Origin of the sequence: Salmonella sp. A29-2, from assembly GCF_020150755.1 — a bacterium.
GTDB lineage: Bacteria > Pseudomonadota > Gammaproteobacteria > Enterobacterales > Enterobacteriaceae > Salmonella > Salmonella enterica.
In genome coordinates this window covers 1,903,164-1,959,442 of record NZ_CP083731.1, presented here as the reverse complement: position 1 = coordinate 1,959,442, position 56,279 = coordinate 1,903,164, and the positions used below count along the sequence as shown (strand labels likewise).

60 protein-coding genes, 3 tRNA genes and 4 pseudogenes (1 of these 67 only partly in view) are annotated in these 56,279 nt (G+C 50.1%); 37 read left to right on the top strand and 30 right to left on the bottom strand.

The features are described 5' to 3' along the window. The 3 genes from K8W53_RS09500 to K8W53_RS09490 all read right to left on the bottom strand — a co-directional run. On the bottom strand, window positions 1-327 hold the start of the coding sequence (locus tag K8W53_RS09500) for an RNA polymerase sigma factor FliA (protein ID WP_001087453.1). It extends 393 nt beyond the left edge of the window; only the first 327 of its 720 coding nucleotides appear in the window; its start codon is at window positions 325-327; its stop codon lies beyond the left edge, outside the window. A 196-nt stretch (window positions 328-523) separates the two neighbouring features. Continuing rightward, window positions 524-1,729 carry a flagellin lysine-N-methylase gene (gene fliB / locus K8W53_RS09495; protein WP_023224353.1) on the bottom strand — a complete coding sequence of 402 codons (1,206 nt, stop codon included), beginning with the start codon at window positions 1,727-1,729 and terminating at the stop codon, window positions 524-526. 78 nt (window positions 1,730-1,807) lie between these two features. Continuing rightward, the gene (locus tag K8W53_RS09490; RefSeq protein ID WP_023224352.1) at window positions 1,808-3,295 is read right to left on the bottom strand and encodes a FliC/FljB family flagellin; all 1,488 of its coding nucleotides are present in this window, start codon (window positions 3,293-3,295) and stop codon (window positions 1,808-1,810) included. Between the two features lie 256 nt (window positions 3,296-3,551). Between K8W53_RS09490 and fliD the strand changes: the two genes are divergently transcribed. The 4 genes from fliD to amyA all read left to right on the top strand — a co-directional run bounded on the left by fliD (window position 3,552) and on the right by amyA (window position 7,301). Then, entirely contained in the window at window positions 3,552-4,955 is a 1,404-nt protein-coding gene (gene fliD / locus K8W53_RS09485) for a flagellar filament capping protein FliD (RefSeq protein ID WP_017441843.1), read from the top strand. A gap of 14 nt (window positions 4,956-4,969) precedes the next feature. After that, window positions 4,970-5,377 carry a flagellar export chaperone FliS gene (gene fliS / locus K8W53_RS09480; protein WP_000287764.1) on the top strand — a complete coding sequence of 136 codons (408 nt, stop codon included), beginning with the start codon at window positions 4,970-4,972 and terminating at the stop codon, window positions 5,375-5,377. Beyond that, window positions 5,377-5,745, top strand: a complete 369-nt coding sequence (fliT, locus tag K8W53_RS09475; RefSeq protein ID WP_000204899.1) for a flagella biosynthesis regulatory protein FliT — start codon at window positions 5,377-5,379, stop codon at window positions 5,743-5,745. Before fliS ends, fliT begins: the two co-directional genes overlap by 1 nt. A gap of 71 nt (window positions 5,746-5,816) precedes the next feature. Continuing rightward, a complete protein-coding gene (gene amyA, locus K8W53_RS09470) occupies window positions 5,817-7,301 on the top strand; it encodes an alpha-amylase (protein ID WP_052939408.1) in 1,485 nt (494 codons plus the stop codon). Window positions 7,302-7,340: 39 nt separating this feature from the next. Here amyA and yedD read toward each other — a convergent pair whose 3' ends face one another. Continuing rightward, window positions 7,341-7,754, bottom strand: coding sequence for a lipoprotein YedD (gene yedD / locus K8W53_RS09465; protein ID WP_000754694.1), 414 nt, complete (start codon window positions 7,752-7,754; stop codon window positions 7,341-7,343). A 185-nt stretch (window positions 7,755-7,939) separates the two neighbouring features. Here yedD and yedE point away from each other — a divergent pair, with 185 nt between their 5' ends. The 3 genes from yedE (at window position 7,940) to K8W53_RS09450 (ending at window position 10,026) form a co-directional block, all read left to right on the top strand. Beyond that, window positions 7,940-9,145 carry a selenium metabolism membrane protein YedE/FdhT gene (gene yedE, locus K8W53_RS09460; protein ID WP_001519382.1) on the top strand — a complete coding sequence of 402 codons (1,206 nt, stop codon included), beginning with the start codon at window positions 7,940-7,942 and terminating at the stop codon, window positions 9,143-9,145. Next, entirely contained in the window at window positions 9,142-9,375 is a 234-nt protein-coding gene (gene yedF / locus K8W53_RS09455; RefSeq protein WP_000790504.1) for a sulfurtransferase-like selenium metabolism protein YedF, read from the top strand. The genes yedE and yedF overlap by 4 nt, the downstream gene beginning before the upstream one ends. Window positions 9,376-9,639: 264 nt before the next feature. After that, window positions 9,640-10,026 (top strand): hypothetical protein, encoded by a 387-nt coding sequence (locus K8W53_RS09450; RefSeq protein ID WP_000639596.1) that lies wholly within the window; start codon window positions 9,640-9,642, stop codon window positions 10,024-10,026. 119 nt (window positions 10,027-10,145) lie between these two features. On the opposite strand, the gene fliE is transcribed toward K8W53_RS09450, so the two are convergent. Further along, a complete protein-coding gene (fliE, locus tag K8W53_RS09445) occupies window positions 10,146-10,460 on the bottom strand; it encodes a flagellar hook-basal body complex protein FliE (RefSeq protein WP_023242299.1) in 315 nt (104 codons plus the stop codon). 216 nt (window positions 10,461-10,676) lie between these two features. Here fliE and fliF point away from each other — a divergent pair, with 216 nt between their 5' ends. The 14 genes from fliF (at window position 10,677) to rcsA (ending at window position 22,194) form a co-directional block, all read left to right on the top strand. Beyond that, window positions 10,677-12,359: a flagellar basal-body MS-ring/collar protein FliF gene (gene fliF, locus K8W53_RS09440; protein ID WP_001276834.1), complete on the top strand. Its 1,683-nt coding sequence runs from the start codon at window positions 10,677-10,679 to the stop codon at window positions 12,357-12,359. Beyond that, the gene (fliG, locus tag K8W53_RS09435) at window positions 12,352-13,347 is read left to right on the top strand and encodes a flagellar motor switch protein FliG (protein WP_000067735.1); all 996 of its coding nucleotides are present in this window, start codon (window positions 12,352-12,354) and stop codon (window positions 13,345-13,347) included. Before fliF ends, fliG begins: the two co-directional genes overlap by 8 nt. Next, entirely contained in the window at window positions 13,340-14,047 is a 708-nt protein-coding gene (fliH, locus tag K8W53_RS09430) for a flagellar assembly protein FliH (protein ID WP_000064158.1), read from the top strand. The genes fliG and fliH overlap by 8 nt, the downstream gene beginning before the upstream one ends. Then, window positions 14,047-15,417 (top strand): flagellar protein export ATPase FliI, encoded by a 1,371-nt coding sequence (gene fliI, locus K8W53_RS09425; protein ID WP_023224894.1) that lies wholly within the window; start codon window positions 14,047-14,049, stop codon window positions 15,415-15,417. The genes fliH and fliI overlap by 1 nt, the downstream gene beginning before the upstream one ends. 21 nt (window positions 15,418-15,438) lie before the next feature. Beyond that, complete coding sequence (gene fliJ, locus K8W53_RS09420) at window positions 15,439-15,882, top strand: flagellar export protein FliJ (protein WP_000046981.1); 444 nt, start codon at window positions 15,439-15,441, stop codon at window positions 15,880-15,882. After that, window positions 15,879-17,102, top strand: a complete 1,224-nt coding sequence (gene fliK, locus K8W53_RS09415) for a flagellar hook length control protein FliK (protein WP_023224895.1) — start codon at window positions 15,879-15,881, stop codon at window positions 17,100-17,102. Before fliJ ends, fliK begins: the two co-directional genes overlap by 4 nt. Window positions 17,103-17,206: 104 nt before the next feature. Beyond that, window positions 17,207-17,674 (top strand): flagellar basal body-associated protein FliL, encoded by a 468-nt coding sequence (fliL, locus tag K8W53_RS09410; protein ID WP_000132169.1) that lies wholly within the window; start codon window positions 17,207-17,209, stop codon window positions 17,672-17,674. A 4-nt stretch (window positions 17,675-17,678) separates the two neighbouring features. After that, window positions 17,679-18,683, top strand: coding sequence for a flagellar motor switch protein FliM (gene fliM, locus K8W53_RS09405; RefSeq protein ID WP_000502811.1), 1,005 nt, complete (start codon window positions 17,679-17,681; stop codon window positions 18,681-18,683). Then, the gene (gene fliN / locus K8W53_RS09400) at window positions 18,680-19,093 is read left to right on the top strand and encodes a flagellar motor switch protein FliN (RefSeq protein WP_001282111.1); all 414 of its coding nucleotides are present in this window, start codon (window positions 18,680-18,682) and stop codon (window positions 19,091-19,093) included. Before fliM ends, fliN begins: the two co-directional genes overlap by 4 nt. Further along, window positions 19,093-19,470 carry a flagellar biosynthetic protein FliO gene (gene fliO / locus K8W53_RS09395; RefSeq protein ID WP_000978280.1) on the top strand — a complete coding sequence of 126 codons (378 nt, stop codon included), beginning with the start codon at window positions 19,093-19,095 and terminating at the stop codon, window positions 19,468-19,470. The genes fliN and fliO overlap by 1 nt, the downstream gene beginning before the upstream one ends. Next, entirely contained in the window at window positions 19,470-20,207 is a 738-nt protein-coding gene (gene fliP, locus K8W53_RS09390) for a flagellar type III secretion system pore protein FliP (RefSeq protein WP_001253411.1), read from the top strand. Before fliO ends, fliP begins: the two co-directional genes overlap by 1 nt. A 9-nt stretch (window positions 20,208-20,216) precedes the next feature. Beyond that, entirely contained in the window at window positions 20,217-20,486 is a 270-nt protein-coding gene (gene fliQ / locus K8W53_RS09385; RefSeq protein ID WP_000187355.1) for a flagellar biosynthesis protein FliQ, read from the top strand. Window positions 20,487-20,494: 8 nt separating this feature from the next. After that, entirely contained in the window at window positions 20,495-21,289 is a 795-nt protein-coding gene (gene fliR / locus K8W53_RS09380; protein ID WP_000616953.1) for a flagellar biosynthetic protein FliR, read from the top strand. A 281-nt stretch (window positions 21,290-21,570) separates the two neighbouring features. After that, window positions 21,571-22,194, top strand: a complete 624-nt coding sequence (gene rcsA / locus K8W53_RS09375; protein ID WP_000103971.1) for a transcriptional regulator RcsA — start codon at window positions 21,571-21,573, stop codon at window positions 22,192-22,194. A 38-nt stretch (window positions 22,195-22,232) separates the two neighbouring features. Here the strand turns inward: rcsA and dsrB are convergent, their stop codons facing one another. After that, on the bottom strand, window positions 22,233-22,427 hold the full coding sequence (gene dsrB / locus K8W53_RS09370; protein ID WP_000867218.1) for a protein DsrB: 195 nt from the start codon (window positions 22,425-22,427) through the stop codon (window positions 22,233-22,235). Between the two features lie 128 nt (window positions 22,428-22,555). On the opposite strand from dsrB, the gene yodD reads away from it, so the two are divergent. Together yodD and K8W53_RS09360 are read left to right on the top strand one after the other, a co-directional pair. Continuing rightward, complete coding sequence (gene yodD, locus K8W53_RS09365) at window positions 22,556-22,783, top strand: YodD family peroxide/acid resistance protein (protein ID WP_000844798.1); 228 nt, start codon at window positions 22,556-22,558, stop codon at window positions 22,781-22,783. A gap of 309 nt (window positions 22,784-23,092) precedes the next feature. Continuing rightward, on the top strand, window positions 23,093-23,908 hold the full coding sequence (locus K8W53_RS09360; RefSeq protein WP_052939409.1) for a mannosyl-3-phosphoglycerate phosphatase-related protein: 816 nt from the start codon (window positions 23,093-23,095) through the stop codon (window positions 23,906-23,908). On the opposite strand, the gene dgcQ is transcribed toward K8W53_RS09360, so the two are convergent. From dgcQ to K8W53_RS09345, 3 genes are all read right to left on the bottom strand, one after another. Continuing rightward, window positions 23,887-25,599: a cellulose biosynthesis regulator diguanylate cyclase DgcQ gene (dgcQ, locus tag K8W53_RS09355; protein ID WP_001119828.1), complete on the bottom strand. Its 1,713-nt coding sequence runs from the start codon at window positions 25,597-25,599 to the stop codon at window positions 23,887-23,889. The two genes, K8W53_RS09360 and dgcQ, sit on opposite strands and share 22 nt — an antisense overlap. A 164-nt stretch (window positions 25,600-25,763) precedes the next feature. Continuing rightward, complete coding sequence (locus K8W53_RS09350; RefSeq protein ID WP_000232161.1) at window positions 25,764-25,949, bottom strand: YodC family protein; 186 nt, start codon at window positions 25,947-25,949, stop codon at window positions 25,764-25,766. 76 nt (window positions 25,950-26,025) lie between these two features. Beyond that, a complete protein-coding gene (locus K8W53_RS09345) occupies window positions 26,026-26,943 on the bottom strand; it encodes a DUF808 domain-containing protein (RefSeq protein ID WP_170852075.1) in 918 nt (305 codons plus the stop codon). A gap of 169 nt (window positions 26,944-27,112) precedes the next feature. Here K8W53_RS09345 and yedA point away from each other — a divergent pair, with 169 nt between their 5' ends. Next, the gene (gene yedA, locus K8W53_RS09340; protein ID WP_001212264.1) at window positions 27,113-28,033 is read left to right on the top strand and encodes a drug/metabolite exporter YedA; all 921 of its coding nucleotides are present in this window, start codon (window positions 27,113-27,115) and stop codon (window positions 28,031-28,033) included. Here the strand turns inward: yedA and K8W53_RS09335 are convergent. From K8W53_RS09335 to drpB, 4 genes are all read right to left on the bottom strand, one after another. Then, window positions 28,022-28,492 (bottom strand): very short patch repair endonuclease, encoded by a 471-nt coding sequence (locus K8W53_RS09335; RefSeq protein ID WP_000785978.1) that lies wholly within the window; start codon window positions 28,490-28,492, stop codon window positions 28,022-28,024. The two genes, yedA and K8W53_RS09335, sit on opposite strands and share 12 nt — an antisense overlap. Further along, window positions 28,473-29,903: a DNA cytosine methyltransferase gene (locus K8W53_RS09330; protein ID WP_001157305.1), complete on the bottom strand. Its 1,431-nt coding sequence runs from the start codon at window positions 29,901-29,903 to the stop codon at window positions 28,473-28,475. Before K8W53_RS09330 ends, K8W53_RS09335 begins: the two co-directional genes overlap by 20 nt. Before the next feature lie 73 nt (window positions 29,904-29,976). Further along, window positions 29,977-30,672: a phosphohydrolase gene (locus K8W53_RS09325; RefSeq protein ID WP_023224667.1), complete on the bottom strand. Its 696-nt coding sequence runs from the start codon at window positions 30,670-30,672 to the stop codon at window positions 29,977-29,979. A 79-nt stretch (window positions 30,673-30,751) separates the two neighbouring features. After that, complete coding sequence (gene drpB / locus K8W53_RS09320) at window positions 30,752-31,063, bottom strand: cell division protein DrpB (RefSeq protein ID WP_000107435.1); 312 nt, start codon at window positions 31,061-31,063, stop codon at window positions 30,752-30,754. Between the two features lie 75 nt (window positions 31,064-31,138). Between drpB and K8W53_RS23850 the strand changes: the two genes are divergently transcribed. Both K8W53_RS23850 and ompS1 read left to right on the top strand, forming a co-directional pair. Then, window positions 31,139-31,270, top strand: a complete 132-nt coding sequence (locus K8W53_RS23850) for a hypothetical protein (protein ID WP_001575978.1) — start codon at window positions 31,139-31,141, stop codon at window positions 31,268-31,270. A gap of 442 nt (window positions 31,271-31,712) precedes the next feature. Continuing rightward, entirely contained in the window at window positions 31,713-32,891 is a 1,179-nt protein-coding gene (gene ompS1, locus K8W53_RS09315) for a porin OmpS1 (RefSeq protein ID WP_052939410.1), read from the top strand. Window positions 32,892-33,149: 258 nt separating this feature from the next. On the opposite strand, the gene K8W53_RS09310 is transcribed toward ompS1, so the two are convergent. From K8W53_RS09310 to K8W53_RS09280, 7 genes and pseudogenes are all read right to left on the bottom strand, one after another. Further along, complete coding sequence (locus K8W53_RS09310) at window positions 33,150-33,338, bottom strand: hypothetical protein (protein ID WP_024131109.1); 189 nt, start codon at window positions 33,336-33,338, stop codon at window positions 33,150-33,152. A gap of 10 nt (window positions 33,339-33,348) precedes the next feature. After that, on the bottom strand, window positions 33,349-33,561 hold the full coding sequence (locus K8W53_RS09305; protein WP_000208509.1) for a cold shock domain-containing protein: 213 nt from the start codon (window positions 33,559-33,561) through the stop codon (window positions 33,349-33,351). A 454-nt stretch (window positions 33,562-34,015) separates the two neighbouring features. Beyond that, window positions 34,016-35,284: a Y-family DNA polymerase gene (locus tag K8W53_RS09300; protein WP_023224669.1), complete on the bottom strand. Its 1,269-nt coding sequence runs from the start codon at window positions 35,282-35,284 to the stop codon at window positions 34,016-34,018. Between the two features lie 2 nt (window positions 35,285-35,286). After that, a complete protein-coding gene (locus tag K8W53_RS09295; RefSeq protein ID WP_000394197.1) occupies window positions 35,287-35,706 on the bottom strand; it encodes a translesion error-prone DNA polymerase V autoproteolytic subunit in 420 nt (139 codons plus the stop codon). 748 nt (window positions 35,707-36,454) lie between these two features. Further along, window positions 36,455-37,273 (bottom strand): hypothetical protein, encoded by an 819-nt coding sequence (locus K8W53_RS09285; protein WP_017441836.1) that lies wholly within the window; start codon window positions 37,271-37,273, stop codon window positions 36,455-36,457. Window positions 37,274-37,754: 481 nt separating this feature from the next. Then, a pseudogene (locus K8W53_RS23905) lies at window positions 37,755-38,000 on the bottom strand (hypothetical protein); the annotation flags it as partial. Between the two features lie 290 nt (window positions 38,001-38,290). Further along, a tRNA-Ser gene (locus tag K8W53_RS09280) sits at window positions 38,291-38,380 on the bottom strand. A gap of 88 nt (window positions 38,381-38,468) precedes the next feature. On the opposite strand from K8W53_RS09280, the gene mtfA reads away from it, so the two are divergent. The 9 genes and pseudogenes from mtfA (at window position 38,469) to K8W53_RS09235 (ending at window position 46,917) form a co-directional block, all read left to right on the top strand. Further along, entirely contained in the window at window positions 38,469-39,266 is a 798-nt protein-coding gene (gene mtfA / locus K8W53_RS09275) for a DgsA anti-repressor MtfA (protein WP_000598920.1), read from the top strand. A 100-nt stretch (window positions 39,267-39,366) separates the two neighbouring features. Next, a tRNA-Asn gene (locus K8W53_RS09270) sits at window positions 39,367-39,442 on the top strand. A gap of 167 nt (window positions 39,443-39,609) precedes the next feature. Next, window positions 39,610-39,915, top strand: a pseudogene (locus K8W53_RS09265) (Arm DNA-binding domain-containing protein); the annotation flags it as partial. Between the two features lie 421 nt (window positions 39,916-40,336). Then, window positions 40,337-40,412: transfer RNA gene (locus K8W53_RS09260), tRNA-Asn, on the top strand. Between the two features lie 166 nt (window positions 40,413-40,578). Beyond that, window positions 40,579-41,103 (top strand): peptidase, encoded by a 525-nt coding sequence (locus K8W53_RS09255; RefSeq protein WP_001219023.1) that lies wholly within the window; start codon window positions 40,579-40,581, stop codon window positions 41,101-41,103. A 474-nt stretch (window positions 41,104-41,577) separates the two neighbouring features. Further along, window positions 41,578-42,450 carry an integrase domain-containing protein gene (locus K8W53_RS09250; RefSeq protein WP_023223650.1) on the top strand — a complete coding sequence of 291 codons (873 nt, stop codon included), beginning with the start codon at window positions 41,578-41,580 and terminating at the stop codon, window positions 42,448-42,450. A 23-nt stretch (window positions 42,451-42,473) separates the two neighbouring features. Next, window positions 42,474-42,752 (top strand): annotated as a pseudogene (locus K8W53_RS09245) (transposase); the annotation flags it as partial. A gap of 683 nt (window positions 42,753-43,435) precedes the next feature. Further along, window positions 43,436-45,130, top strand: coding sequence for an SEL1-like repeat protein (locus K8W53_RS09240; RefSeq protein WP_077944492.1), 1,695 nt, complete (start codon window positions 43,436-43,438; stop codon window positions 45,128-45,130). Window positions 45,131-45,186: 56 nt separating this feature from the next. Then, a complete protein-coding gene (locus K8W53_RS09235) occupies window positions 45,187-46,917 on the top strand; it encodes a hypothetical protein (RefSeq protein WP_023223652.1) in 1,731 nt (576 codons plus the stop codon). Window positions 46,918-46,974: 57 nt separating this feature from the next. Here the strand turns inward: K8W53_RS09235 and K8W53_RS09230 are convergent. Beyond that, window positions 46,975-47,079 (bottom strand): annotated as a pseudogene (locus K8W53_RS09230) (DUF520 family protein); the annotation flags it as partial. Between the two features lie 47 nt (window positions 47,080-47,126). Here K8W53_RS09230 and K8W53_RS09225 point away from each other — a divergent pair. Continuing rightward, a complete protein-coding gene (locus tag K8W53_RS09225; protein ID WP_000957535.1) occupies window positions 47,127-47,300 on the top strand; it encodes a hypothetical protein in 174 nt (57 codons plus the stop codon). 506 nt (window positions 47,301-47,806) lie between these two features. On the opposite strand, the gene K8W53_RS09220 is transcribed toward K8W53_RS09225, so the two are convergent. Beyond that, window positions 47,807-49,261: an AMP nucleosidase gene (locus K8W53_RS09220; RefSeq protein WP_017441829.1), complete on the bottom strand. Its 1,455-nt coding sequence runs from the start codon at window positions 49,259-49,261 to the stop codon at window positions 47,807-47,809. Between the two features lie 45 nt (window positions 49,262-49,306). On the opposite strand from K8W53_RS09220, the gene K8W53_RS09215 reads away from it, so the two are divergent. Continuing rightward, window positions 49,307-49,468: a hypothetical protein gene (locus K8W53_RS09215; RefSeq protein WP_023888257.1), complete on the top strand. Its 162-nt coding sequence runs from the start codon at window positions 49,307-49,309 to the stop codon at window positions 49,466-49,468. Here K8W53_RS09215 and K8W53_RS09210 read toward each other — a convergent pair. The 8 genes from K8W53_RS09210 to K8W53_RS09175 all read right to left on the bottom strand — a co-directional run bounded on the left by K8W53_RS09210 (window position 49,457) and on the right by K8W53_RS09175 (window position 56,159). Continuing rightward, on the bottom strand, window positions 49,457-49,783 hold the full coding sequence (locus K8W53_RS09210) for a DUF1493 family protein (RefSeq protein WP_000228159.1): 327 nt from the start codon (window positions 49,781-49,783) through the stop codon (window positions 49,457-49,459). The genes K8W53_RS09215 and K8W53_RS09210 overlap by 12 nt on opposite strands. Continuing rightward, window positions 49,777-50,241: an STM2901 family protein gene (locus tag K8W53_RS09205; protein ID WP_000381834.1), complete on the bottom strand. Its 465-nt coding sequence runs from the start codon at window positions 50,239-50,241 to the stop codon at window positions 49,777-49,779. Before K8W53_RS09205 ends, K8W53_RS09210 begins: the two co-directional genes overlap by 7 nt. A gap of 797 nt (window positions 50,242-51,038) precedes the next feature. Next, a complete protein-coding gene (locus K8W53_RS09200; RefSeq protein ID WP_023223653.1) occupies window positions 51,039-51,491 on the bottom strand; it encodes a hypothetical protein in 453 nt (150 codons plus the stop codon). A gap of 164 nt (window positions 51,492-51,655) precedes the next feature. Then, window positions 51,656-52,210 (bottom strand): 3'-5' exonuclease, encoded by a 555-nt coding sequence (locus K8W53_RS09195; protein ID WP_052939412.1) that lies wholly within the window; start codon window positions 52,208-52,210, stop codon window positions 51,656-51,658. A gap of 25 nt (window positions 52,211-52,235) precedes the next feature. Beyond that, complete coding sequence (locus tag K8W53_RS09190) at window positions 52,236-53,132, bottom strand: AAA family ATPase (protein ID WP_023223655.1); 897 nt, start codon at window positions 53,130-53,132, stop codon at window positions 52,236-52,238. Then, the gene (locus K8W53_RS09185) at window positions 53,129-53,617 is read right to left on the bottom strand and encodes a hypothetical protein (protein ID WP_023223656.1); all 489 of its coding nucleotides are present in this window, start codon (window positions 53,615-53,617) and stop codon (window positions 53,129-53,131) included. Before K8W53_RS09185 ends, K8W53_RS09190 begins: the two co-directional genes overlap by 4 nt. 5 nt (window positions 53,618-53,622) lie before the next feature. Further along, window positions 53,623-54,570, bottom strand: a complete 948-nt coding sequence (locus tag K8W53_RS09180) for a CBASS oligonucleotide cyclase (RefSeq protein ID WP_023223657.1) — start codon at window positions 54,568-54,570, stop codon at window positions 53,623-53,625. Window positions 54,571-54,623: 53 nt separating this feature from the next. After that, complete coding sequence (locus K8W53_RS09175) at window positions 54,624-56,159, bottom strand: hypothetical protein (protein ID WP_023223658.1); 1,536 nt, start codon at window positions 56,157-56,159, stop codon at window positions 54,624-54,626. Window positions 56,160-56,279 lie beyond the last annotated feature (120 nt).

The following is a 56,279-nucleotide window of genomic DNA, read 5'->3' as shown; positions in this document are numbered from 1 at the left end:
CTGCTCCAGTTGTCCCATCGCCTGCGCCACTTCGCGGGCATTACGCCGGACGCTACGCGGCACCCAATCGCGGCTGCGTAATTCATCCAGCATCGCCCCACGAATACGCTGCACTGCGTAAGTGGTAAATGCCGTTCCTTGCAAAGCGTCATATCGGTCGACCGCATTTAATAACCCGATGCCGCCCGCTTGTAGCAGATCGTCCAGTTCCACGCTCGCCGGCAATCGCACCTGCAGGCGCAATGCTTCGTGACGCACCAGCGGTACATAACGCTGCCACAGCGAGTGTTTATCCATTACACCTTCAGCGGTATACAGTGAATTCACGATAAACAGCCCTGCGTTAAATGAGTTATCGGCATGATTATCCGTTTCTACAGAGGGTTCTATCGAAGGAATAAGGCTATAAAAGAAGGGTTATTTCACTTATGTAACCTGTAGCGCCTTTTTAGCGGCTAAAAGAGCAGAATAAAATCAGCCAGATAGAATAAACGGGATGCGCAAAAGCCCACCCCGAACAAAACTATGTCAGAAGATGAATCATCGACAGATCGTCGCCAGTACGTACCGTTTCTATATGGCGATGAAAATTCTTCGCCACCTCGCTGTTATGCTGGCTGCGGGAGTGAAAACTATACACAATATTAGTAACGTCATCCCACTCAAGACGCCCGCGCTCATGCACGCTGGCTGCCGTTAATAGCTTAATAAAGGCATATTCCGCCACGATAATATACAGCGCGCGTAACGGGTCGACATTCGGCTGGTTGGGGAAATTATTTTCCCAAATTTTATAGAGAATTAAATTTCTGAAGGCCCAGTTCTTCTGCTGCTCATCCGCCTGTAAACAGCGCGCTAATGAGGACTCAATATCGCTCACCTTCTGCTCCATTGAAACGCCCTCTTCCGCCGTCAGCACCCGCAGAAGGCACTGGATGTAGTGATCGAGGATAACACTGCCACGATTAAGCGGGAGCGAGCGGAAATAGTCCTGCATCTGCAATACCAGCGAGGTTTTTACCTTGCTATCCGGCGCGATATTCATTAACTCCTGCGCCAGCACGCCGGTCTGCAACTGCTCAAGTAGCGCGGCATACACCTGTTCCAGTTCACCCAGCGCCGCATCATCTATTTTGGCAAATTTCTGCGTATACATGACAAATTTAATCAACGCATAGAGCGCCGCTTCCGTACTGCTGTTGGCATGATTGATCAGACTCAGGCAAAACAGATTGAGTAACTTTTGCTGCGGTGGGAATAACGGCGCAGTATTGAATGTCTGCTGAATGATAGTTTTTTCGCTGAGTGCCATTGCGTCAGGATCGTTCAAAATGCGGGACGTCACCTCCGGGCAGGCAAGACTCAGAGAGTTACGCACCTCATTTTTATAGGTATGGTGCGCCCGTGGAAAAGAGGAACAGGTATGACTTAATGCCTTTGCGCCTAACGTTTTTTGTACCCGGCACAGACGGTCCTCATCCAGATAAGGGCAATTCCCCAGCGCCGAAGGCAGCTTAATTTCCCCCCAGTGGCTGTTGTTCTTTTTCAGCAGAATAATATTATCTTGCGCGATGGTACGAATCGTCGCGTCTTTACTGGCGAGATACTTTTTGACCGTCGTCTTATCCAGCGTGATTTTCCAGCCCTTACAACAGTGGTCGCGACAGGCCGAGCCAGAACAGGAAAAGCGGGTGACAAAGGCAGGTTCAGTGACGGTGATTTCTTTCATTACACAGGCTCCGGAATTAAAAAAGGCAGCTTTCGCTGCCTTGATTGTGTACCACGTGTCGGTGAATCAATCGCCGGATTAACGCAGTAAAGAGAGGACGTTTTGTGGAACCTGGTTCGCCTGCGCCAGAACGGAGGTACCGGCCTGCTGCAGGATCTGCGCGCGAGACATGTTGGAAACTTCGGTCGCGTAGTCGGAATCTTCGATACGGCTACGGGCAGAAGTCAGGTTGTTTACGGTGTTGCCCAGGTTGGTAATAGCGGAGTTGAAACGGTTCTGTACCGCACCCAGGTCAGAACGTAACGTGTCAACCTGTGCCAAAGCAGCATCAATTTTCTGCAGCGGGTTTTCGGTGGTTGTAGCAGCCGCTTCCGCCAGATCAGGCTGTGCTTTAAAGTTGTGACCTTCGGCTTTACTTGCAGCGTAAGTTTTACCACCAATAGAAACAACTTCGGTTTTGCCGTCTGCGCCACCCAGTTTGTTTAGTGCAGTTTTGGATGTACCGTCATCTGCAGTGTATTTCGTAGTATTAATACTTATGGAACCATCTTTATTTTGAGTTGCAGAATAGTAATCATCGCCTACCTTAACTGCTAAACCACCATCAATAGTTTTACCGTTATTATCAGTATAAGACATCTTAACAACAGATGCTGTGCCGGTAACACCTGCTGCTGTCAATGCGGCTTTAGCCTCTGTCAAATCAGCATTTGCAACTTGTACATTTTTCACATCCTCAGTTGCTGTCGCAGGTAGTCCACCTGTAAGCGGGGAAGTCGCACCGCCAGCAAGAGTCACCTCACCGTTCGTCTTATCAACGGAAACTTCATAATAGCCATCTTTACCAGTTCCCCCCGTAACGGTAACTTTGGCGTAATATTTTCCAGTCGTATCATCAAATTTTAAATCGCCATCAATTTTCTGGTCAGTACCACCAAGACCAGTAGCCGAGGCTTTAAAAGTACTATTGTCTAAAGCAATCGCAGTATCGGCATATCCTGTAACAGTTGCAGCCGTATCGCTGACCTTATATTTTTGTTGAACATTCAGCGTATCCAGACCCAGGGTCTGAGAGTTGATCTGCTTCAGATCGATATCGATAGTTTCACCGTCGTTAGCACCAACCTGGATGGTCAGGGTGTTGTCCTGCGCCAGAACTTTCACGCCGTTGAACTGAGTCTGGCCGGATACACGGTCGATTTCGTTCAGGCGCTGGGTGATTTCCGCCTGGATGGAGTCGAGGTCAGACTGGGAGTTAGTGCTGTTAGCAGACTGAACCGCCAGTTCACGCACACGCTGCAGGTTGTTGTTGATTTCGTTCAGCGCGCCTTCAGTGGTCTGCGCAATGGAGATACCGTCGTTAGCGTTACGGGAAGCCTGAGTCAGACCTTTGATGTTCGCGGTGAAACGGTTAGCAATCGCCTGACCTGCCGCATCGTCTTTCGCGCTGTTGATACGCAGACCGGAAGACAGACGCTCGATAGCGGTGCCCAGAGCGGACTGGGATTTGTTCAGGTTATTCTGGGTCAACAGCGACAGGCTGTTTGTATTAATGACTTGTGCCATGATCTTTTCCTTATCAATTACAACTTGATGTTATTGGGCTGTTGCCCACGGTTTCTCACCGTAACCCTTGTATCGGCACCTGAATTTCGAACTTTAGAAAATTTTTCACTTCCCCCGATCTTTTTCTTAGGCGGCGAAATAGCCGCTTTATGCATCATTATTCCGCGCATTATTTTTGCAAAATTATCATTAAACTTTGCCTCCAGATTGCCGATAACGCGCTTAACTACTGTTTGCAATCAAAAAGGAAGAAGGCATGGCTTCAATTTCATCATTAGGTGTGGGATCAAACTTACCGTTAGACCAGTTGTTGACAGACCTGACAAAGAACGAAAAAGGACGCTTAACGCCAATTACCAAACAGCAGAGCGCGAATTCGGCAAAGCTAACCGCCTATGGCACATTGAAAAGCGCATTAGAAAAATTCCAGACGGCAAATACCGCGTTAAATAAAGCGGATTTATTTAAGTCTACCGTGGCGTCCAGCACCACTGAAGATCTCAAAGTCAGTACTACCGCTGGCGCTGCCGCAGGGACTTATAAGATTAACGTAACCCAGCTTGCCGCCGCACAGTCGCTGGCGACAAAAACCACCTTCGCGACCACCAAAGAGCAGTTGGGCGATACGTCGGTCACGTCCCGGACAATTAAAATTGAACAGCCGGGACGTAAAGAGCCGCTGGAAATTAAGCTGGATAAAGGCGACACCTCCATGGAGGCGATCCGTGACGCCATCAATGACGCCGACAGCGGTATCGCCGCCAGTATCGTTAAGGTCAAAGAGAACGAATTCCAGTTGGTGCTTACCGCCAATAGCGGTACCGACAATACGATGAAGATCACGGTGGAAGGCGATACAAAACTTAACGATCTACTCGCTTATGACAGCACCACCAATACCGGCAATATGCAAGAGCTGGTGAAAGCAGAAAACGCGAAGCTGAACGTAAACGGCATCGACATTGAACGTCAGAGCAATACCGTAACCGACGCCCCTCAGGGAATTACACTCACCCTGACGAAGAAAGTGACCGACGCGACCGTGACGGTAACGAAAGATGATACCAAGGCGAAAGAGGCGATTAAATCCTGGGTGGATGCCTATAACTCGCTGGTGGATACCTTTAGCTCGTTAACCAAATATACCGCCGTTGAGCCGGGCGAAGAAGCCAGCGATAAAAACGGCGCGCTGTTAGGCGATAGTGTGGTTCGTACTATCCAGACCGGGATTCGGGCACAATTTGCCAATAGCGGCAGTAATTCTGCGTTCAAAACAATGGCGGAAATTGGCATCACCCAGGATGGGACTTCCGGCAAACTGAAGATTGATGATGATAAGCTGACCAAAGTACTGAAAGATAATACAGCCGCAGCGCGTGAGCTGCTGGTGGGCGATGGTAAAGAAACGGGGATCACCACCAAAATTGCCACCGAAGTGAAAAGTTATCTGGCGGATGACGGCATTATTGATAATGCGCAGGACAACGTTAACGCCACGCTGAAAAGCCTGACGAAACAGTACCTGTCCGTTAGCAATAGCATCGATGAAACCGTTGCCCGTTACAAGGCCCAGTTTACCCAACTGGATACCATGATGAGTAAGCTGAATAACACCAGTACTTATTTGACCCAGCAATTTAATGCTATGAACAAGTCCTGATAACAGAGGTTACCATGTACACCGCGAGCGGTATCAAAGCTTATGCGCAAGTCAGCGTGGAAAGCGCCGTGATGAGCGCCAGCCCGCATCAGTTGATTGAAATGTTGTTTGATGGCGCGAATAGCGCTCTGGTGCGCGCTCGCCTGTTTTTAGAACAAGGCGATGTTGTCGCGAAAGGTGAAGCGTTAAGCAAAGCCATCAATATTATCGATAACGGGCTGAAAGCCGGCCTCGATCAGGAAAAAGGCGGTGAGATTGCGACGAATCTTTCCGAGCTATACGACTATATGATTCGCCGTTTACTGCAGGCTAATTTGCGTAACGACGCTCAGGCCATCGAAGAAGTGGAAGGGTTACTCAGCAATATTGCAGAAGCCTGGAAGCAGATTTCACCGAAAGCATCTTTCCAGGAGTCTCGTTAATGACCTCAACCGTGGAGTTTATCAACCGTTGGCAGCGTATTGCGCTGCTCAGTCAATCGCTGCTTGAACTTGCGCAGCGAGGTGAATGGGATCTCTTACTGCAACAAGAGGTCTCCTATCTGCAAAGTATTGAAACGGTGATGGAAAAGCAAACTCCACCGGGCATTACGCGAAGTATTCAGGATATGGTCGCCGGATACATCAAACAAACGCTGGATAATGAGCAGCTCCTGAAAGGGCTGCTGCAACAGCGACTGGATGAACTGAGTAGTTTGATCGGACAATCCACCCGCCAAAAATCACTCAACAACGCTTATGGCCGTCTCTCCGGTATGTTACTCGTGCCAGACGCGCCTGGCGCCTCATAATATTTTCCCGTCTCGTATGAAAATTCTTCCATACTCCAGAGGTCGGCTAAACGACTTCTGGAGCACGGAAGATGAAAAACCCCACGTTATTGCAGTACTTCCACTGGTATTATCCCGACGGCGGTAAACTCTGGCCTGAACTGGCGGAACGTGCTGATGGGCTGAATGATATCGGTATCAATATGGTCTGGCTACCGCCCGCCTGTAAAGGCGCCTCCGGCGGCTATTCCGTAGGCTATGATACCTACGACCTGTTTGACCTCGGCGAATTTGACCAAAAAGGAACTATCGCGACAAAGTACGGCGATAAACGCCAGTTACTGACGGCGATAGACGCGCTCAAAAAAAATAATATTGCGGTGCTGCTCGACGTCGTCGTGAACCACAAAATGGGCGCAGACGAAAAAGAACGTATTCGCGTTCAGCGCGTGAATCAGGATGACCGCACGCAAATCGATGACAACATCATTGAATGCGAAGGCTGGACGCGCTACACCTTCCCTGCCCGCGCGGGCCAGTATTCCAACTTTATTTGGGACTATCACTGTTTCAGCGGCATTGATCACATCGAGAATCCCGACGAAGACGGCATTTTTAAGATCGTCAATGACTATACCGGCGATGGCTGGAACGATCAGGTTGATGATGAGATGGGTAATTTTGACTATCTGATGGGGGAAAATATCGATTTTCGCAATCACGCGGTTACGGAAGAGATTAAATATTGGGCTCGTTGGGTCATGGAACAAACCCACTGTGACGGCTTTCGCCTGGACGCGGTAAAACATATACCCGCCTGGTTTTATAAAGAATGGATTGAGCATGTACAGGCGGTTGCACCAAAACCGCTGTTTATTGTCGCAGAATACTGGTCGCATGAAGTGGATAAACTGCAAACGTACATCGATCAGGTCGACGGGAAAACCATGCTGTTCGACGCGCCGTTGCAGATGAAATTTCATGAAGCCTCGCGCCAGGGCGCGGAGTATGACATGCGCCACATATTCACCGGCACGCTGGTAGAAGCCGACCCTTTTCATGCGGTGACGCTGGTCGCTAACCACGATACACAACCGTTACAGGCGCTGGAAGCGCCGGTAGAACCCTGGTTCAAACCATTGGCCTATGCGCTGATCCTGCTTCGTGAAAACGGCGTACCGTCAGTGTTTTATCCCGATTTATACGGCGCCAGCTATGAAGATAGCGGCGAAAATGGCGAGACCTGTCGGGTCGACATGCCGGTGATTAACCAACTGGATCGGCTGATCCTTGCTCGTCAGCGTTTTGCGCACGGTATACAAACTCTCTTTTTCGATCATCCTAACTGTATCGCCTTTAGTCGCAGCGGTACTGAAGAGAATCCAGGCTGTGTGGTTGTACTTTCCAATGGCGACGACGGTGAAAAAAACCTCCTGCTCGGCGACAATTACGCTAACAAGACCTGGCGTGATTTTCTGGGAAACCGCAGTGAGCATGTTGTAACTAATGATCAAGGCGAAGCGACGTTCTTCTGCAACGCTGGCAGCGTCAGCGTGTGGGTCATTGAGGACGTGTGATGAGCGTTCCCGGCGGCAGAGCGCTGCCGGGAAGCGAAATTACGGCAGCGGCGTCGGCAGCGGCGTTTTTTCTAACGCGGCGGCGCACTCCGGCGTCGGACGAGCGACCCGTTGCAGCGTCATGCCATCATATTCCAGGGTATTCCCGTCGCGCTCAATCTCATAGAGCTCACGCTTAACCGTAACATTGGTTAAGTCATCGGAGAGCATGGTCAGCTTGCCCGGCAGAGCAATAACGCGCTGCCACTGGCGGCAGTCCAGCGTATCGCCTTCTTTAGTCACCACCAGGCTGGCGATAGCTTCAGGGCTCACCAGCTTACGTTGCGGGCCTTTTGACTGCCAGTACCCTTCCAGACCGGCCGGCGCGGGCGTTTTCACCACATCATTATAGTTTTCCACCTCGGCGCATCCGGCCAGAACCAGCAATGCGCCAACGATCGCTACTTTTTTCATCATTCATCCTGCATCAGAAGAAAGAAGAATTGTGGCATTAAAGCCCTGACGCCGCCAGCCTTTCCAGGCGCTGACCGCAATTTGATCCAGTCGGTATTACCGCTTATTAGGTGTAGGCAAATTCTGTGATCGGTGTAGTATGCGCACTTCTTGTTTCACACCTTCTGAGTTCAGAGGCTAACCACATGTCATGGCAACACTTCAAGCAAACCTGGTTAATTAAATTCTGGGCGCCGGCCCCTGCGGTGATCGCAGCCGGTATTCTCTCTACCTACTATTTTGGCATCACCGGCACGTTCTGGGCCGTGACGGGCGAATTTACCCGCTGGGGCGGGCAAATTTTGCAGCTTTTTGGCGTTCATGCCGAACAGTGGGGCTACTACAAGCTGATTCATCTGGAGGGTACGCCGCTGACGCGTATCGACGGCATGATGATCCTCGGCATGTTCGGCGGCTGCTTCGCCGCGGCGCTGTGGGCCAACAACGTAAAATTGCGTATGCCGCGCAGCCGAATCCGTATCGTACAGGCGGTGGTTGGAGGCATGATCGCTGGCTTCGGCGCGCGTCTGGCGATGGGGTGTAACCTGGCCGCCTTTTTTACCGGAATCCCGCAGTTCTCCCTACACGCGTGGTTCTTTGCGCTGGCGACCGCTATCGGCTCCTGGTTCGGCGCCCGCTTTACGTTGCTACCGATATTTCGCATACCGGTGAAAATGCAAAAGGTCTCCGCGGCTTCGCCACTGACGCAGAAACCGGATCAGGCAAGACGGCGTTTCAGGCTCGGTATGCTGGTCTTTATCGGCATGATTGGCTGGGCGTTATTAACGGCAATGCATCAGCCGAAACTGGGGCTGGCGATGCTGTTCGGCGTCGGGTTTGGGCTGCTGATCGAGCGCGCGCAAATCTGCTTTACTTCGGCCTTTCGCGATCTGTGGATCTCCGGACGCGCCCATATGGCGAAAGCGATTATTTTCGGCATGGCGGTCAGCGCTATTGGTATTTTCAGCTACGTGCAGTTGGGCGTTGCACCTAAAATTATGTGGGCTGGCCCGAATGCGGTCATTGGCGGACTGCTGTTCGGTTTTGGCATCGTGCTGGCGGGCGGCTGCGAAACCGGCTGGATGTACCGCGCCGTAGAAGGCCAGGTGCATTACTGGTGGGTGGGCCTCGGCAATGTCATCGGTTCGACCATCCTGGCTTACTACTGGGATGATTTCGCGCCCGCTCTGGCGACCAGTTGGGATAAAGTTAACCTGCTGAATACCTTTGGTCCGCTGGGGGGTCTGCTGGTCACCTATCTGTTGTTATTTACCGCGCTGATGTTAATCATCGGCTGGGAAAAACGTTTTTTCCGCCGTGCGGGGCTGACGCCTGCTAAGGAATCTGTATGAAAAATATCGTCCCTGATTACCGTCTGGATATGGTTGGCGAACCTTGCCCGTACCCGGCGGTCGCCACTCTGGAAGCGATGCCGCAGCTAAAAAAAGGTGAGATCCTGGAAGTGGTCAGCGACTGTCCGCAGTCCATTAATAATATTCCACTGGATGCGCGCAATCACGGTTATACGGTGCTGGATATTCAGCAGGATGGCCCGACAATTCGTTATCTGATTCAAAAATAAGCGCATACTCCCGCTGTACGTTACGGCGGGAGACCTTTTACGGCATAACCGGCAAAAATCTAAAACGCATAAAAGAAATCAGACAAGGTCGTCTTGTGCGCCGTGGCATAAATCTATTATATAACATATACCGTTTTAATTTTGGTTGAGCCGATGAAAAACCCATGACTATTTTAAGCAAAACATAAAATAATTATTATTTTCCCTCTACGTCATAAAAGACTATCAGGTATTTATATTTTTACTCACTGACATTATCAGGTGATGATTTATTTATGCACAGCAGAAGCCAAAAAAATGATAAAAATTATTTTCATCTCCATTATTGGAGTCGTCTGTCTTGCCGCTGCCCGTTACTCACCCGTCACAGTGGTCAATGCACATCCGAGCGCCATTGCCCGCTGTCTCGCTGATAATCTGTCCCCGTATGGGTATATACTGGATCTCCATGAAACAGATATTCCAGGCATTAATAAAGAATTTACCGTGTATTATCGCAACGGCGCATATATTGCAGGAACATTCTGGATTGCAAACTCAATGACAATAGCGTCAGAACGAATAGTAGGAATGAATGGCGTCAGTAAACAGGCGTACCCTATTTTTAATAAGTCCCTGCAACAATGTGCAACCCGCTTATCAATAAAATGAGCGCGCCTCGCAAAAAACAAGCCCACATAATCACGCACTGGTTGCATGGGCGCCGCGTCCCCGTCGCTGACGTAGGTAAGCGCCCGGGAGTTCGCTGTGGATGTGTTGTCAGCCCTGGCTTACACCTGCATAGACATCACTTCCTGATACGCGGCGACCAGCTTGTTGCGCACCTGAATCCCCATTTGCATGGAGACGGACGCTTTTTGCATATCGGCCATCACGTCATTAAGCGCAATGCCCGGCTCACCCAGAGTGAATTTTTCCGCCTGAACGCGCGCCGCCGTTTGTCTGTCGCTAATACGATCCAGCGCAGCATGTAGCTGGCCGGCAAAACTCACCGTCGACTGCGAGTGCGTTTCTTGCCCGCGCGCGGCCACCGCCGTCGCCTGTAACTGGCTAATAACCCCTTCAATCCCCTGTATTGCTGCCATGCTATTCCCCTGGATGATTTTTTACGCAGCAGAGATTACCAGTTTGTCAATAAGATAAAGGCGTTAAATAACGATAAAAAACCTCGGTTTTTAGCGCATAGAAAAATTCGAAACCACAAATAATGAGACCGTCAATTTTTCGAGTTTGCTGACCCGGGAGTGAGTCTTGTTCCACTTTGCAAAAAACGCCGTCCACGATCAGTCACGAGGTGCGAGATGAGTGCGACTGCATCGACTGCAACCCAACCTAAACCTCTCGAGTGGCTTAATCGCCTACGCGCGAATCCCCGAATTCCGTTAATTGTAGCGGGTTCCGCTGCCGTGGCGATCGTCGTTGCGATGGTGCTGTGGGCCAAAACGCCCGATTACCGCACGCTATTTAGCAACCTTTCCGATCAGGACGGCGGCGCGATCGTCGCGCAGTTGACCCAGATGAATATCCCCTATCGCTTTGCCAATGGCAGCGGCGCGATTGAAGTGCCCGCCGACAAAGTGCATGAACTGCGTCTGCGTCTGGCGCAGCAGGGGCTGCCTAAAGGCGGCGCGGTAGGCTTTGAACTGCTTGATCAGGAAAAATTCGGTATCAGTCAGTTCAGCGAGCAGGTGAATTACCAGCGCGCGCTGGAAGGTGAGCTGGCCCGGACGATCGAGACGCTGGGTCCGGTAAAAAGCGCCCGCGTTCACCTGGCGATGCCAAAGCCGTCGCTATTTGTGCGGGAACAAAAATCCCCTTCTGCTTCCGTCACCGTCACACTGGAACCGGGGCGGGCGCTGGATGAAGGACAAATTAGCGCCGTGGTACATCTGGTTTCCAGCGCTGTCGCCGGTTTGCCGCCAGGAAACGTCACTCTGGTCGATCAATCCGGTCATCTGCTCACGCAATCCAATACCAGCGGTCGCGACCTTAATGACGCGCAATTAAAATTTGCTAATGATGTGGAAAGCCGCATCCAACGCCGTATCGAAGCCATTCTGTCGCCTATCGTCGGGAACGGTAATGTTCACGCTCAGGTAACCGCCCAGTTGGATTTTGCCAATAAAGAGCAGACGGAAGAGCACTACAGCCCGAACGGCGATGCGTCGAAGGCCACCCTGCGTTCACGTCAGTTGAATATTAGCGAACAGGTAGGCGCGGGCTATCCCGGCGGCGTGCCTGGCGCGCTGTCGAACCAACCAGCGCCGCCTAACGAGGCGCCGATCGCCACGCCGCCGACCAATCAACAAAACGCACAGAATACGCCACAAACCAGCACCAGTACCAACAGTAACAGTGCTGGCCCGCGCAGTACACAGCGTAATGAAACCAGTAACTACGAAGTGGACCGCACCATTCGTCACACCAAAATGAATGTGGGCGATATTGAGCGTCTCTCCGTGGCCGTCGTGGTGAATTACAAAACGCTGGCGGATGGCAAACCGCTGCCATTGACCGCCGATCAGATGAAACAGATCGAGGATTTAACCCGTGAAGCGATGGGTTTTTCTGATAAACGCGGCGATACGCTAAACGTAGTGAATTCACCGTTTAGCGCAGTGGATAACACCGGCGGCGAACTGCCCTTCTGGCAACAGCAGTCCTTTATCGATCAGTTGCTCGCGGCAGGTCGCTGGTTACTGGTGCTGGTGGTGGCCTGGATTCTGTGGCGCAAAGCGGTACGTCCGCAGTTGACGCGCCGCGTTGAAGAAGCGAAAGCGGCGCAGGAACAGGCACAGGTTCGCCAGGAAACCGAAGAAGCCGTGGAAGTACGCCTTAGCAAAGACGAGCAGCTCCAGCAACGCCGGGCTAACCAGCGTCTGGGCGCTGAGGTGATGAGCCAGCGTATTCGCGAAATGTCAGACAACGATCCGCGCGTGGTGGCGCTGGTCATTCGCCAGTGGATGAGTAACGATCATGAGTAATCTTAGCGGTACCGATAAAAGCGTCATTTTGTTGATGACCATTGGCGAAGACCGGGCGGCAGAGGTGTTTAAACACCTCTCCACTCGCGAAGTGCAGGCGTTAAGTACGGCGATGGCTAACGTGCGTCAGATCTCCAACAAACAACTGACGGACGTACTATCAGAGTTTGAGCAAGAAGCGGAGCAGTTCGCCGCGCTGAATATTAACGCCAACGAATACCTGCGCTCCGTACTGGTTAAAGCGCTGGGCGAAGAACGCGCCTCCAGCCTGCTGGAAGATATTCTGGAAACGCGCGATACCACCAGCGGTATCGAAACGCTCAACTTTATGGAACCGCAGAGTGCCGCCGACCTGATTCGCGACGAGCACCCGCAGATTATCGCCACCATTCTGGTCCACCTCAAACGCAGTCAGGCCGCCGATATTCTGGCGCTGTTTGACGAGCGTCTGCGTCATGATGTGATGCTGCGTATCGCGACATTTGGCGGCGTACAGCCGGCGGCGCTGGCGGAGTTGACCGAAGTGCTGAATGGCCTGCTCGACGGTCAGAACCTGAAACGCAGCAAAATGGGCGGCGTAAGAACCGCGGCGGAAATTATCAACCTGATGAAAACGCAGCAGGAAGAAGCGGTTATTACCGCTGTGCGCGAATTCGACGGCGAACTGGCGCAGAAAATCATCGACGAGATGTTCCTGTTCGAAAATCTGGTGGATGTGGACGATCGCAGTATCCAGCGTCTGTTGCAGGAAGTGGATTCCGAATCGCTGCTGATCGCTCTGAAAGGCGCCGAACCGCCATTACGCGAGAAGTTCCTGCGCAATATGTCCCAGCGCGCCGCCGATATCCTGCGCGACGACCTTGCCAACCGTGGCCCGGTTCGTCTGTCTCAGGTGGAAAACGAGCAGAAAGCGATTCTGCTTATTGTGCGTCGTCTGGCGGAAACCGGCGAAATGGTGATTGGCAGCGGCGAGGATACCTATGTCTAATGAATTGCCGTGGCAAGTCTGGACCCCCGACGATCTCGCCCCGCCGCCGGAGACGTTTGTGCCGGTTGAGGCTGATAACGTGACCTTGACAGACGATACGCCGGAGCCCGAACTCACTGCCGAACAGCAGCTGGAGCAGGAGCTGGCGCAGCTAAAAATACAGGCCCATGAACAAGGTTATAACGCCGGGCTGGCGGAGGGACGGCAAAAAGGACACGCGCAGGGATACCAGGAAGGGTTAGCGCAGGGGCTGGAGCAAGGACAAGCCCAGGCGCAGACGCAGCAGGCACCGATTCATGCCCGTATGCAGCAGTTAGTGAGCGAGTTTCAGAACACGCTTGACGCGCTCGATAGCGTTATCGCCTCACGGCTGATGCAAATGGCCCTGGAGGCTGCGCGTCAGGTCATCGGCCAAACGCCGGCGGTGGACAACTCAGCGCTGATTAAACAGATCCAACAACTGTTGCAGCAAGAGCCGCTCTTTAGCGGCAAGCCGCAGTTGCGCGTGCATCCGGACGACTTACAGCGGGTGGAAGAGATGCTGGGCGCCACGCTCAGCCTTCACGGATGGCGGTTGCGCGGGGACCCAACGTTGCATCACGGCGGGTGTAAAGTCTCTGCCGATGAGGGCGATCTGGACGCCAGCGTCGCTACTCGCTGGCAAGAGTTGTGTCGCCTGGCGGCGCCGGGAGTGCTCTGATGACCACGCGTCTGACCCGCTGGCTTACCGCGCTCGACAACTTTGAAGCAAAAATGGCGTTATTGCCGGCGGTGCGTCGTTATGGACGTTTAACCCGCGCCACGGGCCTGGTACTGGAGGCCACCGGTCTCCAGCTTCCGCTGGGCGCCACCTGCATTATTGAGCGCCAGGACGGCCCTGAAACCAAAGAGGTGGAATCGGAAGTCGTCGGTTTTAACGGCCAGCGTCTGTTTTTAATGCCGCTGGAAGAGGTCGAAGGCATTCTGCCCGGTGCCCGCGTTTACGCCCGTAACGGACATGGCGACGGTCTGCAAAGCGGCAAACAGCTACCGCTCGGCCCGGCCCTGCTTGGTCGGGTGCTGGATGGCGGCGGTAGACCGCTCGACGGACTGCCTGCGCCGGATACGCTGGAAACCGGCGCGTTAATCACGCCGCCGTTTAACCCGCTACAGCGAACGCCAATCGAACATGTGCTGGATACCGGCGTACGCGCTATCAACGCGTTGTTAACCGTAGGGCGCGGTCAGCGTATGGGACTCTTTGCCGGTTCCGGCGTTGGTAAATCGGTTCTGCTTGGCATGATGGCGCGCTACACGCGGGCGGACGTGATTGTCGTGGGACTTATCGGCGAACGTGGCCGCGAAGTTAAAGATTTTATCGAAAATATTCTCGGCCCCGACGGTCGCGCGCGTTCGGTGGTGATCGCCGCCCCGGCGGATGTCTCGCCGCTGCTGCGAATGCAGGGCGCCGCCTATGCCACCCGCATCGCCGAAGACTTTCGCGATCGCGGACAGCATGTGTTGCTGATTATGGATTCGCTGACGCGCTATGCGATGGCACAGCGTGAAATTGCGCTGGCAATCGGCGAACCGCCAGCCACCAAAGGTTATCCGCCCTCAGTGTTCGCAAAGCTGCCGGCGCTGGTCGAACGTGCCGGTAATGGCATCCACGGCGGCGGCTCTATCACCGCGTTTTATACCGTGTTGACCGAGGGGGACGACCAACAAGATCCCATTGCCGACTCGGCACGCGCAATCCTCGACGGGCACATTGTCTTGTCCCGTCGTCTGGCGGAGGCTGGGCACTATCCGGCCATTGATATAGAGGCGTCAATCAGCCGGGCGATGACCGCGCTCATTACCGAGCAGCACTATGCGCGGGTACGGCTATTTAAACAGTTGCTTTCCAGTTTCCAGCGTAACCGCGATCTGGTCAGCGTCGGCGCTTATGCCAAAGGTAGCGATCCGATGCTTGATAAAGCCATTACCTTATGGCCGCAACTGGAAGCGTTTTTACAGCAAGGCATTTTTGAACGGGCCGACTGGGAGGACTCTCTGCAGGCGCTCGATTTAATTTTCCCGACGGTGTGATAAAGCAGGAGGGCGACGATCATGGCACAACATGGCGCTCTGGAAACACTCAAAGATCTGGCCGAAAAAGAGGTAGATGACGCGGCGCGTTTACTGGGCGAAATGCGTCGCGGCTGCCAACAGGCGGAAGAACAGCTCAAAATGCTGATCGATTATCAGAATGAGTATCGCAGTAATTTGAACACCGATATGGGCAACGGCATCGCCAGTAATCGCTGGATCAACTATCAGCAGTTTATTCAGACACTGGAAAAGGCGATAGAGCAGCATCGCCTCCAGCTTACGCAGTGGACGCAAAAAGTCGACCTGGCGCTGAAGAGCTGGCGTGAGAAAAAGCAGCGACTTCAGGCCTGGCAAACCTTACAGGACCGACAAACCGCGGCAGCGCTGTTAGCTGAAAACCGCATGGATCAGAAAAAGATGGATGAATTTGCTCAGCGTGCAGCAATGAGGAAACCCGAATGATCACCCTGCCCCAACTGATCACCACCGATACCGACATGACCGCGGGTCTGACGTCAGGAAAAACCACCGGTTCAGCCGAGGACTTTCTGGCGCTCCTGGCGGGCGCGTTAGGCGCAGACGGCGCACAGGGCAAAGACGCCCGCATCACGCTGGCCGATTTACAGGCGGCAGGCGGGAAGTTATCGAAAGAGCTACTGACCCAACATGGCGAGCCGGGCCAGGCGGTGAAGCTTGCCGACCTGCTGGCGCAAAAAGCGAATGCGACGGATGAAACGCTTACCGATCTGACACAAGCGCAGCATCTACTGTCTACGCTAACGCCATCGTTGAAAACCAGCGCTCTGGCCGCACTGAGTAAGACGGCGCAGCATGATGAGAAAACGCCCGCGCTGAGCGATGAGGATCTTGCCAGTCTGAGCGCCTTATTCGCCATGCTGCCCGGACAACCTGTCGCGACGCCTGTCGCCGGAGAGACGCCTGCTGAAAATCACATCGCCTTGCCGTCACTGTTGCGCGGCGACATGCCATCGGCGCCGCAGGAAGAGACACATACGCTCTCTTTTAGCGAGCATGAAAAAGGGAAAACCGAGGCGTCGCTTGCGCGCGCCAGCGACGATCGCGCCACGGGTCCAGCACTGACGCCGCTGGTGGTTGCTGCCGCCGCGACCAGCGCGAAAGTGGAGGTGGATAGCTCGCCCGCGCCAGTAACGCATGGCGCGGCAATGCCGACGCTCAGCAGCGCCACGGCGCAACCGCAACCGCTACCTGTCGCCTCAGCCCCGGTACTCAGCGCGCCGTTAGGCAGCCATGAATGGCAGCAAACGTTCAGTCAGCAGGTCATGTTATTTACGCGTCAGGGACAGCAAAGCGCGCAGCTTCGATTGCATCCGGAAGAGTTAGGTCAGGTGCATATTTCGCTCAAGCTGGATGACAATCAGGCGCAGCTCCAGATGGTATCGCCGCACAGCCATGTCCGCGCCGCGCTGGAAGCCGCCCTGCCCATGTTGCGCACTCAGTTGGCGGAAAGCGGCATTCAGTTGGGACAAAGCAGCATCAGTAGCGAAAGCTTTGCCGGACAGCAGCAGTCTTCATCGCAACAACAGTCTTCCCGCGCCCAACATACGGACGCGTTTGGCGCTGAAGATGACATAGCGTTAGCGGCGCCGGCCTCGCTTCAGGCCGCCGCGCGCGGCAATGGCGCAGTGGATATCTTCGCCTAACGCCAGAGGTAGCATGATTATCCGCGTCTTTTCCACGCTTTGTCGTGGACAGGACACGGGATAATCAGCCAATAAGCAGTACCGAAACAGGAAGCCCGTATCAGATGACTGACTCCGCGATTAACAAAAAGAGCAAACGCTCGATTTGGATACCTTTGCTGGTGTTGATTACCCTCGCCGCCTGCGCGACCGCCGGTTATAGCTACTGGCGTATGCAGCAGCAACCGACCACGAACGCTAAAGCGGAACCGGCTCCGCCGCCCGCGCCGGTATTTTTTGCGCTGGATACGTTTACCGTCAATCTGGGCGATGCGGATCGCGTGTTGTATATCGGCGTGACTCTGCGTCTGAAAGACGAAGCGACGCGCGCGCGATTAAATGAATATCTGCCGGAAGTGCGCAGCCGTCTGCTGTTGTTGTTTTCCCGTCAGAATGCCGCCGAGCTCTCAACAGAAGCTGGCAAACAAAAACTGATTGCCGCCATTAAAGAGACGCTGGCCGCGCCGCTCGTTGCCGGACAACCAAAACAGGTCGTCACTGACGTGCTTTATACAGCTTTTATTCTGCGGTAACGATATGGGCGATAGTATTCTTTCTCAGGCTGAAATCGATGCGCTGTTGAACGGCGACAGCGACACCAAAGACGAACCCACTCCCGGTATCGCAAGCGATAGCGATATTCGCCCTTACGATCCCAATACCCAGCGTCGCGTCGTGCGTGAACGCTTGCAGGCGCTGGAGATTATTAACGAGCGTTTCGCACGCCAGTTCCGGATGGGATTATTTAACCTGCTGCGCCGCAGCCCGGATATTACCGTGGGCGCCATACGTATTCAGCCGTATCACGAATTTGCGCGTAACCTGCCGGTACCGACCAACCTGAACCTGATCCACCTGAAGCCGCTACGCGGCACCGGGCTGGTGGTGTTCTCGCCGAGTCTGGTGTTTATTGCCGTCGATAACCTGTTCGGCGGCGACGGCCGTTTTCCGACCAAAGTCGAGGGCCGCGAGTTTACCCATACGGAACAGCGTGTCATCAACCGTATGCTGAAACTGGCGCTGGAAGGCTATAGCGACGCATGGAAAGCCATTAATCCGCTGGAAGTGGAGTATGTGCGTTCCGAAATGCAGGTGAAATTTACCAATATCACTACCTCGCCGAACGATATCGTCGTCAATACGCCGTTTCATGTGGAGATCGGCAATCTGACCGGTGAATTTAACATCTGTCTGCCATTTAGCATGATCGAGCCGCTGCGTGAGCTGCTGGTGAATCCGCCGCTGGAAAACTCGCGCCATGAAGATCAGAACTGGCGTGATAACCTGGTGCGCCAGGTTCAGCACTCTGAACTGGAGCTGGTGGCCAATTTTGCCGATATTCCGTTACGTCTTTCCCAGATTTTGAAGCTGAAACCCGGCGATGTACTGCCGATTGAAAAACCCGACCGCATTATTGCTCATGTGGACGGCGTTCCGGTACTCACCAGCCAATATGGCACCGTAAACGGACAGTATGCGCTACGCGTAGAACATTTGATCAACCCAATTTTGAATTCGCTGAATGAGGAACAGCCCAAATGAGTGACATGAATAATCCGTCCGATGAGAATACTGGCGCATTGGATGATCTGTGGGCTGACGCGTTAAACGAGCAAAAAGCGACCACCAATAAAAGCGCCGCCGACGCGGTTTTCCAACAGCTTGGCGGCGGCGATGTCAGCGGTGCTATGCAGGATATCGATCTGATTATGGATATCCCGGTCAAACTGACCGTAGAGCTGGGCCGCACGCGAATGACCATTAAAGAACTGTTGCGTCTGACGCAGGGGTCGGTCGTCGCGCTGGACGGGCTGGCCGGCGAGCCGCTGGATATCCTGATTAATGGCTACCTGATTGCCCAGGGTGAAGTGGTCGTCGTGGCGGATAAATACGGCGTACGTATCACCGATATTATTACGCCATCCGAGCGTATGCGTCGTTTGAGTCGTTAATGATGAAGACAGAGGCCACGGTTTCTCAGCCCACCGCGCCAGCCGGATCGCCGCTCATGCAGGTGAGCGGCGCATTAATTGGCATTATTGCGCTCATTTTGGCGGCGGCCTGGGTGATTAAGCGTATGGGATTCGTACCAAAAGGAAATAGCGTCCGGGGACTCAAGGTGTCAGCCAGCGCCTCGCTTGGCCCGCGCGAACGCGTGGTGATTGTCGAGGTCGAAAATGCGCGTCTGGTACTGGGCGTGACCGCCTCGCAGATCAACCTGCTGCACACCCTGCCGCCCGCAGAGAATGACACGGAAGCACCCGTTGCCCCACCGGCGGATTTCCAGAACATGATGAAGAACTTACTCAAGCGTTCCGGGAGATCCTGATGCGCCGTTTGTTATTCCTTTCTCTGGCGGGTCTGTGGCTTTTTAGTCCCGCCGCCGCTGCGCAACTGCCGGGGCTTATCAGCCAACCATTAGCGGGCGGAGGCCAAAGCTGGTCATTATCCGTCCAGACGCTAGTTTTCATCACCTCGCTGACGTTTCTGCCGGCGATTTTACTGATGATGACGAGCTTCACACGTATCATCATTGTTTTTGGCCTGTTGCGTAACGCGCTGGGCACGCCCTCGGCACCGCCAAATCAGGTGTTACTCGGGCTGGCGTTGTTTTTGACCTTTTTTATTATGTCGCCCGTCATTGACAAGATTTACGTGGATGCTTACCAGCCGTTTAGCGAGCAGAAAATTTCTATGCAGGAAGCGCTGGATAAAGGCGCGCAACCGTTACGCGCGTTCATGCTGCGCCAAACCCGCGAAGCCGATCTGGCGCTGTTTGCCCGTCTGGCCAATAGCGGTCCGTTACAGGGACCGGAAGCAGTACCGATGCGTATCCTCCTGCCCGCTTATGTCACCAGCGAATTAAAGACGGCGTTTCAGATCGGTTTTACGATTTTCATCCCTTTTTTGATTATCGACCTGGTGATCGCCAGCGTACTGATGGCGTTAGGGATGATGATGGTGCCGCCAGCGACAATCGCCCTGCCGTTTAAGCTGATGCTGTTTGTGCTGGTCGATGGTTGGCAATTGCTTGTGGGGTCGCTGGCCCAAAGCTTTTACAGTTAGAGGCGCAAAATGACTCCTGAATCCGTCATGATGATGGGCACCGAGGCGATGAAAGTCGCTCTCGCCCTGGCTGCGCCGCTGTTACTCGTCGCGCTGATTACCGGCCTCATTATCAGCATCTTGCAGGCCGCGACTCAGATTAATGAAATGACGCTGTCGTTTATCCCTAAAATCGTCGCGGTATTCATCGCAATTATCGTTGCCGGCCCGTGGATGCTCAACCTGCTGCTGGACTACGTACGCACTCTGTTCAGCAATTTACCTTATATCATCGGATAAACAGAACGATGATCCAGGTTACAAGCGAGCAATGGCTATACTGGCTGCATCTCTATTTCTGGCCTTTGCTGCGCGTACTGGCGCTGATTTCAACGGCGCCCATTCTCAGCGAGCGCGCTATTCCCAAGCGGGTAAAACTGGGGTTGGGAATAATGATTACCCTTGTTATCGCGCCGTCGCTACCGGCAAACGATACGCCGCTTTTTTCTATTGCCGCCTTATGGCTGGCGATGCAACAAATTCTGATCGGTATTGCGCTGGGATTTACCATGCAATTCGCCTTTGCGGCGGTGCGTACCGCAGGTGAGTTTATCGGTCTGCAAATGGGGCTTTCCTTTGCCACCTTCGTCGACCCGGGCAGCCACCTGAATATGCCGGTTCTGGCGCGTATTATGGATATGCTCGCCATGCTACTGTTTCTCACCTTTAATGGCCATTTGTGGCTTATTTCGCTGCTGGTCGATACCTTCCATACTCTGCCCATCGGTAGTAACCCGGTGAACAGTAATGCATTTATGGCGCTCGCCAGGGCCGGAGGGCTCATTTTCTTAAACGGACTGATGCTGGCATTGCCGGTCATTACCCTCCTGCTTACGCTCAACCTGGCGCTGGGGCTATTAAACCGCATGGCGCCGCAGCTCTCGATATTTGTTATCGGTTTCCCGCTTACCCTCACCGTCGGCATTATGCTGATGGCCGCGCTAATGCCATTAATTGCGCCGTTTTGCGAACATTTATTCAGCGAAATTTTCAATTTGCTTGCTGATATTGTTAGCGAGATGCCGATAAATAATAACCCATAATTTTTATCCTGTTTTACTAAGGTTTATCCGAAAATAAATTTTAAAAAACATTCACCAGGATATATCCGCTGCCCCTTATTTGTTTTTACTTCACTCACATAACGCAACATTCACTTTACTTTAAGATGATTCCTGGCAAATTATATGTAACTTTACGGGATAGTAAGTTCGCCTGAAAAACCGCGTAAGCGTTGTCTAAGGTGACTATTCGTGTTCCGTCTGATTATGGTGAGTTATTCAGGTAAGGGGAATTATCGTTACGCATTGAGTGAGGGTATGCCATGTCAACGATTATTATGGATTTATGCAGTTACACCCGGCTAGGGTTAAGCGGGTATCTGGTCAGCAGAGGGGTGAAAAAAAGGGAAATCAACGACATCGAAACCGTTGACGAACTCGCTATCGCTTGTGGCGCGCATCAGCCTTCGGTGGTGTTTATTAATGAGGACTGTTTCATTCATACGCCTTCAGACAGTCAACAAATAAAGCAAATCATTAATCAACATCCTGACACGTTATTTATTGTTTTTATGGCAATTGCTAATGTGCATTTTGATGAATATTTATTAGTAAGAAAAAACTTATTGATTAGCTCGAAATCGATTAAACCTGACTCGCTGGATACCATTCTTGGCGATATTCTGAAAAAAGAGTCGGGTATTTCAGGAACCATAAATTTACCAACATTATCGTTAAGTCGAACTGAATCCAGCATGTTGCGAATGTGGATGGAAGGTCAGGGAACCATTCAGATTTCTGACAGAATGAATATTAAAGCAAAAACAGTATCCTCCCATAAGGGGAATATAAAAAGAAAGATAAAAACGCATAATAAACAAGTGATCTATCACGTAGTGCGGCTGACAGATAACGTCACTAACGGCATTTTTGTTAACATGCGCTGAGACATCCGGACTGGCAATGTACCTCCAGTCCGGCTCAATTAGTCCTGCTCCGCCTTCTCGACAAAAATACCATCCTGGTGACCTGACTCATTGAAGAACCAGATGCCGAGCGGGTAATCCTCCAGCGAAACCAGGTACATTGTGCCTTCACTAAATTCTTCCACTGCCAGTACCACGCCCGGTCGGCGGGGACCGCCGTCCGTTTTAACGGTTACCCGATCATTCACCTTCATCATTTTCCTCCTGTCGCTTTGTGCCAGTGTAGAACAATTTTCTGCGTCTGACAGCGCCTTGCCGGCGTGTTTGCTGGTTTTCTCAACGGTCTATACTTAGGCTGTCAGGAACCCGTGAGGTAGTGAAGATGAAAACGGCAAAAGAGTACAGTGATACGGCCAAGCGCGAAGTGAGCGTCGATGTAGATGCGCTACTGGCGGCCATCAATGAAATCAGCGAAAGTGAGGTTCACCGTAGCCAGGAAGATCCTGAGCGGGTGAGCGTAGACGGACGGGAATATCATACATGGCATGAATTAGCTGAAGCATTCGAGCTGGATATTCATGATTTTAGTGTAACAGAAGTAAACCGTTAAAAATGGCCGAAAAAAATCCCGGCCCTACGGGTCGGGATCAAACTTGCTTATGCAAGAAGCACTTGAAAATTCGTTACACCAGGAAATCTGATGTGAGATTTACCTTATCTGCAATTTTTTTGCATGACAAGTAAATATTTTTTACATGAATGATTAAGCGCGCTAATAGTTCGGTAGCAAAAGTGTGACAACGCATGTGCTGCCTGGAAGCGACGGGATCGGTTCCAGTTAGCGTTCGACTTCTTTCGGGTGTGCTTTAGGACTTTTCCTGGAAATAAGCCCGCCGTTGCAACGGAAAATGAGGAAAAAATGCTCTCAATCCATGACCCCTTGCTGATTTTTACCGATCTGGACGGCACACTGCTGAACAGCCACACGTTTGAGTGGCAGCCCGCGGCCCCCTGGCTTACTCGCCTGCATGAAAGCGGCGTGCCCGTGATCCTCTGTAGCAGTAAAACCGCGGCTGAAATGCTCCAGCTCCAGACGACGTTAAATCTACAGGGACTGCCGCTGATTGCGGAAAACGGCGCGGTGATCCAACTGGACGTTCATTGGGAAGACCATCCCAACTATCCCCGTCTGATAGCCGGTATTTCTCACAACGAAATCCGCCTCGTCCTGCATAAGTTGCGTGAAAAGGAACAGTTTAAGTTCACCACGTTTGATGACGTTGACGATCAGGTGATAAGCGAATGGACGGGCCTAAACCGGGCACAGTCTGCCCTAACCCGTCTGCATGAAGCGTCGGTGTCGCTGATCTGGCGCGATAGCGATGAACGCATGGCGCAGTTTGTCGCCCGTTTAAATGACCTGGGACTGCAATTTGTCCATGGCGCCCGTTTCTGGCATGTGCTGGACGCCTCCGCTGGTAAAGATCAGGCTGCCAACTGGCTGATTGAAGCATATCGTCGGCAGTGGCGCGCGCGTCCTCTGACGTTGGGACTAGGAGACGGCCCCAATGATGCGCCTTTACTGGATGTGATGGATTATGCGGTTGTCGTTAAAGGGCTAAACCGGGAGGGCGTACATTTGCGTAACGACGATCCTCAGCACGTCTACCGTAGCCAGAACGAAGGGCCGGATGGCTGGCGCGAAGGAATGGACTATTTCTTTTCCCGCTCCTGAGTCGCGTCGCTGGCGCAAATACGGTTACGTCCGGACTGTTTGGCGTAATAAAGCCGTTTGTCGGCCAGCGACTGCAACTGCTCAAAATCATAGTCGCCGTATTCCTCCGCGCTACTGATCCCCATTGACGCGCTGATACGAAGCGTCGTGCTTTTCGTCACCAAAATCTCTTTGTCATTAATGCGCTGGCGTATGCGTTCGGCAATCTGCAGCGCCTGCGCTTTCGTCGCGCCAGGCAGCACGATACAAAACTCTTCGCCCCCTACCCGTCCGGCGATGTCGTGCGCTCGAATGGTGCTGCCAATGAGCCCAGCGGCATGGGACAACACGCGATCGCCTGCCTGATGACCAAAGCGATCGTTAACGCTTTTAAAATAATCTAAATCCAGCTGTATCACAGAAAATGGCTGGCGGGCTTCCCGATAGCGCTTTGCCAGCCTGGACGCTTTTTCAAACAGCGCGCCACGGTTATATAGTCGGGTCAGCGGATCGTGCCATGCCTGCCATTGCAGCGAATTTTGCAGAACAAACATGTTTTTGACCATATGTCGAATAACACCCCAGGAGATCAACAGCATCGCCGTAAAAAGCACCCATAACAGCGTCAGCGCGATACTAATACTGCCAAAATTCCCTTGGATGCCTTCACGTAATGTATGCACGCGCAGCAGGACGCCATCAAAATGATCCAGCCGCTCCCAGCTTACATAATGCGTTCCTAAACGCAGCCCGCCCAGGGTATCTTTTTCTATTTCACGCGCCAGTAAGGCGCGCTCACGGTCATTTAACGTATTCGCGGTTTGTTGTTCCGGCGCGGAGTCCGTCAACAAACGGAGATGGTTATCGTATAGCTGATATTCCCCTTCAATATCCTTTTCAGCCGCATCGCGCAGGAACCGCTGTAATGACGCGACGGGAATATCCATTGCCAGTACGCCATACCAGTAATTATCGTGATCCAGCGGTAGACTGGCTGTCACTTTTTTCTGCTCGTCAGCAACATAGGGCTGTGCGGAGGTAAACCACCGCACGCCGCGCTGTGGGTTACGCCGTTGGCTTTGCTCGATAAACCAGGGCTGAGTCACGTACTGATAGTAACGGGAGACAATATCGCTACCGTACGCCGTAGGGAGAGTTGAGAGGTAAAACCCTGAGCGAGAAACATACATCGTCTCCAGCGTCAGCATGGCGGATGAGCGCGCCAGACGCGCCAGATACCCTAACTCCAGCGTGGCGGTTAATTCATTTGCCAGGTCACGACTCTCCCGCGAAAGAAGCGTCGTCCGGGCGACAAATTGATCGGAAACGCCATATAACGGCAATGTCCGCCGCTTATCCAGCTCCAGTTGCCAGAAATGTCTGACGCGTCGTTGCTCAAACTGCGTCACCGCGCTTTGCAATGCGGAAAAAGCCAGCGGCGCCACCAGCGCTTCATGCATACCGTTGCGTAAAAAGATCAACCTGTCCATGTTGAATTGCAGTTGGCGGTCAAGGACATTCGCGACGCTCCCCAGATGATTGCGCTGACTGGCGACATACGCGTCTTTCAGTATCATCACTTCCCGCCAGGTAAGTAGCGTCGAGAACAGCATCACGATCAGAAAACAGGTGTTGACGACATGACCGGGACCAAAACGCCGCGCCAGCTTTTTAAACCAGCCTTGATTGTCTAACAGTGTTTCGTGCGGCACCCTGGTAACTCCTGGTTATTGATACAACTCCCCCTGATGGCTTACGGTAGCCAGACCTCATCAAGGGATACCACTCAATCCTGGCATAACCAGGTAGCAGCATGTCGCAGCGCGACGACTCTTTTTCTCCACAGCAAAACGCCCGGCATTAACCGGGCGTTTTGTCATCGGGCTTCGTCCCGCACGCGCCTTTCCTTGCCTGGCACGAGCTCATTCTCATGGAATGCCTCCCGCTTTACGCCAAAACCATCATACCAGCGACACTCTACCATTCCGCTGGAATAACCGGTGACGATCATCCGGGGCCCACCCTCTTTCACGGTAACTTCCTCACTGACAGAAAAGACCATACCTGCCTCCTGTATCAGATGAAACGTTTTCACCTTAGACGAGGATGGACAATTTTGCATAATTCATTGTAGAAAATCAGTGCGAAACACCGCGAATTTTCGCCACACCTTTCACCAGCGCCACCACAATGGCGCCGATAATAAAGCCGAGCACCAGATTCAGCCCCGCAGGGATCATATGCGCCATGAAAGGCCCCTGCTGCTGCGCAAAATGTTCAATGGCATGGTGTAGCGGCGCAATACCGTGTACGACAATCCCGCCGCCGACCAGAAACATCGCCAGCGTACCGACAATGGATAATGCTTTCATTAACCAGGGCGCGATAATCAGTAATCCTTTACCGACGCCCTGCGCCAGCACGCTACGCTTTTCCGCCAGCCAGTACCCCATATCATCCAGTTTGACAATAATACCCACCAGGCCATACACGCCAATGGTCACAACCAACGCAATCCCCGCCAGCACCAACACCTGATTAAGCAGCGGCGCCTGCGCGACAATCCCCAGGGTAATGGCCACAATTTCAGCGGACAGAATGAAATCGGTACGGACCGCCCCTTTTACTTTATCTTTTTCAAAGGCCAAAGGATCTTGCGCAGCCAGCGCTTCAAGACGTTTTTGCCGCTCCGCCGGGTCTTCTTTGTGTTTTCGCGCCTCAAAGGTATGCAGGACTTTTTCTACCCCTTCAAAGCAGAGAAACGCGCCGCCTAACATTAATAAAGGCGTGATGGCCCACGGGATAAATGCGCTTATCAGCAGCGCCAACGGCACCAGAATAACCTTGTTGATTAATGATCCTTTCGCCACGCTCCATACCACTGGCAGCTCGCGATTAGCGCGAACGCCGGTCACCTGCTGCGCATTGAGCGACAGGTCATCCCCCAGTACGCCCGCGGTTTTTTTCGCGGCCAATTTGCCCATTACCGAAATATCGTCCAGCAGCGTGGCGATATCGTCGAGTAATGTCAGTAAGCTACTTCCTGCCAAAATGATTTCCTCGGTCTTTTCTTCTAAGACGTTAAGTATGTAGCAAAATGCGTAATGCCGAAACCGGCGGCGCGGGTCAACGCCTTTTTATTCCAAAAGGACAATTATAATGCTCGCCAGCATAATAATTTTGACGTTTACTATATTCACCCTTTTTATTTCACCGTGAGTGATTATGCGTTTCCGGCAGTTATTACCTCTTTTTGGCGCGCTTTTTGCCTTGTACATCATTTGGGGGTCTACCTATTTTGTTATCCGCATAGGCGTTGAAAGCTGGCCGCCGCTGATGATGGCTGGCGTACGTTTTCTCTCGGCGGGGATGTTGCTCATGGCGTTTTTGCTGTTGCGCGGCGAAAAACTTCCGCCGCTGCGCCAGACCATCAACGCCGCGCTGATTGGTCTACTGCTGCTGGCGGTGGGTAACGGTCTGGTGACGGTGGCGGAGCATCAAAACGTGCCATCGGGCATTGCTGCCGTCGTGGTCGCCACTGTCCCGCTATTTACGCTGTGCTTTAGCTACTTTTTTGGTATTAAAACGCGCAAATTAGAATGGGTGGGGATTGCCATTGGACTTGCCGGGATTATTCTGCTGAACAGCGGCGGTAATTTAAGCGGCAATCCGTGGGGCGCGATTTTGATCCTGATAGGTTCGATGAGCTGGGCATTTGGTTCCGTTTACGGCTCGCGCATCGCCCTCCCTGTGGGCATGATGGCGGGCGCGATTGAAATGCTGGCGGCGGGCGTGGTATTGCTTTGCGCGGCGTTTCTTTCCGGCGAAAAGCTCGCCACGCTGCCTGGTTTATCGGGGTTTATGGCCGTCGGTTACCTGGCGTTGTTCGGTTCTATTATCGCCATTAATGCCTATATGTACCTGATTCGCAACGTCAGTCCGGCGCTGGCGACCAGCTACGCCTATGTGAATCCGGTTGTCGCCGTGTTGCTTGGCACTGGCCTGGGCGGCGAGAGGTTATCGCCCGTTGAATGGGCCGCGCTGGGTGTGATTGTGTTTGCCGTAGTGCTGGTGACTCTGGGTAAGTACCTGTTTCCTGTCAAGGCGGTGGTCACGCCGTGTAAAACGGAAGATTCACGCCAGTAGATGAATCCCCTGGGTGTCGATCTGCGCGCTGGCGCCGCCGCCGCAGATCCACTCTTCCAGGCGCTCCGCCAACGCCGCGTCGCTCAATTTCGCTCGCCCGCGCAAGGCGCACTCCCAGACGATCAGCACCCGCCAGCCAAGCGCCTGTAAACGCTGAATATCGCGCTCATCGCGCTCAACGTTCTTACCGATTTTTTCCAGCCAGAAAGCCGTCCGCGTGGCCGGTACTTTGAACAGATAACAGTGGTGATGATGCCAAAAGCAGCCGTGAGTAAAAATCACACAATCATAGTCATTCACCACAAAGTCCGGCTTGCCCGGTAATGTCGCGTCCTGAGTATGAAACGTAATCCCCTGCGCGCTTAGCAGGCCGGCAAGACGTTTTTCAATAGCCGTATCGCGGGTTGCTATCGCGCGCATATTTTTACTGCGCGTGGCTTTATCGTGAACGTCCGCCATCTACCGTCTCTCTCTGACGCAGCGTCACCGCCTGGTGAATTTTGGGTTCCAGCAGCTTTGCTACCGCGGCAAATACCGGCACCACCACGGAGTTGCCAAACTGGCGATAGGCCTGCGTATCCGAGACAGGTATCCTGAACTGGTACGTTTGCGGCGCCTCAAATCCCATTAAACGCGCGCACTCTCTCGGCGTGAGTCGGCGGGGACGATGTTGTTGGTTGCCAGCATCGTCGAAATTCACTTCGCCTTTCGCCATATCCCAACCACGATCGATCAGAATTTCGGCGCCATCTTTGTAGTAGCGAGCAGATAACGTGCGCGCCACACTTTCCGGATTGTCAGGATAAACCATGCCATAGCCAAAACCGTTTCCCCGCGCCTGGTGCTTTTTCGCGTAGCGATATAAATATTTCCACAGCACCGGCGTCAGGATATATTTGGCTTCGACGACGGGCTCCAGCAGTTCTGCCAGCGTCGGACGGCGCGGTGGATAACAACGGGCGATATTGCGTAACGTAAAATCGGTTTTCAGGTTTAAATCGCGACGGAATCCCACCAACACAATACGTTCCCGATGCTGAGGAAGAAAGTGCTGCCCGTCGATAATTTTCGGATCGTCCGGGCCATTGTCAGCGGCATCCGCCACGTCATATCCCAGTTCATCGAGCGTTTGCATAATAATGCGGAAGGTGTTGCCCTGGTCGTGACTTTTAAGGTTTTTCACATTTTCCAGCACAAACAGCGCGGGGCGGCGAGCGTCGATAATTCTTACGACATCAAAAAATAACGTCCCCTGAGTCTCGCAGGCAAAGCCGTGGGCGCGGCCCAGCGCATTTTTCTTGGAAACGCCCGCCAGAGAAAATGGCTGACAGGGAAAGCCCGCCAGCAGGACATCATGTTGCGGAATATGCTGGCGAATGTGTTCCGCCGCCTCATCATCGCTGACCCCTTCCCGGTGGCTCAATGTGATATCGCGGATATCTTCATTAAAGCGATGTTGCAGCGGATCGCAAAAATAGTTCGCTTTATATGTCCGTACCGCGTGCTTATTCCATTCGCTGGTAAACACGCACTGTCCGCCTATCGCTTCAAATCCGCGGCGAATGCCGCCGATGCCCGCGAAGAGATCAATAAAACGAAAGGCGTAATGCGGATGATGCGCTGGCGGCGTCGGCAACCCTGTTTTAAGACAGGTGAGTTCATTGTCGCTCAAGCGATGCCATGCCGCGTTCATCATTACGCGCTTGAAGATGGCCGGGCTCCAGTGCTGCTCGCCCAAGCCGTTAAGGTGCGCCACCAGCGTTTTAACATCGTAGATTTCCAGCAATTGACTCAGCATCGCCTGGATCTCGCTTCCGGCGTCGTCGGCGATGAGGTTCCGGGCGTGTGTTACTGAAATATTTTCCTGCATACATTTAACCGGCCAAAAATAATTGCCGACAGACTAACATAAAATGACGCGGTTTACGTTTCAGCGGCAGGGGTTACTGATGCGTAGCAAACATCTGGATGACCGCCTCATCCCGTGTTTCATAGTCGCCTTTCAGCTCAGCGCTCAGTTTCGCCATGTACGACACCAGAAAATCCGCATTACGCTGCGCCAGGTACTTGCCCCGTTCGGTCTGCATCGTCAGCGGCAGTTTCAGCAGCTTGGTTTGAAAATGGTCGAGCGCGAATTGCTTATCGTTAAGAGGCCGTCTGTCGGCAAAGGGATCGTCGGCATCAAACAGCGCGACGCCCAGCGCGCCGGAGACCGCGAAGACCCGCGCCAGACCAATGGCGCCCAACGCCTCCAGCCTGTCTGCATCCTGCACGATTTTTGCCTCTGGCGTGGTAGGCGCAATTTTTGCGCTGAAACTATGCGCTTCGATAGCATGACAAATGCCCGTCAGTTTTTCTGCCGGAAAGTCAGGAAAATCCCGCAGAAAAATACGCCGGGTTTCTGCCGCCGCCAGAATGGAAGAACGATGCCGCTGCGGATGATTTTTCGCCAGGCTGACGATGTCATGGAAATAACATGCCGATAGCACCACCAGCCAGTCGACAGGAACGTTTTCCCCCAGCGTTTGCGCGGTTGCCCAAACACGACGAAAATGGAAGATGTCATGGGCGGCATCCTGTTCCTGGTGGTGGTGACGTAGCCAGTCTTCAAACTGCGATTGCCAGTATCCTGAGTCCATACGCCCTCTCTTTATAGCAGACCATTTTTATTACATGCCTGAGCACAGGGTTCGCTATCCTGACATATCCGCCGCCACTTTACATCCTTGCGTGCTTGCGCGTTTCTGGCTGAGTGTCGGCGGGATACCCCCTGTTTTTGCGAGGCCGGGTGTACCAGGCAATACTCCCCAGAATAAGCCAGACGACGCCCAGCGAAAGCGCGTTAAGCCATTTTTCCGTTGCGCTGCCAGGAGTGCTGATTGGGCCGAGAACCGGCTCGGTTTGTATGGCGGACATCAGCCACACGCAACGCGCCATCGCCCAGATGAAGTAGCCGCAAAAGGTATAAAAAACCCATAACGCTAATTTACCGCCCATGCTACGGGTGGCGTTGTCCTCCCTGGTACTCAAACTTTACTCCGCTTTTGTGATGTAAGTCATATGACATTAATTACATTATAATGTGACATTAGTCACATTTCGACCATGAAATACCTTATCCACCTGTTCTGGTTATTCATTCCACAAATAGTTTATTCTCAGTTAATGTTGCGTCTGGCGCTGAACCTGCTGTTAAATAAGGGAATGGTGATTGAATCGCACTCTGATGCAGAATAACCCATCACCAGAACAACTTATTTTTACGCACCGCGATAGCGTTTTATTTTATCAGCATTAAGTGTCAGAATGATTCGGTTATTAGCCTTTTATCATTTATTTTATCATTACCCACATTACCGGCATTTATGCCGGTTTTTTTTATGCTTTTTCATAATCAAAGCTTCAAATACATATAAAAAACAAATTATATTCACACCAGCAACCATCAAATCAAAACACATAACTCATTGATAAAAAATGATAATTATAGAATATATATTCTTAGTTACTTATATAGCCAGTATTATAAAAAACCAAACGGAAACAAATTGAAATATTTTAAATAGCTTTGTTACATGTTATTTTTTAAATTCCATGAACTTCATAGAATAGTATCAATTTGTAGTTTTGTTGAAGTGGCTACATATTCATATAAATTATTATCATAAGGGAATACATAATGAACAGAAAAGTTCTGGCACTGCTTGTCCCGGCGTTATTAGTGGCAGGCGCAGCAAATGCGGCTGAAGTTTATAATAAAAATGGCAACAAACTCGACCTGTACGGCAAAGTTGATGGTCTGCGTTACTTCTCTGACAATGCAGGCGACGATGGCGACCAGTCCTACGCCCGTATTGGCTTTAAAGGCGAAACGCAGATCAACGATATGCTGACCGGCTATGGTCAGTGGGAATACAACATTAAGGTGAACACCACCGAAGGCGAAGGTGCAAACTCCTGGACTCGTCTGGGCTTTGCCGGTCTGAAATTCGGCGAGTACGGCTCTTTCGATTATGGCCGTAACTATGGTGTTATCTACGACATTGAAGCCTGGACCGATGCGCTGCCGGAATTCGGCGGTGATACTTATACCCAGACCGATGTCTATATGCTGGGCAGAACCAACGGCGTTGCCACCTACCGTAATACCGACTTCTTCGGTCTGGTGGAAGGCCTGAACTTCGCGTTGCAGTACCAGGGTAATAATGAAAACGGCGGTGCTGGTGAAGGTACAGGTAACGGCGGCAGCCGCAAACTGGCCCGTGAAAACGGCGACGGTTTCGGTATGTCTGCCTCCTATGACTTTGACTTCGGGTTAAGCCTGGGTGCGGCCTACTCTTCCTCTGACCGTACGGACAATCAGGTTGCTCGTGGTTATGGCGACGGCATGAATGAGCGCAACAACTATGCTGGTGGTGAAACCGCTGAAGCCTGGACAGTAGGTGCCAAATATGACGCCTACAATGTTTACCTGGCGGCGATGTACGCTGAAACCCGCAACATGACCTATTATGGCGGCGGTAATGGCGAAGATAATGGCGGTATTGCTAACAAAACCCAGAACTTTGAAGTGGTTGCGCAGTATCAGTTCGATTTCGGTCTGCGTCCGTCCATCGCCTACTTGCAGTCTAAGGGCAAAGATTTAGGCGGTCAGGAAGTCCATCGTGGCAACTGGCGTTACACCAACAAAGATCTGGTTAAATATGTTGACGTCGGTATGACTTACTACTTCAACAAAAATATGTCCACCTACGTTGATTATAAAATCAACCTGCTGGACGAAGATGATGACTTCTACGCAAGCAACGGTATTGCAACCGATGATATCGTAGGTGTTGGTCTGGTCTACCAGTTCTAAGACGCTTTATGTTATTCAAGCCCGTGCTTAGCGCGGGCTTGTTATTATAGGGCAAGAATTAAATAACGGATAACGGCGCAAAGACAGGTGACCTGGCTTCATCGGATAGATGAAGACAACGTCGCTCTTTTCAGGCGCTGTCTGCAAGAGAAATAACACCTTTGGGGAAAGGTAAATGCCACTATAGATGATGGATGTCAGCGTCTATAGATGATAATCATCGGGCATAAAAAAGCTCCGGTACGGAGCTAATATGAATTATTTTCTAAAATCTGGCGGAACCTGTCCTGAGCGAATGTATAATCCAACATTATCAAAAGTGATCATGGTTGACTTACAAAAAATACATTTCGCGCCAAATGGGTTTTGCTCAGTAACATCGAATGTCGATGTTCTGTATTGTGAACCATGGCAACATGGACACCGGAAGTGAATTTTATTAGTAATATCAGATACCTTAAAGCGCCACAACGTTAACCGCTGATGGACCTTTTGGTCCCTGCTCTACTGAAAACTCCACTTCCTGATTTTCATTCAGAGTGCGGAATTCATTACTTTGAATGGCGGAAAAATGCACAAACACATCTTTGCTGCCATCTTTAGGCGTAATGAAACCAAAGCCCTTTTCAGGGTTAAACCATTTTACTAAACCAGTGATTTTCGTCGTCATAATATTGTTACCTTTTGAATGAGCCCTTGGGCAAAATGGCCTGAAGAAAATTATCAGAGAGAAAAAAACCTAAAGGAGATCTCAAGAGGAACAAATGATGAGAAATATTACAATCACTACTTCAGATAAGTTTGTATCAAACCGCACAACCATTAACGCATGGTTAACTTCACATAGCAAGCTTTAGTTTTGTTAAAAAAATATTAATTGTTTTTTAGCATTATCACGCTGATTGCCATACTCTTTTTATCCATGCCCGTCGCTACGGCTGAAACCTGGCGTAAATAAGTGACGTCTCACAACGCCTACCTGGCAATAAATGCGCCACATTTCCTGATGTCGTAAACCAGGATACATGCGCCTCATCGTGAGAGGTTCCTGTGATCTTGTGTGACCAAAACCGGTTAGAGAACGGGGATGATTTGGCAACTATCTCAGGCATTGATCGCACAAGTTACTTAACACGCAGTAGATCAGAGTATCTTGTGGTGTACCGAGGCGAAAGCATTTCTCGCTTCATAGCCCACTGTTGCGACATCCCCTGCCCGGCGAAGTACAGCGTCCCCTTCCCGTCTTTTGCGTTAAGATGGTCCAGTACTTCCATCAACTTCGCACTACCGGCGCGCGGCGCGTTATCGTCGAAAAGGTTGAGTTGCGCTACGCCCTGACTGAAGAAGTCACCCAGCATCACCCCCGCTTTCTGGTAGCGATGGCCGTCGCGCCAGATTTTATCCAGGCATTTCACAGCCGCATTGATAATGTCGCGTGAATCCTGCGTGGGGGTGAGAAGCGTCACCGCGGCGCTGTTACCGTAGTAGGGCTCGTTCAGGGCAAAGGGGGATGTTTTGACGAATGTTGAGATGAAACGGCAGTACTGGTGCTCGCCGCGGAGTTTTTCTGCCGCGCGCGCAGCGTAGCTGTAAATAGCCTGGCGCATTTCCTCATAGTCTGTGACCCGCTCGCCGAAAGAGCGGCTACAAACGATTTCCTGCTTTGCCGGCGCAAACTCTTCAAGCTCCAGACATGGCTCTCCGCGAAGCTCTCTCACGGTACGCTCCAGCACGACATTGAAGTGTTTCCTGATGATCCAGGTACTTTGTTCAGAGAGATCGAGAGCAGTCTTGATGCCCAGGGCATTGAGCTTCTTACTGATGCGCCTGCCGACACCCCAGACATCCTCTACGGGTATCAGGGCCAGCAGCCGACGCTGGCGATCGATGTTCGACAAGTCAACCACCCCGCCGGTCTGGTGCTGCCACTTTTTCGCAGCATGATTAGCCAGCTTGGCAAGGGTTTTCGTCTGGGCAATGCCTACACCGACAGTCAGGTGCGTGCGCTTCAGGACCGTCGCTCTTATCTCGCGCCCGAAATCTGTCAGATCCCGGCAGTTTCGTACCCCCGTCAGATCACAAAAAGCCTCATCAATGCTGTAAATTTCTACCCGCGGCACCATCTCCTCGAGTGTGGTCATTACCCGGTTCGACATATCAGCGTAAAGCTCGTAATTACTGCTGAAGCAAACAACACCGGATCGCCGGAAGCGTTCTTTCTGTTTGAAGTATGGCTCACCTGGTGCGATACCGAGCTGTTTCGCCTCGGCGCTACACGCGATAACGCAGCCATCATTGTTTGATAACACCACCACCGGTCGGCCACATAAATCAGGACGAAAGACCGTTTCGCAGGAGGCGTAAAAGCTATTAACATCGCAGAGCGCGAACATAATCAACTGACCGCTTTAATGATAAAGGTCACCACCCCGAATATGTCGAGCGTGTCTTCACTGCCGACAGGTATAGGTCGATAGGCGCCGTTCATGGGGATTAGCTGCACTGTCGGGCGCAACTGCAACCGTTTTACGGTGAACTCTCCTTCAATTGCCGCAATTACAATGTCACCGTGGTCAGCGTTCCGTGAGCTATCCACCACCAGCAGGTCGCCGTCGCTGATGCCTGCTTCAATCATTGAATCACCCGTGGCTTTGACAAAATATGTTGAGCTGGGATGAGAAACGAGCAACTCATTAAGATCGATACGCTGCTCAATGTAGTCCGCTGCGGGGCTGGGGAATCCACACGGCACTAAGTAACTGAAAAATGGGAGAGGAATAATTTCGCGCAACTCTGTAGGTCTGAAAAATTCCATAATCCATACCTCGAATACTGTTTTTATATACAGTAGTATTATTTGAACATGCGCGCAAGATACCGGAGTCGCTACGGCTGTTTAAATCTTCGTCGCTTCGTTTGTAAGTTTCTCTCTCAGTTCAAATTATGGGTTTTGTAAATTTTCCGGTTGTATTGTCATGTGCGCATATTTAAGCCAGCCTGGAGGCCAGATTTTCTGTACAGCGTCGACAGTCCCGCAGCGTAAGTTATCGCCACGCGCCAGCGCGTTTCCCTCACAGCAATTAATCTTCTGCCCAGCGCCCATGTCTACAGGGGAACATTTCGGGCAACAGGCCGGGTGCGACGATGACCGAGGACGACGGCGTTAAGTCGCCGCGAGTGACATCACTGTGAATCCCGATGGAGTACAGCGAGCTTCATGAATTTACTAAAAATATAACAGACACAAAAAATAGTTTTATTTTTCATTATGATTAATATCAGTTTGCATATTGGAAATAAGGATAACTGACCAGAACACCATGATAAACACTGACAACAAATTAAAAGCGTAGTTTTTTTGATTTGCGGCAACAAAATTAATAAGAGTCATGGTAGCTAAAAAACTCTTTTTCTTTTCCTGTACAAATAAGATAAAAATCGCTTCATCCACCACCACAAAAATATGTATATATTCTGTTATTACTATTTCGATAACACAATATCAAATTAAATATATCTCTATTAGCTATCCATTAGTGTAATTTTCTTAAACTGAAAATTTATCATTTACAGCCCAAACTCTTACGCATTTTTTCTTTTAATGGCTCGGCTACTTCTGGACGTAATTTTGAGTATAAATTTTGTACATTTTCACAGCCAGCAGGTTGGCCTGATGATAAAGGTTCTATTTTCGTCAGGATATTCCACAAAATATAAATTGCAAATGCGATTAGCATTATACTTAAAAAATAAACACGGATACCCCGAGCATTAAACAACGCAGGGACATTTGATGCCTCTTGTTTAACGGATGGCACATAATTTACGACTGGAGCAGCAACCTCAGGAATAACAAGTTGTTTTCCATACGGAACGAAGTATGCAGAAATATGCTCTGGACTATAATGCTGTTCAACACGTTTCCACTCATCTGACGGAATGAGTAAGAACGATAATGTATCACTAAAAATGCTGTTCTGATATACCCGCAAAGTATATCCATTATTAGCCAATATATGCTCAATGCGCACCAGTTCTGTATCAAAACCATCACTTCCCATTGGGTAGTGATGAAACATATACTGCGCATCAACCAAATTTATCGTTGCTGTTTCAATCTCACTATCATAATCGAATTTGACCGTGACAGGCTTCTCTTTCTGATTATCTGAAAGTGCCTCAAGCAGGCTAAAAGTTCCCTCTTTCCAGTCAATATTAATTCCGTAGATACTCATAAACAGCGCCTGGTAGTCCTCTAATGCAGACTCAGACAGCCACGGCTCTTTATGTTTCTCCAAAAAAAACTTACGCCTTAAAGAGGCTTGTTCATCATCATTGGCAGCAAAAAAATCAAAAAACTCATCCTGTTCTGGTAATTGCATCGTGGTTCCATCCAGTATTTTATTAATCAAAAATCGATCCCAGCAGCTAATTTCACCTGCTGTCTATGATAGAATAGAATATGTGATCTCAAAGCGTCAAGATGACAAGACCAAACGAGCACGCATCCATTCAACAAATGAATAAACTCTGTTAATACAAATAGTTTTAAAAATGATTTATCTGGACAACTGAAATTATCTTTATACTGATAGCAGTACAGCCATTTCTGTAAGTTTAAATGACAGATAAAAAACACGGACAAATCGTTTTACGTTATTTCCAATATTTTTCAATGTCTGCCCTCTGTTTTTTTACGTAATCTCTATGTTGTCGCGACGGGAACAATAATAGCGAATTCGCGTATGACGTTTTAGGGGCATTCATAAAAGGGTTTTTTGAAAAACATGAAGGGAGATGAACGGAAAAAGGTTCGTTAAGGCTGGATGCGATCACGTTCGCTTACGGCGAACGTAACCCTTTTTACCTGGCTGCATTTTTCTTCTTCTTTTCGTCCTCAACATGCTTATCAACAGGTGAGTCTTTTAAGCGATTGTTTTGCATGATGTCATCTTCAAGCGATTTTAGATAGCTTGCATCAGTCAGCAAGGCTATTGCCAGCGTTTTCGCATAAAATTGCGCGTGGCTTCGTGTCGTAGGATTTACCGCGTAGGTTCTGGCAAGCTCATGTCCAGGGGAGGCGGTATCACCACTGAAAATGATTTCGCCTCTTTTCCTCCATCCTCCAGCAATCCATTTCCTTTAAGATACCCTTACAAGATCCGTGTGAAGCAACGGCAGTTAAACTGTTTTGTCACCAGAGATGTGAGATGGGCGTTGCAAAAGAGTGTGAGCTTGTGAGCTAAAGAAGATAAAAGTGGATGCCCGACGCGCAGCAAAATGGTAAAAAACAGCATCAGTAGTAAGAAAAATCGAGCGAGTGAAAGAAATTTTAATGCAGGGATTTATGTATGACGAAATCAAAAACGCTTTGTCAGTGATTGATTTTGTTGAATGATTGGCGGAGAGAGGGGGATTTGAACCCCCGGTAGAGTTGCCCCTACTCCGGTTTTCGAGACCGGTCCGTTCAGCCGCTCCGGCATCTCTCCGTATATTGCAATGATGCCAGGTAATTTGGCATTTTAACAGACCCTATTCGGGTAATTTTGTTCAAGTGACGAGTTTACGAGCAAAACGATGATTAAGTGGCCCTGGAAAGCACAAGAAATAACCCAGAACGAAGACTGGCCGTGGGATGATGCGCTAGCTATACCTCTTCTGGTAAACCTCACCGCGCAAGAACAGGCTCGGCTTATTGCGCTAGCCGAACGTTTTTTGCAGCAGAAAAGACTGGTAGCGCTACAGGGATTTGAGCTCGACTCGTTAAAAAGTGCACGTATTGCGTTAATTTTTTGCTTACCGATCCTGGAGCTCGGTATTGAGTGGCTTGATGGTTTTCATGAAGTGCTCATTTATCCCGCGCCCTTTGTGGTAGATGATGAATGGGAAGATGACATAGGTCTGGTGCACAGCCAGCGTGTCGTACAGTCGGGGCAAAGCTGGCAACAAGGGCCCATCATTCTGAACTGGCTGGATATCCAGGACTCGTTCGATGCTTCGGGTTTCAACCTCATTATTCATGAAGTCGCGCACAAACTGGATATGCGTAATGGCGATCGCGCCAGCGGCATCCCTTTCATCCCGTTGCGCGATGTGGCTGGCTGGGAACACGATCTCCACGCGGCAATGAATAATATTCAGGATGAAATCGATCTTGTTGGCGAAAGCGCTGCCAGTATAGATGCCTATGCCGCCACCGACCCCGCAGAATGTTTTGCCGTGTTGTCAGAGTATTTTTTCAGCGCGCCAGAACTGTTTGCTCCACGTTTCCCGGCACTATGGCAGCGTTTTTGCCAGTTCTATCGCCAGGATCCTTCTCAGCGCTTACGGGTAAGCGCTGCCGAAGGCGACTACGGCGAGGAATCCGAACATTAATTCCTCACTTTGTGGGTTAATTAACCAATTGAATTGGCGCGTTAATTTTACTGTTGACACGTTATAGTCGGCCCAGTATTATGCGCCTCGTTGAAACAATTCCTCTGTAGTTCAGTCGGTAGAACGGCGGACTGTTAATCCGTATGTCACTGGTTCGAGTCCAGTCAGAGGAGCCAAATTAAGGGAAGCAGACGTTCACTGACGTCTGCTTTCTGCATTTATATCAACTGATTAACCCCTTCTTCAGGTTCACTCTCGTTTACTAAAAACCACTCGAAGCCATACCCTTTTGCTGGTAAAGCTGGTTCGATTTGCGTTTTACCAGCACGCGGAGGGAACCGTCATGTCACTGACTGATACTAAAGTAAAAAATGCCAGACCAGCGGAAAAGGCCGCCAAGCTCCCTGACGGGTTTGGCCTCTATCGATTCAAAATACTGGCAGTCAGGCTATCGCTTCGATGGCAAACAGAAGGTGTTTTCTATTGGGGTTTACCTTGCTATATCGCTTGCTGATGCCAGACAACGCCGTGACGAGGCCAAAAGGCTGCTGGCTCAGGGGATTGACCCGAACGCAAAAAACAGGCTGATGAAAAAATCCTTCAGGAAAAGCGCGATAAAACCCGCTCGTCCCGTGTCGTCGCCAAAAGCTGATGCGCCATAATTCTGCCTATGATATTGACGGAAATCTTTTCGCCTGCACCAGAAATTTATCTGCCATTTCCGCTACCGGCGTCAGACTGCCTGTATCAACCATTTTCACAAAATATTTCACGTCTAAAGTTCATTCTACTCCCTGCCCTTAATCTCTACGGCGTTATGTCTCAGAATTATTTGCCAAGTGCCTGCCAGTTTTTCACGGTTCATCAGACGCTGGTACATAGCCATTGCGGTAAGGTCACAGCATTTGACTTGTGCAATTACAGACAAAGTTGCGCCATGCCGGGGCAAAGTAGAAATTAGATCAAAACTTCAACGCTTTGTTGTTTTTGTCAGCAAACAAACGCGCAACCTTATTTCCCCCTTTGACAAGCCGATCGCACATCGTTACTATGCGCCCCGTTCACACGATTCCTCTGTAGTTCAGTCGGTAGAACGGCGGACTGTTAATCCGTATGTCACTGGTTCGAGTCCAGTCAGAGGAGCCAGATTTTAGTTTCGGGACATTCTGGTGAGTCCGGAGACGTTTAAAAAACAAGAACTTATCTTTACCCGGTTGACCTGATAAGGTTTGCCGGGTTTTTTGACATCCATAGTTTCTTGAGGGCTTAATCGGAGGCTTCACGGTTCGTTGAGTAAATAGAGCCCCCTCCTATGGCATTAACCGATACCGCTGGCGGCACGCAGACCGATCCGGGTACAGGAAAACCGTCAGAAAATCCACCCGCCGATCCACCGTCAGATGGTCCCGCTTCTGAAAAACCACACGACCCACCCGCCGATCCCAATAAGCCCACTCCACCGAAAGAAGAAACGCCGCCCGGCGCGCCGGAGAAATACGCGTTCACCGCCCCTGAAGGTCAGGAACTCGATACCAGCGCGCTGGCGCAGTTCGAACCAGTGGCGCGTGAACTGAACCTGACGCAAGAGCAGGCGCAGAAGCTGGTGGACGTCTATCCGAAAGTGCTGGCGGGAGTGCAACAACAGCAAGCGGAGTCATGGCAGAAGCAAACAGAAGACTGGGCTGCGGCAGTTAAAGCCGATAAAGACATTGGCGGTGACAAGCTGGCGTCTAATCTCGGCGCAGCTCAGCGGGCTATCGACACGTTCGGTACCAAAGAACTGAAAGAGTATCTCGATGGTACCTGCGCCAGATCTCTGGTCAATGCTGCACCGTGACGGAAGCGATTCCACCCGGCACCCGTTACCACATCAACGCCTTTTACTTTACGGGCTGCGGCCTGCAAAGACGTCCGGCTTTGCTGCCGCGTGACCGTAAAATAACACCAGAGTCTGCGATCTTTCGCGTACTGCACTCGACCAGTGCGTCGCTTTCGTCGCGCAAAGCGACAAAGTGACGCACAACCACTACACCGCGCCATGCCCCTGTTTTCGGGGTTCCGGCGTTCATTCCCGAAACTGACACGCCTTTTTGGGGCCGCTGTCAGCAAGAAAGAAGAGAAAAAGATCGATACCGAGGGGGGGCATGATGCCCCGGAGAATTTCTGCTCATACAGGCAGCCTGTACCGCGTACAGTCTGAAACTCCCTATACCTCAACAAACTGCCACTCCGGCGTAAAGGTATCGTTCTGGCGCAGCCAAAAAGCATACGCCGGAGACTGTTTGTGTTCTCAAAATCACAGGAGAAGTGTATGGGCAAGTTAGGTGGTGAAATGAAGGCACTGGCAAAGCACTGTGGCGGTAGCCATAAAACGGTGAACGATCGCATTCATATCGTGCAGCGTTTCGATCACCACTTACGGGTTTTGAACGTCCATATCCAGCGGGTTGCGCAGATTAAGGTGCGCCACATTGAAAGCTATATTCATGAAAGGTTGGCGCAGGGGATCGGCAAACGCACGCTGCAAAATGAAATGGCCTCGCTGCGCGCTGTTCTGCAACAGGCCGGGCGTAAACAGGTGGCAGAGCATGAGTGGCTGACTAATAAATCGCTGGGGCTGTCTGGTGCATCGCGCAACGGTACGCGACGGGCTATTACGCCGGAGCATTGTCGCCATGTGCTGGAAATGGCCCGTGTAAAAGATCCAGGTCTGGCGGCTGCGCTGGAACTGGCGAGGCTGATGGGCTTACGTTCACAGGAAGCGGTGCAGAGCGTGCAATCGCTGAAAACGTGGAAACAGGCCATTGAACGCAGCGATACGCGCTTAACCGTGGTGTTCGGCACCAAAGGCGGACGGCCCCGCGAAACGGTGATTCTGGATACTATAGCTGTCAGAAAAGCGCTGGATAATGCGCTGGCTATTGCAGAAAGCCGTCATGGCCGACTGATCGACAAACCGGATCTGAAAAGCGCGATGGACTACTGGCACAACCAGGCGGCGCGTATTGGTCTGACTGGCGCATATTCTCCGCATTCCCTGCGTTATGCGTGGGCGCAGGATACCATTAGTCACTATCTGGCGCAGGGGTTCAACAGGAAAGAAGCGCTGGCAATTTTGGCGATGGATCTGGGGCATGGGGACGGGCGTGGGCGGTATGTGGCGCAGGTGTATGGGCAAATTTGACAGTTGGCTAAGAGCGAGCAGCGGATGGAGCAGGTTACCACAGTTCACAGTTAGTGAAAGACTGGGCGGAGGTGGTAAATATCAGGCTGCATTACCTTCCCCCTTACAGTCCAAACCTGAATCCGATAGAACGAATGTGGAAATTAATGAACGAACATGCCCGGAATAATCGCTACTTCAGCAGTACGCGAGAGTTCAGGGACGCAATATCTGTCTTTTTTAACCAGACGCTGCCGGATATAGCGGACTCACTGACATCCCGAATTAAAGATCACTTTCAGGTGCTCACTCCCGCATCTTGAGGTTTATTGGGTATATAATCGTTAATAATCATCAGCGCGTTATTACCAAATTAAAAACAACGCGCTCGTAATACTTAAATTATTCTTACTGGTAACTGAAGCAAACTCTCTCCTGCCAGAATATGCTCCTCGCATCCTTTACATTAACTCTTTGTTTCTATAGCATGAAATAAGTTTCAGGAAGTTATTATTCATACAAGGAGAACATCTTGAAGAAAACATTCATAACAATTATAGTTTCATTATATTGCGCGAATATATGTGCAAAACAATCCCCCAGTACAGAATCCAAACCCGTTAGTTTCATCTCCAAAATTGTAAATATCGATTTTAATAAAACCGCCATTAGCAGTGACCTGAAACTTTTACTCGCCGACCGTTATTATTTTAAAGATAAAACACCCTGTAATACTAATACCCTTTCTGCGCGCGCAGAATCAATGGGACTGACGACAGAAGAATATATTAATAAAATACGCAGTTTAAGACCGGCTATTCTCGATGACCGTTATTTTTACCTGACGGTCGATCAGTGCGATGCTGGCGGCACGCCCATGCTGACTGGAATCGAGCTATGTACCGAAGCGCTGTGCGGTGCCGAATACATGAAAAGATCGTCTGACTTGTGGCTGGATGATGAACTGCAACCGACGGTTAAACGTCAGGCAACAACAGTAGTCCATATGCCCCTCCCCTATGATAAAGAGAAAAAATTATGGAAAGTCACCGGCTGGTATCTGGAATCCTCAGAAGAAACAGGGGAGGTGATGCAGAGTAAACAGATAGCCTTTGAAGGCTATACCAACGAAGAAAACTTCGCTAACCGACAACGTGTTTCTGTATTTAAATCTTTCTATGAAAGCGGCAATCTCAAAAGTATTTATCATTATAATGCACAAAATAAGCGTGACGGAAAAGCTGAAACTTACTTTGATGAAAAAGACAAAATAGCGGAAACGCTGACGTTTAAAGATGGTCAACCCGAAGGGGAATACATCGTATACCATGAAAACGGAGCCGTTGAAAGTAAACGTTACTTTGCCCAAGGTAAAATTAAAGATGGCGAATGCCCACATTTTTATGATAACGGCGTTTTAAAACAAAAACACAGCTATTTAAATCAGAAACTGGAAGGCCCGGCATTTGAATATTTCCCTGATGGGAAAATAAAGGGGAAATATTCATACAGTAAAGGCACCATTGTCGGCACTAGTACGGAATATTATTCTACCGGTAAAATTCGTGGTGTTTACCACAGAAATAACCAAGGTGAAAACGACGGAACGTTCGAACAATACAGTGAAGAGGGCAAACTCCTTTCTAAAGCGACCTATAAAAATGGCAAACAGCTTTCTGCTCAGAGCTGGTATGGAAATGGGCATCCCAAAGAAGAATCCTCTTTTGATAGTGAAGGCCGTAAACATGGTGCGGTCAAAGAATGGTTCAGCAACGGAAAGCCTGCCTCATCCAAAATGTATAAACATGATGTGTTAGACGGGGATTCCGAAAAGTGGTACGAAAATGGTCACCGCGAATCAGTCTATCCCTATAAAAACGGTATGCTAAATGGGGACGCTAAGCACTGGAATGAACAGGGCAAACTCACCTATACCACCGAATATAAAGACGATAAAAAGCAGGGAGCCGATCGCCGCTGGAGCGAACGTACCGGTAAACTTGTTGAAGAGGTTATGTTTGCTAATGATGAAAGAAACGGCCTGAAAAGAGAGTTTAACGATCGTACGGGTAAGGTCTTAAGTGCGCTGCCCTATGTCGATGGCGACAAGGAAGGTACAGAAGAAGCCTATGATGAAGACGGCATAAAATACATCCGTTGTTACCACAACGATAAAGAGCTTTCAGAGCTATATGCGCCGACTGACGTCACCAATAAGGCAAAGCAGGGTGACAGCACTGCGCAATATCATTTAGGTAAGTATGAGTTTGAATGCACAAACTACGATGCGGCGATGAAATGGTTAACTCAGTCCGCAGAGCAAAATCATCCCGGCGCGCTTCTCTTTTTGGCCTATGCGTACAACTACGGTGATGGCGTAGCGCAAGACAGCAAAAAATATCTCTCCTATTTATTCAAAGCGGCAGAGCTTGGCGAAAGTGATGCGCAGTTAGAAGTGGGATATTTAAATCTTATCGGCGAAGGAATGCCGAAAAACCTGCCGGAAGCCTATAAGTGGATTAAAAAATCCGCTGACCAGGGAAATGCTCAGGCGCACTATAACCTTGGACTCATGTACAGGAATGGTGATGGCGTTGAGAAAGACCTCAACAAAGCCAAACTTCATCTTACAGCGGCGGTAAAAGGCGGCGTCAAACCTGCACTGGCAGCCTTAAAGGAATTAACGCCTCAAACTAAGTAAATATGAATTTGCTGTAAAGAGGCTATTCAAACGGAACTGAAAGGATACACGTTGCTATGAAATTTAAATTCGCCACATTACTCACAGCCGCCACGGTTTTTTACTCTTATCAGAGCGTTGCACAAAGTCAGCAATCGCCTGATGTCTGGTCAGTTGTCGAACAGAAACTGCAAAATGCCGTCCCTTTAAATGAAAACACCACTTTTAAATCGCAGGCAGCCTGGTTTGAATTACACAGGGAACTGTTTATGTACGGCCCGATGAGCCGTGCGGATGCATTACTGAAAAAGCTGGACACACAATCGAATTATGCGAAGTTTTCGCTAAACCATGAGGCCTCGTGGATCGCTGAAAATAATAGCCCGGATGCCGCGATGGTTTTCCTGTCCAAAATTGGTCTCGATAAACCGTCGAGCATTACCGCCTACGAGAGCTACGTTGATGGCTGGGTTAATCGCAAACAGCCTGAAAAAGCCTTAGCCCTTCTTAGCAAAAATGCCGACGCGAGGAATTTTTATTTAGCCACGGTTTTAGAATTCTGGCACTCAGAGCCTGATAAAACCGCCGCTATTTATAATGAAAATTACGCTGATAAAATTGTTGTTCCTTATACTCAGCTAAAAATGCTGCTTATTATTGCGAAGCAGTACCATGCCAAGGGCGACACCGCAAAGGCGTTGGTTTACGCAGATAGCGCGCTGAAAATGTTTGATACGGCTATTGCTCAACAACCGAGTGCTGAAGCCTACCGTTATCAGGAGTATCTCGACCTGATGGAGATCTATTACGCCACGGGTAATAAAGAGAAGGCGATGGCGTTGTCTGCGAGATTGCGCAAAGCAACCGGCAATAAAGGAAGCTATTTCCAGTATTCATTACCGGGATTGCTCTCTTTTTATAAGAAAAACGAGCTGACACAGAATTATCAGGAGACGCTTTCAACCTATGTGACGCGGGTCGATAAAATATTCAATTTTGCCCCTTCGCCGCGCATTGAAATGGAGCTGATTGATTTATTAAGCAAGCTTGATGATGTTGCGCTGATGAATAAGCGTATCGATTTGCTGATGAGCGCGCCGGAATATACCTGCTACGACGACAGGTATTGCTACGAGTACAAAATCAAAGCGCTGAAGAATCTCTTTCAGCATAAGCAGAATGCTGTGGCGGAAAAGCATATCGCAACCCTCTCCGCCGAGGCGCAAACCCTGACGTTCGCCGAATGGGAAGATGCAACAAATGAAATGGGTGAAGTACTCAAAGAAATTGGTCATCCTGAGGCAGCGCAAAAATTAGCCGTCAGCGCCGAGGCGATTTACCTCAGCCAGGCAAAAGCCTGGCCTGATGAAGATATGTCGCTTTCCTTTCAAAGACTTGCAGAGCTTTACGGCTATGGCAACGACACGGTGAATGCCAAACGGGTGTTACACCAGCACGTTCCCTCTCTCGAAGAGGAGGCGATGATCGACCACTACATGAATGCAAAACAGTGGAGTCAGGCAAGGGAATTGATGATTAACGCAGATAGGGTCGATAATAAAAACCTGATGCTGTTACGCCAGATTTGTGCTGAAAACACGCCCGAGTGTCAGGAACATATTACCTTTACGCTGAAAAAATTAACCACGCAGGCGTCGATTACCCGCCAGGACGACACCGGTAATCAGCAGCTTTATCAGATTGGGAATATTTTTCACAGATTGGGTATCATACCGGGAGCGGAACAGCAGGCGCTGATTCAGGCGTTGTATAACAAGGCCGCAGAGACTAAAAAAGCCACGCCTTAATCGATTTACCCGCCCGGCCACCTTTCTCACATGCGGGAAGGCGGCGGGCGGGAAAAATCAATCGCGGAAGTTTTTGAACTGGAACGGCTGGCCCAGATTGCCGCCGCGCACCAGCGCCATCGCTGCCTGCAGATCGTCGCGGGATTTACCGGTCACACGCACTAACGTAAATTCGAATCCAAACCCACAGAGATTACCGCAAGATATTAATGTTGACCCAACACCGCCTGCCGGAAGACCCGCGCTGGAACGCCCTGCACGAGGAGTTCAGCTTTGACGACGACGACAACCTGCTGGGCATGAACATGCCGCCCGAAGGTGGCGAGCATCAGGCGAAAGTCAAAGGCGACCGCCTGCTGCTACAGGGCAGACCACCACTATGAGTACGGCGAGTTCGGCAATCCCATCGCTGACCGCTGGGGCAAGGCGCAGTGCCGGGAGCACCGATTTGAATGGAACGGCGAGCACCGGCTGGTGCGCTTTACCGACGTGCGCCAGCTTTGCGCGCCACTCGTGGCGCTATGAGTTCGATAATGACGTGACCACCCTATATCCCTGCCCAACGCGAAAATCCTCAGTATCAAGCCTTCTGACACCCCTTTAAGCTGACCGCTTCTCACGGTCGGTATCTGCTTGTTAATCCGGGCTTGTGGGTCAGGCGCTCAAGGAGCGTGAAGTACGACGCAATGTTTTCGCCTTCCGGCGCGTTTCCTGGCGTAGACGCGATTATCGGCGGCAGGTATCCGGCGATGGTGATGAAGCTCGCGGCACAATAAGGCCTTGGCGGGATGCAAAATCGCCTCCCGCTAAGGCTTCATTCAGCCGCTTTTCATATCACATAAATACGCCTCTTCCACTCCTGTCCAACAGCAGGCGACAGCTCATTTCGTTAGCGAAACGGTGGCTCATTAAACGTGCGTAATTTACGTGAGTGCAAACGATCACCTTCTGCGCGTAGTAAATCAATAGCACGAATACCAATTTGCAAATGTTCTGAAATAGCCCCCTCATAAAACCGGTTTGCCTGCCCGGGCAGTTTAATTTCACCGTGTAAAGGTTTGTCAGAAACACAAAGCAGCGTGCCGTAAGGCACGCGGAAGCGATAGCCCTGGGCTGCAATCGTCGCGCTCTCCATATCAATCGCGACCGCGCGGCTAAGGTTGAATCGCAGCGCCGATGCGGAATAACGAAGCTCCCAGTTACGATCATCCGTGGTGACGACCGTTCCCGTGCGCAGTCGCTGTTTCACCTCTTCGCCGGGCATTCCGCTAACCGCTTTGGTAGCGTCGTACAGCGCACGCTGTACTTCCGCAATGCTTGGAATAGGAATATCAGGCGGCAGAACGGCATCCAGCACATGATCATCACGTAAGTAGGCATGGGCCAGCACATAATCGCCAATCGCCTGACTTTCTCGTAACCCTCCACAGTGCCCAATCATAAGCCAGACGTCAGGCCGCAACACGGCCAAATGGTCGCAGATCGTTTTAGCATTTGAAGGGCCGACACCGATATTTACCAGCGTAATCCCCTGCCCATCTGCCGTTACCAGGTGCCAGGCGGGCATCTGATGCTTCTTCCAGGCCAGATCGGAAATAGCCTCTTCCGGCGCTTCCGTTTCTGCCGTGATCCAAATTCCGCCAGCACAGGAAAGCGCGACATAGGGACTGTCAGGATCAAGAATTTGGCTGCATCCCCAGCGCACAAACTCATCGACATAGCGGGTGTAGTTGGTAAACAAAACGAAGGGCTGAAAATGTTCAACCGGCGTACCGGTATAGTGCCGTAACCGGGCCAACGAGAAGTCAACACGACGCGCGTCGAAGTGCGATAACGGATAGAATTCGCCGGGGTGGAACAGACCGTCTGCTGTCTCATCGCCAATCTGCGCCAGTTCTGTGGTAGGAAAATGGCGCGTTAGCCCAGCGCTCATAGAACGATCCAGCGTCAGAGCCGAGCCATCGATCACGTAAGGATACGGGATCTCATGGTGCGAGGCCTCCACCGCAATATGCGCGCCATAATCATGGTAAACGAGGTTAAGCTGTTCCAGAAGATAAGCGCGAAATAGCGCAGGCCGCGTAACGGTAGTGGTATAACAGCCAGGATGAGTAAAGCGTCCAAAAGCGCGTGTTTTAGGCGGGTTCGGTGTCGCGCCATCCCAGCTTACAGACAGCGAAGGATAAACAAACAGTCCGTTAAGCCTGGCGTGGGGATCGGGCAGCGTACCGTTATCAACATAGTCAGCGATGGCTTCACGGAGCGCGTTAACCGACTGCTCGTACAGCTCCTCCAGGCGATCCAGCGCCTGCTCGGGCGTCAGGTTTGTGCCTTTATTTTCCATATTATTCTCCTTAGCGTTCACAGGTGAGGCACGTCATTCGATAGTATGACAGCAAAGGAGGAAACTAAAGGGGTTAGCGTAAGGGTGGCAGCAGTAAACATGAACCCTTTAAAAAGAAAAGAGAACTATCTTAGCGCCACCATCATCGCTCAAAAAGAAGGGTACTGGTACAGCCATTTGTTAAGTTCATTACAATTAGTCATATAACCATTTCCCGGCTTTTGCTGACTCGATCAGCATGCTGATAGTGAAATCTGGGACGGGTACAGGCTCCGTTTTCTTGAACGGATGCCATGAAAAAGGGTGATTAGGAAAATAGGTTTCTATTCTGAAGTTACCTCGCTCGACATTGAGTTTCTCGAAGAATTTATTCATGAGATCTTCGGCTTCAAGTTCATCAATGCTCAGATCAGTATCAAGGTCAATCTCTGGTGTTAATTCCACTTGCTTAATGTTGAAAAGATATGTGCCAGCATAAGGCCGTACAAGCTCGTAAACTTGCTGTTCAATATTGTCTACCATAACTTATCATTGCCCCGAGCAATGGTATTGTAGTCGCGTATAGTGCGATATGTTATTTGTGACACATCTGCGGCAAGGATAATTTCCCCGATCAAAGGAATGGAACGTCCAACAAACGGCGCAATGTTACGAACCATAACACGTCTGGCTGTCCATGGGGTGTAACCGCCTAACCATGTCGGAAGGGATATTCCAAAGGGAAATTTTGACTTTTTAAACACTGCACGTGCAGTCCTGGACGCGTATGATGTGCCTTTAGTCGCTCCAGCGGGTTTCGCCCTTGTCCAGAGATTATTACGACCTGATAGCAGAGCAACAACGGCCCCGAAATCTGCAACACCAATCCCAAACTGGCTTGCGGTATTCTCACAAAAAATCATAAACAGAAGTTCGGCAGCAGTCAGATTGGATTTTCCTGCATAGAAGTATGTTCCATTTAGTTCTTCTACTGTATCCATTAGAAACTCTATAGTTGCTATTTTGGTTTACTTATTGTACAGCCTTGTTTCGAATGAAAGAAATCAATCTTTTGGGAAAGAACGGATCAAGATCACGGGAAATATCTGAAATCAGATGAAAGAGACGGTCGCGATTCCCACCAGGGGCATCACCTCGCAAGCTTGTGTGATCGCTCCGTTTGAACCGAACACATCTATATGTCAGCATACTGATACGGGTTTGATCTTGCGGATAGCTGTATCGGTTAATGCCATACGTGGGGGCTCCATTTTTCCAACGAACCGTGAAGCCTCCGATTAAGCCCCAAAAACTATGGATATCAAAAAACCCGGTAAACCTTCTCAGGTCAACCGGGTCAAGATAATGTCTTGTTTTCTAAACGTCTCCGGACTCACCAAGATGCCCCGAAACTAAAATCTGGCTCCTCTGACTGGATGCGATTCTTTTAGTATTCCATTGAAATAAAATGATTTTTATCAGAGGATTAAAAATAGGGCCCTTGAAAAGGCCCCCTAATGATATGATTGGCTTAAATCGCGATGTAAATCACGTTTTTCAGCAATTAAAGGACAAAAACCTACATTAGCCTTTAGCAGGCTGGTTAATTAGCTCAAGATTCACCACTATAAAAATGTAGAGCAGGGCCGGATAGTCTTGAGCTTTGACAGTTTTAGTCCTTTTTTACAGTGCTGTCAGGTCAAGTGCAATTATCCATCTTTACGCATTTTCCTGTAACTTACATCAAATATATAATTAGATTGAGGAGAGAGCCTCTCACGTTCTTGTTTGATGAGTATTACTTGAGGAGTAATGGAACAATGGGGGCTATTAAAAGAATAAACCCGGTACCTGCGACTACACCAAATGACACTCGGAAGCACCTTCCATAAGTCCATGTCGAAAGTATAGATTTATTCAGAGAATTATCGATGCTTTCATTTTTAAAGATCATTGCTGTTGGTTCATTAAATTCTTCCTCTAATATTTTTAGAGCTACTTCAGATTTTTTTATCAGCAAAGAAACTCGCTCATCTAATTTATAAAAAATAAATGAAATAAAAACTATAAATAATCCCAGTGCCGATGCCAGATAACTGTATTTACCGCCTTGCTGCAAACAAACACCACTACCTGCAGCAAGTAACCCTATGATGGCAATATAAAAATTAAACACAGTCATTCTCTGTTGAGTATGGATTTCAAAGTATTTCCAGGCATGCTCGAAAGAAATTGAGAATTTATCATTCATTATTCTTACAGTTTCATCCTTTTAAAAATTATTAGAAATTTAACGTAACGTTTATTGTAACGCCTGACCCAGCACAAAAAAATTTAGTTATTCTGGGGCTGATTCAAGTCAGTTATCTGCGCAGGCTATAACCGACCATACCCTACGCAGATATTTGACTAATATTAACTATTTTTTTTGCTTAATTCGTAAACTAACCTGAATAGTTCAGCTTGATATTTTGCGTCGTGAAGAGCATCGTGATCTCCCTTTTGGCTTGGACTCACAATTTTATCAATCGCACTGGATCTGGTTTCATACCATGAACATCCCATGACTCCCATGAAAAGGGCCTTGATATCCAACGCAGTGAAACCAAATGGGTTATTTTCTAGATATTTCAGAAAATAGTAGTTCACAAACCCCCAGTCGAACGGCGCATTTAATCCTACAAACACTGCTGTGCTATCTTTAGGTAAGTTATTGGAGATCCATGCAGCAAACTGTGACATGGCCTCAACTGGCGGCAACCCTTTTTTTTCTGCTTCTGCCATTGTCAACCCTGTGACTTCTAAGGCATCAGCAACCGATTCGTTGCTAATCGGTTTCAACATTACCGAAAAGGATACTTCGGGCTGATATGCCAAGCACGCCCCTAACGTCAACATGCTGTGTTCACCGACAATAGGACCTGAAGTTTCGATGTCGACCGAGATAAAAACTTCATTTTTTTTGCTCATTAGACCTCCGGCAATCATTATTAATTTATCCCGCCATTACCGGCGATGGGCCTAACTCCGCAACCGCTTGGTAAAAATGTTCAATTGTTAGTGGCGAATTAGGAAATGCTAAAGATACAGCAGCTGGATAAAGACGCGTTCTGATATCAGAGTACGTCCAAGCTGGTTTAGTATCTGTCGCTGCAGTCGCTTTAACCAGTTTTAGTACATCGACTGGGGAAAATCCCATATCACCTAGATCTTTTGTGAACAATTCATGGCGTTCTGTATCGGAAGGTCGAGTGAACTCTTCCACAATTGAAGCGCGGCGAATAACTGCAGCGTCAAGGGCTCTCAGCCGATTTGTACAAAGTATGACAAAAATACGTCCACTATGTTTACGCATACCATCAATAGATTGAATAAGAGTGTTGACACCTACTTTATCTTCGTGATGGCTATGATCCTGGCTACGGGATGCTCCCAAAGAATCACCTTCATCAATGATTAGAAAAGCGCGCCCCTTGCCCGGCCCGATAGATCTGGTAATTTCTTCGAAAGCTTGAGTAATCAAAGTTCCCATTTCGCCTACTTTGCCTGTTCCGCGCACTTTGTTACTCAGCTTAAAAAGAATGGCATCTTCGAGTTTTGCATCACGGGCTAAACGGTTAGCTATTGCTTCGGCGTTAGCTGTTTTGCCTGTGCCTACATCCCCATGGAAAATAGCCAAAGGGTACTGGTCATCCAGCAGTCCAATTACTGCCAGTTTTCTTTTGTGATATGTCTGGCTCCATCGGTCCAGTTCATTAGCCTGTAAAATGAGCTGAAGGCGTTTTTTAACTCGCGTATAGCGCCCCTCAAAACCCAATAATTTCTGTGCTTGAACATCAAGTTGGGCTGTTGGAAGGTTAGTTTTTACTTCGAATACTGATGAGTTACTCACGAAAAATCCTCTCTGTTTGTGCCAAAACCATTACTGCTATAGTTACGACCAGCAGAAGAGGCTAGTCCTTTGTGACCGACATCGGTTGAGGCTGGCACCCAAGATATCTTCAGAGGAAGCTTCGCGCGTTCTTCCGCCGATGAAGAATCGGTATAGCGCAAATGGATACGAACCCACCCGCCTTTATCTTTTGGTGTCAGCGGCCACAATACACCGCCGGGCCTTCCTGTTCCCGTTGCACCTTCAGTCTGAAACTCATATTTGACTGCGCGGACTTCAGTGGAACCGTTCATAAGCGTCACATCAGCGAATTTAAGATAGTTTTTCTTGGCCAAGACTTCGATATCGTGGGCATAGTTTGCTGCATCGGACTCAGTCATCGCCTTGGTCGAGCCAGCAATCATAATCAAATCAGCCTTGACACTGCACATGACCTCTTCAACATCGGCAACCGTGTAGGTGCTAGTGCTTGAATAAGTGCTCATTATTTTTAATCCTTGGTCTTGAAACGGCCACCGAAAATTTCTTTCCAGAGATCATCATCGTTTTTAGTAGATGCATATGTTGCTGCTTCCCAGGCAGCTTCAGCAGCTTTAGCTATTTGTTCTTGTTCGTCTTTCGTTATACGAGATGCCACATTGTTTTCTGGACTAGCCGGGTCAATGATCACAACAGGGTCACTGAAGCTAACAGATGTCTTGCCTTCGTTTTCTGGGAAGTCGATACGTTCGCCCAGTTTGGTACGGGCAATATAAACTAAGAATTCCCGGAAACGTTTCTCGATATTTTCTGCTGCGCCATCCGTATCAACTAAATGGGCCAGAATCAGTTCGATGTGGAAGGACTTCAGACCCGGGATATCGTGGAAATGCTTCCAGCGTTTTGCCAAACGCACTAACGTGCGAAAGTGCTTATCCTTATCCTTTCTTGTACGGATAAATTGGATGTGGCACGGTGCGCAGGTAAGGTTCCTGGCTCCGCTTTGGATATCGTATTGCCAACCGTGGTCTGCCAGAGTGCTGTGTTGCAGAACAGGGACAACATCTACTTCAAGACCACTCTTGACGAATGTTACCTTTGCTGCACGACGCTGGATTTCGAAGTCCTCAACTTTTTTGGTTGGGTAGATCTCTATCAACAAATCGTAGATCCTGTTGCACAGAACTTCGTAGGACTTGCTGTTTTCTTCAACACCGGTGATGTAAAAAACAACATCAACATCCGTTGGATAGTCGTCAATTTTGCGCAGAATAGTGTATTTAGCGAATGAACCCGCTTTCACTACCTTCTTGACTTTGAGTTTTGACTTATCGGTAATGCGTTTTTTTAGCTCGCTTACGAGGTTGTCGACCTGTGCGTGATATTCCTTGCGTTTCTCTCCAGGGAGGCGCAGCACGTTATGGTCAAAATATTCAAGAGCCGTATTTGATAGAGACATTATTTCTCCATGCCTGATACAGGCATACATCAACTAGAGGAATGGCTTGACTTTTAATCCTGTAACGTCATGCCGTGTGCTATATAGTCGACAGTAACTGCCGCAGCAGCTTTCGCTGCCAAGAGATGAAATCGGTTGTCCTTTTTCGAATCACCAAAATCGCTAATACCCCGAATCATCAGCACTGGTTTGCCAAAGTTGGCGCATGCAGCGAAAAGTCCTGCGCCTTCCATTTCTGCAACTTCAGTCTTACCGTGAAGCTCACGCATGCCCAAGAATTTATCGGGATCTCGAAGAAGCTTTTCACCACTAGCAACAGTGGCTGTCTTCGGCATGACTCCTTGAATGACGGGACCCGCCTCCACTTGGTCGGGGAATTCAATACCCAGTGTTCTATAACTTTCTGTAAGGCGAAATTCGAGTGTCGCCCTGTTGGAAAGGTATGAACTAACATCTTGGCGAACTCGCATACTTAATCTGCTAATTTCCGGACGATTTTCGACTCTGCCCTCTTCAAGAAAAGCCGCACCTTCATAAGCGACAACTCGCTCAGCGATGACGACTTCACCCAGAGCGCACTTATCCCGTAGACCCGCAGCGATTCCCAACATCATTACGTTCGCTGGTCTAAGTTCCCCTAAGAGCATAGAAGTCACCGAAGCAGCATCTACGTTACCCGCACCAGCAAAACAGGCCAACACACAGCTAGCCGTCTTGCCACTACGTTTTGACACAGGAGTTTTCCATATATGGAGACCGTTCTCCGTAGTTGTATGCTCAGCATCTTCTGCGATACCGAATGCTTGTTTGGCAGCAGCCAACTCCACATCCAAAGCTGTCAGTACTAGAACATCGGGGGGCAAAGCTTGGACCCTAGCGAGTTCTTCCTCGTAGAAAATTTTGACGATGCGCTTACTTATATCGGATATGCTCATAACGGGATCTTGAAGGGATAGCGCGGCCAGAGTCTTGATAACCTTATTACCGCTATTAGGCATGTATGTTAGAGGAGTGGTTTGGAAACTCTTTAAGATCCCAATTGCACCTTTGCCGTCTTCGCTATTTGCACCCAGTTGCAAATCGAGTGGCAGTACAGGTAACTGCCTTTTGGACATCTTACGCGCACGGTCCAGAACGCCTTTCCCGCCACCAAGTGCCACCATTGCCGTTGCATGTTCAATCTGTTCATCACCGACATTACCACCAGTCAACACCTCCTCTTCGAGAGGAACTAGTTCGGCAACACCTCGAGCAATCATTCCTAAGAGTAACCTGCGTTGCTCAGGGTTGGCTTTGGATTGGAGACGCTCCTGCGAGGCTACAATCTTTAGGCGAACCTGTTGGCTGTCATCTGGCAGTAATTTGTCAATGGCCCGGGCAACGGTCCAATCGAACAACAGAGGTTTGTTATCTGAGTTAACAGGTTCTGCTGCCACATAAATAACAAAGCCACCACCAGCCTTAAGTACCTCTTCAACGAAAGCATCGACAAATTCGTGCGCCCGGTCGATAAGCGCATTTTCTGTCGCATTTGAAATGCTACCAGCGAGAAGGATGTGGCTTGACGCCAGCATCAGGGAATTTGTCATTAGTAGTCTCACTTGAATTCAGTATGCCTACGCGCCATTTCTACGCGTAAGACGATCCATTCTCTTTAGTGCGGTCGAATTAGTCCACGGCCACATTGTGGTCATTAAGTGGGAACGATT

Coding starts and splice junctions, on each gene's coding strand:
- amyA (WP_052939408.1), top strand. CDS start 5,817: ATGAAAAACCCCACGTTATTGCAGTACTTCCACTGGTATTATCCCGAC.
- K8W53_RS09350 (WP_000232161.1), bottom strand. CDS start 25,949: ATGGTCTTTTCTGTCAGTGAGGAAGTTACCGTGAAAGAGGGTGGGCCC.
- fliL (WP_000132169.1), top strand. CDS start 17,207: ATGACTGACTCCGCGATTAACAAAAAGAGCAAACGCTCGATTTGGATA.
- fliS (WP_000287764.1), top strand. CDS start 4,970: ATGTACACCGCGAGCGGTATCAAAGCTTATGCGCAAGTCAGCGTGGAA.
- K8W53_RS09195 (WP_052939412.1), bottom strand. CDS start 52,210: ATGAGCAAAAAAAATGAAGTTTTTATCTCGGTCGACATCGAAACTTCA.
- fliQ (WP_000187355.1), top strand. CDS start 20,217: ATGACTCCTGAATCCGTCATGATGATGGGCACCGAGGCGATGAAAGTC.
- fliH (WP_000064158.1), top strand. CDS start 13,340: ATGTCTAATGAATTGCCGTGGCAAGTCTGGACCCCCGACGATCTCGCC.
- K8W53_RS09215 (WP_023888257.1), top strand. CDS start 49,307: ATGACAGCAAAGGAGGAAACTAAAGGGGTTAGCGTAAGGGTGGCAGCA.
- K8W53_RS09300 (WP_023224669.1), bottom strand. CDS start 35,284: ATGTTCGCGCTCTGCGATGTTAATAGCTTTTACGCCTCCTGCGAAACG.
- yodD (WP_000844798.1), top strand. CDS start 22,556: ATGAAAACGGCAAAAGAGTACAGTGATACGGCCAAGCGCGAAGTGAGC.
- K8W53_RS09285 (WP_017441836.1), bottom strand. CDS start 37,273: ATGCAATTACCAGAACAGGATGAGTTTTTTGATTTTTTTGCTGCCAAT.
- dsrB (WP_000867218.1), bottom strand. CDS start 22,427: ATGAAGGTGAATGATCGGGTAACCGTTAAAACGGACGGCGGTCCCCGC.
- K8W53_RS09225 (WP_000957535.1), top strand. CDS start 47,127: ATGTTGACCCAACACCGCCTGCCGGAAGACCCGCGCTGGAACGCCCTG.
- K8W53_RS09200 (WP_023223653.1), bottom strand. CDS start 51,491: ATGAATGATAAATTCTCAATTTCTTTCGAGCATGCCTGGAAATACTTT.
- yedD (WP_000754694.1), bottom strand. CDS start 7,754: ATGAAAAAAGTAGCGATCGTTGGCGCATTGCTGGTTCTGGCCGGATGC.
- fliT (WP_000204899.1), top strand. CDS start 5,377: ATGACCTCAACCGTGGAGTTTATCAACCGTTGGCAGCGTATTGCGCTG.
- mtfA (WP_000598920.1), top strand. CDS start 38,469: ATGATTAAGTGGCCCTGGAAAGCACAAGAAATAACCCAGAACGAAGAC.
- fliB (WP_023224353.1), bottom strand. CDS start 1,729: ATGAAAGAAATCACCGTCACTGAACCTGCCTTTGTCACCCGCTTTTCC.
- fliG (WP_000067735.1), top strand. CDS start 12,352: ATGAGTAATCTTAGCGGTACCGATAAAAGCGTCATTTTGTTGATGACC.
- ompS1 (WP_052939410.1), top strand. CDS start 31,713: ATGAACAGAAAAGTTCTGGCACTGCTTGTCCCGGCGTTATTAGTGGCA.
- fliE (WP_023242299.1), bottom strand. CDS start 10,460: ATGGCAGCAATACAGGGGATTGAAGGGGTTATTAGCCAGTTACAGGCG.
- fliM (WP_000502811.1), top strand. CDS start 17,679: ATGGGCGATAGTATTCTTTCTCAGGCTGAAATCGATGCGCTGTTGAAC.
- yedF (WP_000790504.1), top strand. CDS start 9,142: ATGAAAAATATCGTCCCTGATTACCGTCTGGATATGGTTGGCGAACCT.
- K8W53_RS09490 (WP_023224352.1), bottom strand. CDS start 3,295: ATGGCACAAGTCATTAATACAAACAGCCTGTCGCTGTTGACCCAGAAT.
- K8W53_RS09335 (WP_000785978.1), bottom strand. CDS start 28,492: ATGGCGGACGTTCACGATAAAGCCACGCGCAGTAAAAATATGCGCGCG.
- fliJ (WP_000046981.1), top strand. CDS start 15,439: ATGGCACAACATGGCGCTCTGGAAACACTCAAAGATCTGGCCGAAAAA.
- K8W53_RS09325 (WP_023224667.1), bottom strand. CDS start 30,672: ATGGACTCAGGATACTGGCAATCGCAGTTTGAAGACTGGCTACGTCAC.
- K8W53_RS09450 (WP_000639596.1), top strand. CDS start 9,640: ATGATTTATTTATGCACAGCAGAAGCCAAAAAAATGATAAAAATTATT.
- fliD (WP_017441843.1), top strand. CDS start 3,552: ATGGCTTCAATTTCATCATTAGGTGTGGGATCAAACTTACCGTTAGAC.
- fliI (WP_023224894.1), top strand. CDS start 14,047: ATGACCACGCGTCTGACCCGCTGGCTTACCGCGCTCGACAACTTTGAA.
- K8W53_RS09220 (WP_017441829.1), bottom strand. CDS start 49,261: ATGGAAAATAAAGGCACAAACCTGACGCCCGAGCAGGCGCTGGATCGC.
- K8W53_RS09210 (WP_000228159.1), bottom strand. CDS start 49,783: ATGGTAGACAATATTGAACAGCAAGTTTACGAGCTTGTACGGCCTTAT.
- fliO (WP_000978280.1), top strand. CDS start 19,093: ATGATGAAGACAGAGGCCACGGTTTCTCAGCCCACCGCGCCAGCCGGA.
- fliP (WP_001253411.1), top strand. CDS start 19,470: ATGCGCCGTTTGTTATTCCTTTCTCTGGCGGGTCTGTGGCTTTTTAGT.
- K8W53_RS09360 (WP_052939409.1), top strand. CDS start 23,093: ATGCTCTCAATCCATGACCCCTTGCTGATTTTTACCGATCTGGACGGC.
- K8W53_RS09205 (WP_000381834.1), bottom strand. CDS start 50,241: ATGGATACAGTAGAAGAACTAAATGGAACATACTTCTATGCAGGAAAA.
- K8W53_RS09330 (WP_001157305.1), bottom strand. CDS start 29,903: ATGCAGGAAAATATTTCAGTAACACACGCCCGGAACCTCATCGCCGAC.
- K8W53_RS09235 (WP_023223652.1), top strand. CDS start 45,187: ATGAAATTTAAATTCGCCACATTACTCACAGCCGCCACGGTTTTTTAC.
- K8W53_RS09175 (WP_023223658.1), bottom strand. CDS start 56,159: ATGACAAATTCCCTGATGCTGGCGTCAAGCCACATCCTTCTCGCTGGT.
- yedE (WP_001519382.1), top strand. CDS start 7,940: ATGTCATGGCAACACTTCAAGCAAACCTGGTTAATTAAATTCTGGGCG.
- fliK (WP_023224895.1), top strand. CDS start 15,879: ATGATCACCCTGCCCCAACTGATCACCACCGATACCGACATGACCGCG.
- yedA (WP_001212264.1), top strand. CDS start 27,113: ATGCGTTTCCGGCAGTTATTACCTCTTTTTGGCGCGCTTTTTGCCTTG.
- fliN (WP_001282111.1), top strand. CDS start 18,680: ATGAGTGACATGAATAATCCGTCCGATGAGAATACTGGCGCATTGGAT.
- K8W53_RS09240 (WP_077944492.1), top strand. CDS start 43,436: ATGCCCCTCCCCTATGATAAAGAGAAAAAATTATGGAAAGTCACCGGC.
- K8W53_RS09185 (WP_023223656.1), bottom strand. CDS start 53,617: ATGAGCACTTATTCAAGCACTAGCACCTACACGGTTGCCGATGTTGAA.
- fliF (WP_001276834.1), top strand. CDS start 10,677: ATGAGTGCGACTGCATCGACTGCAACCCAACCTAAACCTCTCGAGTGG.
- K8W53_RS09255 (WP_001219023.1), top strand. CDS start 40,579: ATGGCATTAACCGATACCGCTGGCGGCACGCAGACCGATCCGGGTACA.
- K8W53_RS09180 (WP_023223657.1), bottom strand. CDS start 54,570: ATGTCTCTATCAAATACGGCTCTTGAATATTTTGACCATAACGTGCTG.
- K8W53_RS09295 (WP_000394197.1), bottom strand. CDS start 35,706: ATGGAATTTTTCAGACCTACAGAGTTGCGCGAAATTATTCCTCTCCCA.
- rcsA (WP_000103971.1), top strand. CDS start 21,571: ATGTCAACGATTATTATGGATTTATGCAGTTACACCCGGCTAGGGTTA.
- fliR (WP_000616953.1), top strand. CDS start 20,495: ATGATCCAGGTTACAAGCGAGCAATGGCTATACTGGCTGCATCTCTAT.
- K8W53_RS23850 (WP_001575978.1), top strand. CDS start 31,139: ATGAAATACCTTATCCACCTGTTCTGGTTATTCATTCCACAAATAGTT.
- K8W53_RS09305 (WP_000208509.1), bottom strand. CDS start 33,561: ATGACGACGAAAATCACTGGTTTAGTAAAATGGTTTAACCCTGAAAAG.
- K8W53_RS09250 (WP_023223650.1), top strand. CDS start 41,578: ATGGGCAAGTTAGGTGGTGAAATGAAGGCACTGGCAAAGCACTGTGGC.